Origin of the sequence: Duganella caerulea (genome assembly GCF_040362985.1) — a bacterium.
GTDB classification, from domain to species: Bacteria; Pseudomonadota; Gammaproteobacteria; order Burkholderiales; family Burkholderiaceae_D; genus Rugamonas; species Rugamonas vulcania.
Genome location: NZ_BPWJ01000004.1, coordinates 341,074 through 398,123, shown reverse-complemented (window position 1 = coordinate 398,123; position 57,050 = coordinate 341,074). Strand labels below are relative to the sequence as shown.

Sequence of the window (57,050 nt, the reverse complement as noted above, 5' to 3'; positions counted from 1 at the left end):
GCGATGTGCGTGCTGTACATGGTGTTCGGCACCATCGCCACCTCGGAGTTCAAGCATTTTTATTTCTTGTTCCTGCCGGTGATCTGGGCCGCGTTCCGCCAGGGCCTGTTCGGCACGGCGCTGATCGTGTTCGTGCTGCAGGCCGGCATCGGCGCGCTGGTCAAGTGGAACCACGCGGTCAACATCGCCGTGCACGAGTTGCAGATGCTGGACGCGGTGCTGGCGCTGGTGGGCTTTTCGATCGGCATCGCGGTGGACGAGCTGCGCAAGGTCGCGAGCGAGCTCAAGCAGACGATGCGGCTGGCGGCGGCCGGCGAGATGGCGGCCGCGCTGGCGCATGAGTTGAACCAGCCGTTGACGGCGCTGAGCGCCTACGGCAAGGCCTGCGAATTCCTGCTGGAGCGGGGCGAGAGCGGCGACGTGCTCAAGGGCGCGATCCAGCGCATGATCGCCGAATCGGGCCGGGCCGCCGAAGTGGTGCGGCGCTTGCGCGATTTCTTTCGCACCGGCGCGATGAAGCTGGAGGCGGTCGAGCCCGGCCAGCTGGTGGCGGGCATCAGCCAGCAGTTCTTCGCCCAGATGCGCGAGCACGGCGTCGAGCTGAAGGTGGGCGAGATCCCGCCGCTGCCCATCCTGGCGGACCGGCTGCAGTTGGAGCTGGTGCTGCGCAACCTGCTGGCCAACGCGCTGGAGGCGGTGCAGGAACAGCCGCCGGGCGCGCGCCGCATCACGCTGACCGGCGAGCGGCTGGAAGGCAAGCGCCGCGGCGGCAAGCTGCGCAAGGGCGGCTGCCTGCAGCTGACGGTGGAGGACAGCGGCAAGGGCGTGTCGGCCGCGCTGGCGGCGCGCTTGTTCGAACCGTTCGTCTCATCCAAGGCCAGCGGGCTGGGCCTGGGGCTGGTGCTGAGCCGCGCCATCATGGAGGCGCACGGCGGCTCGCTGTGGGCCGAGGTGGACGATCATGGCATTTTCAGGTTGGCGCTGCCGTTGGCGCGTCCTTTGGAGCAGGATGGAGAGCAGGTGAGCTATGCAGAGTGATTTAACCGTATTCATCGTCGACGACGACCCGTCGGTGCGCGACGCGCTGAGCCTGCTGCTGGGCGTGCGCGGCTACCGCACCGCGATGTTCGCCAGCGGCGAAGCCTTCCTGCAGGCGTGGCAGCCGGCGTGGCGCGGCTGCATGCTGATCGACATCCGCATGTCCGGCATGGACGGCTTGAGCCTGCAGATGGAATTGCGGCGGCGCGACTGCCGCATCCCGGTCATCATCATGAGCGGGCATGGCGACGTCAGCATGGCCCGCGCGGCGTTCAAGGCCGACGCGGTGGACTTCCTGGAGAAACCGGTCGACGACGGCAAGCTGATCGCCGCCATCGACGAAGCGCTGGCGCGCGCGCGCAGCGTGCACACCGAACAGCAGCGGCGCAGCCGCAGCGACACCCTGCTAAGCGAGCTGACGCCGCGCGAGCGGGAGGTGATGGAGCTGGTGGTGATGGGCCGCCACAATCGGGAGATCGGGCCGGCGCTGGGCATCAGCGTGCGCACGGTGGAAGTGCACAAGGCGCGGCTGATGGCTAAGCTGGGGGTCGACAACGTCGCCGACCTGGTGCGTATTACGATGCAGGACTAACTGCCGGCAGGACTAAGCCGGCACCAGCGCCTCGGCGCGCCACGATTCCACCACCTCCAGCACCTGTTGCGGCGTGATCGCCAGCATGCAGGTGCAGCGCGCCGCGTCCTCGCAGTGGCCGCAGGCGACCGGCGTGCACAGGCTGCGCGCGCGCGGACCCAAGGCGCCCCAGCGCACGATGTCGATCGGCTTGAGCGGCGGGAACAGCCCCAGCGCCGGCCGCCCCAGCGCGGACGCCAGGTGCAGCGGCCCGGTGCCGCTGGCGATCAAGCCGTCGCAGCCGCCGATCAGCGCGGTGAAGCCGTCCAGGTCCAACTTCCCGCACAGATTCTCCACGTTCGGCAAGTCCAGCAGGGCCGGCGCCTGCCGCGCCAGGAGCTCGCCCTCGGCCTTGCTGCCGGTCACCAGCACCCGCACGCCCTCGACCCCGCCCAGCAACTCGGCCAGCGTCGTGTAGTGCTGCAGCGGCCATTCGCGGCCGTTGCCGTTGGACTTCGGATGCAGGATCAGCTTGAAGCCGGGACCGGCCAGCAGCGCGTCGGCGGCCGGATGGCGCGGCGTGTTCAGGCCGTACATGGTCTTCAACAGTTCCAGCGGCGGCTCGTAGTCCACGCCCAGCGGCAGCAGCAGCTTGAAGTTCAGCTGCGCCTCGTGCAGCGGCGAATTGGCGCGGCTGAAGGTGGCCAGGCGGTTGCAGTGGTACCAGTGGTGGATGCGGTGGCTGCTGCCGATGCGGCGCTCGATGCCGGCGCGGCGCGCGGCCGCCGCCAGCGTGCGCATCGGGAAGGTGAAGATCATCGTATCGCAGCCGCTGCGTGCCAGGCCGTCGGCCCAGTCTTCGCCCAGTTCCTCCTGCGTCAGCACCTGGTCCACGTGGCGGCACTGCGCCACCACGGCGGCGGCGTAGCGGCGGCACAGGAACACGATCTCGGCCTGCGGATACAGCTGCTTCAGGTAGCCGGCCAGCGGCAAGGTCAGCACCACGTCGCCGATGTTGTCGGTGCGGGCGATCAGGATGCGGCGCGGCACCGGCGCCGGGTATTGCGCGGCCAGGCACATGCCGACCAGGCTGCACACCATCATGACGTAAAACACTTTCGTCATCATCAGCCAGAACATCACGTCGGTCAGGCCGAAACCCATGAAGGCCACCACCACCACCATGCCGGCCAGGGCCAGCGGGCGCTGGCCCCGGTCCGCGCTGCGCAGCTGGCGGGAGAAGAAGCGCAGCGGCGCCACATACATCAGGATCAGCAGGCTGAAATCCAGCAGGCCGCCGGTGGCCAGGCAGTTCAGCATGTCGTTGTGGCTGCTGCTGTAGATCAGCGCCGGCGACTGCTGCAGGCGGCCCTGGGCCGCCAGCGCGTGCAGCGCCACGTCGAACTGGTCGCGGCCCACGCCCAGCCACGGATGTTCGAGGAACATCATCACCGACGCCTTCCACAGCTCCAGGCGGATGCCGACCGAGGTGGTGGCGTCGCCCAGCGTCAGGTAGCGCTGGATTTCCGCCAGCGCCTGTTCGATCCGCCCGGCCACGCCGGTGGCCGGTATGGCCAGCGCCAGCACGACCAGCGCCAGCAGCACGGCGCCCACCACCAGCAGGCGGCGGCCGTATAGCTGCACGCCGTAGCGGACCACCGGGATCGCGACCAGCGGCAGCGCCAGCCAGCCACCGCGCGAGGCCGACAGCATCGAAGCCAGCAGGCCGCACACCAGGCCGACGCCGGGCAGCCAGGCCATGCGCGTGTTGCGCAGGTCGGTCAGGCCGCACAGCGACATCAGGCCGCAGGCCAGCGCCAGGTCGCCGAAGGTGATTTCATGGTGGGTGAAGCCGATCGCGCGGTCCATGCCGAGCACGGTCACCTGGAACAGCGCGACCACGGCCGACAGCACGGCGGCAAAGCACAGCCCCAGCCAGAAGTGGCGGGCGCGCGGGCGCAGGTAGTAGACCACGGCGATGCAGCTCAGACCGAACAGCAGGCGCGACGGCCCGTCCAGGGTGTTCAGGCGCTGGTGGTCCACCGCCAGCCGCACCAGCGACACCAGGAAGTAGCCGCCGAAGGCCAGCACCACGCCGCCGATGTCGTTCCAGTGGCGCTTGTACAGCGGCAGCAGCGTGCGGCCGCGGCGGATCAACAGCAGCAGGATCAGCAGCTGGACGATGCCGAGGCCAAGCTTGCTCGACAGCGCCAGCGCCGGCAGCAGGAAGATCATCGTCGAGGAGAGCGGACCGCCATATTCGGTGTGCGGCGTCGAGGGGCTGGCTGGAGTCATGGTCACGCGGTCGGGGCGGCGGGGGCCGGCAAAAAGGCTGATTATAGCAGCATGGCCGGGCCCTTCCAGAGGCGGCCCCGGCTTGTGGCGGGGGCCGCGATGGGCGATAATCGAGCCGGCATGGGCCACCGGCCTGACGATGAAAGATTCCGTGTTACCCGATAAAACCGTCACCGCCGGGACCGCCCCGCGCACCCTGGTCATCTCCCCCAACTGGATCGGCGACGCCGTCATGGCCCAGCCGCTGCTGCAGCTGCTGCGCGCCGCCCATCCCGGCCGGCCGATCGACGTGCTGGCGCCGCCGGCGGTGTCGCCCGTGTGGCGCCAGATGGCCGAGGTCGACGAGGTGCTGGAAACCCCGTTCCGCCACGGCGCGCTGCAGTTGAAGGAGCGCTGGAAGTACGCCCGCCTGCTGCGCCAGCGCGGCTACGCCGACGCCTATGTGCTGCCCAACACCATCAAGTACGCGCTGATTCCCTGGCTGGCCGGCATCAAGCGCCGGGTCGGCTACAAGGGCGAGAGCCGCCACGGCCTGATCAACGTGATGCACCACGACGACACGCCGCCCCGGCCGATGGTGGCGTTCTACGCTGCCTTGGCCGGCGCGCCGCAAGCACCGCTGCTGACGCGTGCCGCCCTGCCGCGCCCGCGCATGGCGGTGGACGCGGCGCAGGTCGCGGCGGTGCGCCAGCGCCACGGCATCGACCTGGCGCGGCCGGTGGTGGCGTTCGCGCCCGGCGCCGAGTTCGGCGGCGCCAAGCGCTGGCCGGCGGCCCACTTCGCCGGCCTGGCGCAAGCCATCCTGGCGCGCGACGGCGCGGCCCAGATCGTCCTGCTCGGCTCGCCCAAGGACCAGCCGGCCTGCGCCGAGGTGGCGGCCGGCATCGCCGGCGGCGCCGTGTTCAACCTGGCCGGCTCCACCAGCCTGGCCGAGGCCATCGCGCTGATCGCCGGCAGCGCCGCCGTGGTCGCCAACGATTCCGGCCTGCTGCACATCGCCTCGGCGCTGAACCGGCCGGTGGTGGCGTTGTACGGCCCCACCGACCCGGACCACGCGCCGCCGTTTTCCGACTTGGCGGCCTCGCTGTCGCTGCGGCTGGACTGCGCGCCGTGCAAGCAGCGCGAGTGTCCGCTGGGGCACCAGGACTGCATGGTCAAGTTGACGCCGGAGCTCGTATGGCACAGACTCGAACCGATGCTGCCCGCGCCTTGAACGGCGCGGCACGCCCGATTTCCTGTATGGCCGCGCCCACCGGCTGTTTCTCCCATGTTTAAGCGCTATACGATCACATTCTGGGCCACGCTGTTTGTCGGCGTGGTCTGCCTGTCGCTGGTGGCGGTCGACGTCTGGCGCAGCCTGATCGCGCGCGAGGCCCAGCTGCAGGAAATGCAGCGCCTGGCCTCCAACGTGGCGCGCGCGATGGCCCAGCACGCCGACGACACCATCAAGGCCGCCGACACCGCGCTGGCCGACATCGTCGAGCGCATCGAGGCCGACGGCTTGGGCGCGCCGCAGCTGGTGCGGGTGCGCCGCCAGATGCAGGCGCACGTGGCCAACCTGCCGCAGCTGGCCGGACTGTTCATGTACGACGAGCGCGGCCAGTGGCTGGTCAATTCGCCCGCCGTGCTGGGCGCCTCGCTCAACAACGCCGACCGCGAATACTTCGAGTACCACCGCACCCACGCCGAACGCGTCCCGCACGTGGGCCCGCCGGTGATCAGCCGCACCAGCGGCAAATGGATCATCCCGGTCTCGCGCCGCCTCAACAAGGCCGACGGCGGCTTCGGCGGCGTGGTGCTGGCCACGCTGGACATCGACTACTTCCGCCGCTACTACCAGAGCTTCGACATCGGTGCACGCGGCGCGGTGGCGCTGATCTCCGGCCAGGGCGCGCTGATGCTGCGCCAGCCGTTCGACGAGAACCGGGTCGGCGTCAGCCTCGCCGACAGCACGCTGTTCCGCGCCTACCGCGCGCACAGCGGCGGCAGCGGCCTGTTCGCCTCGTCGTACGACGGCGAGGTGCGCTACAACAGCTACCGCGGGCTGGAGCACTATCCGCTGTTCGTGACGGCCGCGCTGTCGCAGGAGGAGATGCTGGAGCAGTGGCGCCACGACAGCTTCATGCGCTCGATCGGCGTGATCGTGCTGGCCGCGCTGCTGGGCTTTTTCGGCAAGCGGCTGGTGGACCAGATCAATCTGCGGGTGCAGGCCGAGGCCGAGCTGCGCCGGGCGCGCGACGCGCTCGAGGGCGCCAACCGCACGCTGGAGCGGCTGGCCATGCAGGACGGCCTGACCGGGCTGGCCAACCGCCGCCAGCTCGACGTCACGCTGGGCAACGAGTTCAGCCGCGCGATCCGGCACGAGGACACGCTGTCCTGCGTGATGATCGACGTCGACTACTTCAAGCAGTACAACGACCTGTACGGCCACGGCGCCGGCGACGATTGCCTGTGCGCCGTGAGCAAGCTGATCCGCGCGCTGACGCCCAAGCGACCCGGCGACGTGGTGGCCCGCTACGGCGGCGAGGAGATCGCCATTTTGCTGCCGAACACCGGCATCGAGGGCGCGGTCGCGGTGGCCGAGCGCATCCGGCAGGCCATCGCCGGATTGCAGACGCCGCACAACGGCAGCCCGTTCGGCATGGTGACCGTCAGCGCCGGCGTGGCGGCGATGGCGCCGCGCCGGGGCGACGTGTCCGGCCAGTTGGTGGAGGCGGCCGACAAGGCGCTGTACGCGGCCAAGTCCGCCGGCCGCAACCAGGTCAGCGCGGCCGCCGTGCCGCCAACGGCGTCCTAGCGTTCGCTCATCTGGCGCAACGCCGCATGCGCCAGCGGCGGCGACACCAGGTGGGCGCCGTCGAATTCTCCATACTGCACCGCGTAGCCTTCGCCTGCCAGGCGCACGGCGATGGCCTTGCCGCGTTCCACCGGCAGCACCTGGTCCTGCTTGCCGTGGGCGATGAACACGCGCGGCATGCCACTGCGCCGCAGCGGCGACATGAAGCCGGGCGAGAAGGCGAAGATGTCGGCGAACAGCCCACCATTCATCAGGCCGACCGACAGCGCGTACGAGGCGCCGTCGGAAAAGCCGCCCAGCGCCACCGCGTCGGCATCCACGTCGTAGCGCTGCATGGTCCATGACAGCAGAAGGTCGATGAAGGCCAGGTCGGGGCCGTAGCCGCCGCGCAGGAAGTCCCAGCTGGTCGACAGCGCCTCGGGCATGAGCAGCAGGAAGCGCTGCTGGGCCGCGTGCGCCAGCGCCAGCAGGTCGCCGCCGCCGTGCTGGCCGCCGGCGCCGTGCAGCAGCACCAGCAGCGGCAGCGGCGCATCGTCCTCTTGCTCCGGCACATACAGGCGGGCGTGGCGGTTATTCGGGAAGGCCAGCCGGTGGACGCCGGCCGCCAGCGGCACCGGTGGCGACCGCGGCCGCGCCATCCCGGCGCGGGCGTGCAGCAGCCCGTCGCTGTAGGGCGTGGGCGGAGTGGCGTCGGTGGGCATGGCGGCTCATTTGCGTTTATTTGCGCACGAAGGTGGTCAGTTCCCAGCTGTCGCGGTTGAAGATGCGGCCGTTCCAGTCGGTGTCACGATAGTCGAGCTTGACGAAGTTGTTGACCTCCGGCGCGAACCACACCGTCTCGGTCAGCTGGCCGCTGCCGCCGGGGCTGTTCGGTTCCTCGCCGTGGTACAGCGCCTCCACCTCGACCTTCAGCGCGTCGAACTCGCCGGCCGCCACCTTGATCTTTTCCCAGTTTAGCACCTTGCCCTTGATGCGGTAGCGCCAGTGCTTGCCGGACTTGGGATTGTCGCCGGTGGCGTCGGTGGTCCACTCCTTGCCGGGCGTGAGCGGGAAGGCGTAGCGCGAGAACGCCGGCGCGAAGTGCATGGCGCCGCGGTCGATGGGATTCATCTCGGCGCTGAACAGCTGCTTGGTCAATAGGGCGCCGCTGGCGGCGCGCTTGATGTCGACATGCACGCCGGCGGCGTCGACGCCGGTCACTTCCATGCGGTTGAGGTTGCCCTTCGCGCCCTTCCAGACGTCGGTGTACTGGTAGGTCCAGGAATCGCCGACGGCCGGCGCCGGCGCCGCCACCGGTGCGTGTTCGTCCGCCAGCGCGAGCTGCGCCGCCAAAGTCAGTCCCAATGCCGCCAGTACGTGCCGAGCCGCCATGCCGCCTCCGAAATGGTGTGGTTAATATTATAATTATGCCATCACATTCAACGGCCGCATGAGCTAAATCGTGCGCGCTGTGGCGCTGGCAAGACAGCGGCGGCGACGCAAATTGGCCGCCAGGGTCAGCATTGAGTGGCACACCGCCGCGCGGGCGATGCTAGCATTACGTCATGGCCGCACTCAATCACAAGACCCGATGAAGCTCACCCGGATTTTCACCAGCATCGCGCTGCTCGCTGCGATGTCCAGTGCGCACGGCGACGAGGCCGCGGCCAGGCTGCGCGCCCTGAATGATGCCGAGCTGCGCGGCGTATCGACGCCGATCCCGGCGCCGGTGCCTCGGCTGCCGGCGCGTTCGCTGCATCGCGGCCTGTTTCCCTTGCACGGCCTGTTCGGCGGCGTGCTGGGCGCGGACGCCAAGGGCGCCGAGATGGGTTCGGTGCTGTTCCCGCTGCTGGGCGTGCTGAACGCGGACGTGACGGCGCGCGATGTCGTGTACGGGCCGAACGGCAGCGCGCCGCGTCTCAACGCGGACGGCTCCGTCAACCTGGCGCTGCCGGCGTCGATCGGCGAGCTCGACCTGCAGAACATCCGCACCGGCGTCAACGACAACAGCAATTTCGGCTCGGTGCAAATCCGCGGCATCGACCTGAGCCGCACCGTGATCACGGTCGCGCCGACCCGCTAGGCAGGCAGCCCCGCACCGTACGCCTTGTCATCTGCAAGTCATGCGGGACCTTTAGCATGGGCGCTTTCACATTGCTGAGGGCGTAACATGGAAAAGATGGCACAGGATGCACAACGGCGGTCGTTGCTCAAACTGGGACTGGCGTCGGGCCTGTCCGCCGGCGGGCTGCTGGCCGGCTGCGGCGGCGACAGCGCTGCCTCGTCGAACACCCCGGACACCCGGATTTCCAGCTTCGCGCTGGCGGTGCTGCCGGACACGCAATTCTATTCGCGCTATGCGACCTCGTCGGAAAGCAATCAGTACGAGCGCCACTACGGCAACGAACCCTACGCCGCGCAGACCAGCTGGGTGGCGCGCAACGCGCAGGCGCTCAACATCCCGTTCCTGATCCATCTGGGCGACGTGGTCGACCAGGTCGGCAAGCCGGAGCAGTGGAAGGTGGCCGACGGCGCCATGCAGGTGTTGGAGGTGGCCAAGGTGCCGTACTCCATCCTGGCCGGCAACCACGATGTGCTGAACGACATCGACTTCGACAGCGACCCGGCCAAGGGCACCGACACCCAGCGCGTGCTGGCCAACGAGCCCTACCTGCAATGGTTCGGCGCCAAACGCGCGGCGCGTCAGGCCACCTTCGGCGCGCGCGACAGCACCGGCTTCCACGAGTACCACATCTTCAAGGCGCAGGACCAGCAGTTCCTGGTGCTGTCGCTGTCGTGGCGCATCTCGGACGCCGGCATCGCCTGGGCGCGCAAGGTGCTGGCCGACCATCCGACCTTGCCGGCCATCCTGGTCAACCACCAGCTGCTCAACATCGCGCCGGACGCGGTCAGCCCGTTGGAAACCGGCTACGGCAAAATGCTGTGGGAAAAGCTGATACGCGATAACGACCAGATCTTCATGACGCTCAACGGCCACCACCACGGCGGCGCGCGGCTGACCAAGATGAACGACTTCGGCAACGCGGTCGAGGAAATGGTGGTCGACTACCAGATGGCCTACCAAGGCGGCAACGGCCTGATGCGCCTGTACGAATTCGACCTGACCAACAACCAGATCAAGGTGCTGTCGTTCTCGCCGTGGGTGCCCATGAAGCCGGCCGACACGCTGAACGCCTTCGACCGCGCGGTGCTCACCGAGAGCAATCACAGCTTCACGATCGACATGAACTTCGCCAAGCGCTTCGCCCGCTTCAATACCGGCTTCAGCGCCGGCAAGGCCACGGTCGCGTCGTCGCTGGTCGAGCAGGCCAGGGCCCTGGTGCTGAAGGGCTACACCGAGCCGGCCATCGTCGCGCCGGTGGCACCCAAGGACGCGGACGACTATCCGAAGGTGGCATCGACTGTGGCGCACTGGCGCTTCTACGGCGGCAGCGACGGCGCGCCGGTCGCGCCCGGCACACGCATCGCCGACGTCACCGGCGCCAATCCGCTGGTGCGCGACCAGCTCAACCAGGGCGGCATCGTCGGCGCGGCGGCCGGCGACATCGTCTGGAGCAGCGACCACCACCGCCTGTCCTCGGCGCCGGGCTCGGTCAGCTTCCTCAACACCGACAAGAACGCGCCGCGCCTGAGCTACTTCCTCACCGACGCCACGGCCGCGATCAACGCGCAAACCTTCGCCACGACCGGCTACACGATCGAAGCCTTCGTCAAGATCAACCCGGCGTGGGACAAGGCCAAGCACGCCTGGATGAACATCATGACGCGCGACGGCAAGCGCGGCGGCCTGGCCGGCTTCGACGGCGGCGACCCGGAATCGCCGCCGCTGCTGTTCGCCATCTCCAGCCTGCGCGAAGTGCAGTGGGAAGTGGTGCCGGACGTCAGCGGCCAGCGCGACGGCATGGCCAGCTGGTCGGGCGAGATCATCGCCGGCAACTGGGTGCACATCGCCATCGTCAACGATCCGGTCACGCATGACACCGTCATGTACGTGGAGGGCGCGCCGGTGCTGCGCAACAGCAGCCACGTGGTCGGGCTGGCGACCTTGTCGGCGTCGTCGCCATGGGTGGTGGGCGGCGGCTCGTGGGATGGTGCGCGGGCGGACGGGTTCTTCGGCAACATCGGCGAAGTACGCGTGGCCAGCGCCGCGCTGCCGCCGAGCCAGTGGCTGACGGCGCGCCGCGGCTAGGCGTCGTGTGATATTTTAAGAGCTCGAATCGTTACGCCGGTGGGAGCGTGGAGCTCGTATTGTTTGAGTATCGATGCAAGTCCTGCGGAGGAATTTTTAAGGCTCCGCAGGTGAGCCCGCACGCGTACGGTGAGTTTTTGCTTCGCAAGAAAAACTCATTGTCTTTACGATATCTGGATGCGATCAATAGCAGCGTCTATTTGGATATCGCGCGGGAGATCAAGATCAACCCGGAGACGAGTGGATTGAACGAGACGCGGCAATCCGATGTTTTGCAGGCGATTTTTGGTACTGTTGCTTGCGATCCCGATGCGGATGGCCAACCTTTTCATATGGGGCTGATGCCACGCTGCCCCCATTGCAATGAGCGCGATGCGCTGTCCTGGAATATCACCGATCCGATCGAGTTCGATGAAATCGAAGTGGCCCCGGTGGAGTTCTCCATTTGGCACGGGCTGACGCCGAAAGAGCGAAAAACAAGAATCCTGAACAGCGTGCGAAAATTCTTACCGAAGGCGCGAGTGGCCTGACTTTTCGCACGCGTCCAACGCTTACATCAGGATCACGTCGTACTGCTCCTGGTGATAAGCGGTCTCCACCTGCAGCGAGATCTTCTTGCCGATGAAGTCGCCCAGCATCGCCAGGTGCTGCGATTCCTCTTCCAGGAACATGTCCACCACCTCCTGCGAGGCGAGGATGCGGAATTCGCGCGGGTTGAACTGCTTGGCTTCGCGCAGCAGTTCGCGCAGGATCTCGTAGCAGATGGTGCGCGAGGTTTTCACTTGGCCCTTGCCGGCGCACGCCGGGCACGGTTCGCACAGGATGTGCGCCAGCGATTCGCGCGTGCGCTTGCGTGTCATCTCCACCAGCCCCAGCGCCGAGAAGCCCGACACCGACACCTTGGTGCGGTCGCGCGACAGGGTCTTCTTCAACTCCTGCAGCACGGCGTTGCGGTGCTCGGTGTTCTCCATGTCGATGAAGTCGAGGATGATGATGCCGCCCAGGTTGCGCAGCCGCAGCTGGCGCGCGATCGCGTGCGCGGCCTCCAGGTTGGTCTTGAAAATCGTGTCGGCGAAATTGCGCCCGCCGACGAAGCCGCCGGTGTTGACGTCGATGGTGGTCATCGCCTCGGTCTGGTCGACGATCAGGTAGCCGCCGGACTTGAGGTCCACGCGCCGCCCCAGCGCGCGCAGGATCTCTTCCTCCACGCCGTACAAATCGAACAGCGGCCGCTCGCCCGTGTAGTGCTGCAAACGCGGCAGCACGCCCGGCGTGTAGGCCAGGCCGAATTCCTGCAGCTTCAGGTAGTTCTCGCGCGAGTCGACCTGGATGGTGGCGGTGTCGTCGTGCACGAAGTCGCGCAGCACGCGCTGCGCCAGGCTCAAGTCCTGATGCAGCAGGGTGGTGGCCGGCTTGGTCTTGGCGCCGTGCAGGATCGCACCCCAGGTCTTGCGCAGGTATTCGACGTCGGCCGCGATGTCGGAGTCCGACGCGTCCTCGGCCTGCGTGCGCACGATGTAGCCGCCTTTTTCCTCCGGCGGCAGCAGGCTTTGCAGCCGCGCGCGCAGCGCCTCGCGCTCCGCTTCTTTTTCGATCTTCTGCGAAATGCCGATGTGGGCGTCCTGCGGCAGGTAGACCAGCATGCGGCCGGCGATCGAGATCTGCGTCGACAGCCGCGCGCCCTTGGTGCCGATCGGGTCCTTGATCACCTGCACCGTCAGCACCTGGCCGTCGAACAGGATTTTTTCAATCGGGGTGGGGGCGGCGTTCTGGCCGCCGTCGTGCGGGCGGGCTTCCCAGATGTCGGCCACGTGCAGGAAGGCCGCGCGTTCCAGGCCGATGTCGATGAAGGCCGACTGCATGCCGGGCAGCACCCGCACCACCTTGCCAGAGTAGACATTGCCTGCCAGGCCGCGCGTGAGCGTGCGTTCGATGTGCAGCTCTTGCACGGCGCCCTGCAGGATGAGGGCGACCCGGGTTTCCTGCGGGGTGATGTTGATCAGGATGTCTTCGTTCATGCTCGGCTTCTGTAGGGGCTGTGAACGACGATCATACACGCCGCTCAGGGCAGCGGCAAACCCGCCTGGCGCAGCAGTTGGACGGTTTCATACACGGGCAGGCCCATGATGCCGGAATGGCTGCCGGTGATGTGTTCGATGAACGCCGCGGCCGGGCCCTGGATGCCGTAGGCGCCGGCCTTGTCGTAGGGTTCCTGGGTGGCGCAGTAGGCGGCGATGGCGGCCGGCGTCAGCACGCCGAAGCGCACCTCCGACACCTGCGTGACCTGGCCGGCGAAATCGGCCGAATGCGCGGCGATCGAGGTCAGCACCTGGTGCGTGCGGCCGGACAGCTGCTGCAGCATGGCGATGGCTTCGTTGGGCGTGGCCGGCTTGCCGAGGATGGCGCCGTCGATGGTGACGGTGGTGTCGGCCGCCAGCACCACGCGCGGGGCCATGCGGCGCTTGACCACCAGGTCCGCCGCGAAGGCGGCTTTTTCACGCGCCACGCGGGCCACGTAATCGAGCGGCGCCTCGCCGGACAGCACCTCCTCGGTGACGTCGGCGCCGCGCGGGCCGTCGCTGCGCAGCAGCAGAAGTTCGAAATCGATGCCCACCTGGCGCAGCAGTTCGCGCCGGCGCGGGCTCTTGGAAGCGAGGTAAATCTTTTTGTCGACCGGTTTCATATGGTTTTATTTTAAACGCGGTGATACGGGTGGTTCTGTGTAATCGACCAGGCACGGTACAGCTGCTCCGCCAGCATCACCCGCACCATACCATGCGGCAGCGTCATGCTGGAAATGCGGATCAAGCCCTCGGCGCGTGCCTTCAGCTCGGGATCGAGGCCATCGGCGCCGCCGATCAGGAAGGCCGTGTCGCGGCCGTCCTGCTGCCAGGCTTCCAGCTGCTGCGACAGGCCGACCGAGGTCAGGTCCTTGCCGCGTTCGTCGAGGGCGATGATGCGCACGGACTTGGGCAGCGCCGCCTCGATGCGCTCGCGTTCGAGCGCCATCGCGGTGGCGGCGGTCTTGCTGCCCGAACGGTCGACCGGCTTGATTTCCTTCAGCACGATCTTCAGTTCCGGCGGCATGCGCTTCGCGTATTCGGCGAAGCCCGTTTCTATCCAGGCCGGCATTTTATGGCCGACCGCAGCGATGATCAGCTGCATGCCCGATTACTCTTCGACTTTTTTGATACGCTTGATGACGGTCTTGACCGGCGCTTCGTCGGCTTTTGGCTTGGCCACTTTACGCTTAGGCGGCAGGGCCTTCAGCGCTTCGGCGGCGGCGACGGCCGACTTGGTCTTGCCGACCTTGATGGTTTTACCGGCTGGCACAGCGGCTGCCTTCTTGGCGGCCGGCTTCTTCTCGGCGGCCGGCTTGGCGGCGGCGGCCTTGCGTGCCGGGGTTTTCTTCTCGATGACCGGGGAGGCGTCGACGGCCTTTTTGCCGGCGGCCAGGTGGCTGCTGACTTTCTTCGGTGCGTCGGCTTCCTCGCCTTCCTTGGTCGACTTGCGCTTGGCGGCGCCCAGCTTGACCGGCTTGTCGCCCCAGATTTCTTCCAGGCGGTAGTAGGCGCGGATCGGCGCCTGCATGATGTGGACGATCATGTCGCCCAGGTCGACCAGCACCCATTCACCGGTGTCCTCGCCTTCCATGCCGTAGACGTCGCCGCCGGCGGCTTTGACCTTGTCGCGCACCGAGGCGGCCAGCGCCTTGGTTTGACGATTGGAGGTACCGGACGCGATGGCGATGCGGTCGAACAGGCTGGTCAGATGGGTGGTATCGAACAGGGCGATGTCTTGGGCCTTGACGTCTTCGAGGGCGTCAACGACGAGGGATTGCAGTTTTTTGATGTCCATTTAGCTTTTGTATAGATTGTGTTGTTCAATATAGTCTAGCACTAGCGGCGGGATAAGCGAGTTTGCACTTTCCCCCCGTTGTAATGCCGCACGTATTTCGGTGGCGGAGATATCCACCGCGAAGTCCTGTGCCAGATAAGTCAGACCGTGCGGCGTGTTGCGGATTTGTTCAGGCGTTCCCAGACGGCGGGAAAACGCCTCGGCCACTGCCGGCGGAAGGCCGGCGGTGGCCAGGTTAAAGCCAGGGCGGGCCGCTACGCAGATATGGGCGTAGTCGAACAGCGCCTGCCATTCATGCCAGGTGTCGAGCCGCTGCAGCTGGTCGGCGCCCATCAAGAAGCTGATGGAGGCCGACGCACCCAGTTCGGCGCGCACCTGGCGCAGCGTGTCGATGGTGTAGGTGGCCAGACCCTGTTCGCCGCGCTCGATTTCCTGCATGTCGACCGCGACGCCGTACGGGGCGCCGGCAAAGGCCAGCGCCACCATCTCGGCGCGCTGGCGGGGCGTCGCCTTCAGGGTGGATTTCTGCCATGGCAGGCCGGCGGGGATCACGCGCAACTGGTCTACTTGCAGCAGTTGCGCAAAGTGCGCGCCTAGTGCGACGTGACCGTGATGCACCGGATCGTAGCTGCCTCCCAGCAGTGCGACGCGGTAAGCCATCGTCACGCGGCGAGCCAGTCGCGATGCGGCAGGAAGTCGCTGTACAGCGCCGCCTCCGGGCTGCCCGCTTCGGGCTCCCAGCGGTAGCGCCATTTGACGATGGGCGGCATCGACATCAAAATCGCCTCGGTGCGGCCGCCCGACTGCAGGCCAAACAGCGTGCCGCGGTCGAACACCAGGTTGAACTCGACGTAACGTCCGCGGCGATAGGCCTGGAAGTCGCGTTCGCGTTCGCCGTACGGCGTGTCCTTGCGGCGTTCCAGGATGGGCTGGTAGGCCTTGAGGAAGGCGTCGCCGACGCTCTGCATCATGGCGAAGCTTTGCTCGAAGCCCGCTTCGTTGAAGTCATCGAAGAAGATGCCGCCAACGCCGCGCGCTTCCTGGCGGTGTTTCAGGTAAAAATACTCGTCGCACCATTTCTTGAAGCGCGGGTGCAGGTCGCCGCCGAACGGCGCCAGCGCATCGGCGCAGGCCTGGTGGAAGTGCTTCACGTCCTGCCGGTCGCCGTAGTAGGGCGTCAGGTCCATGCCGCCGCCGAACCACCATGCCGGTTCGCCGCTGGCGGTGGTCGTGGTGAAGAAGCGCACGTTCATGTGCACCGTCGGCGCGTACGGATTGCGCGGATGGATCACCAGCGACACGCCCATCGCTTCCCACGGCTGGCCGCCCAGGTCCGGGCGGTGCGCGGACGCCGATGGCGGCAGCTTGGCGCCCATCACGTGCGAGAAGTTGACGCCACCGCGTTCGATGACATTGCCTTCCTCGATCAGGCGCGAAATGCCGCCGCCGCCCTCGGGCCGGTCCCACGCGTCGCGCAGGAAGGGTTTGCCATCGACGGCCTCCAGCGCCTGCACAATGCGATCTTGCAGGTCGAGCAGGTAAGCCTTGACGGCGCCGGGGTTCGGAAGGGACGACATCTGGTCCTAGTGCTTCAGGCCGCGCCAGCCGATGTCGCGGCGGCACTGCATGCCGTCGAACGAAATCTGGTCGACCACTTCGTAAGCCTGCTTCTGCGCCAGCTTGACGCTGTCGCCCAGGCCGACCACGCACAGCACGCGGCCGCCGGTCACCTGCAGATGGCCGCCCACTTCGGCGGTGCCGGCGTGGAAGGTCACCGATTCCGGCGTCTCGGCCGGGATGCCGTCGATGACGGCGCCCTTCAGCGGCGCGTCCGGGTAGCCGGCGGCTGCCAGCACCACGCCGACGGCGGTGCGGCGGTCCCATTCCAGCTCGATCTGGTCCAGCGTGCCGTTGACGGCGTGTTCCATCACCGCCACCAGGTCGGTCTTCAGGCGCGCCATGATCGGCTGCGTCTCAGGATCGCCCATGCGGCAGTTGAATTCCAGCGTGCGCGGATTGCCCTGGGCGTCGATCATCAGGCCGGCGTACAGGAAACCGGTGAAGACGATGCCGTCCTTCGCCATGCCGGCGATGGTCGGGTTGATGATCTCGCGCATCACGCGGGCGTGCATGGCCGGCGTGACGATAGGCGCGGGGGAGTAGGCACCCATGCCGCCGGTGTTCGGGCCTTCGTCGTTGTCCTTGAGGCGCTTGTGATCCTGGCTGGTGGCCAGCGGCAGGATGTTTTTGCCGTCGCACATGACGATGAAGCTCGCTTCTTCGCCGGCCAGGAATTCCTCGATGACGATGCGCGCGCCGGCGTCGCCGAAGCGGTTATCGGCCAGCATGTCGTCCACCGCGCGGTGGGCTTCTTCCAGCGACATCGCCACCACCACGCCCTTGCCGGCGGCCAGGCCGTCGGCCTTGATGACGATCGGCGCGCCGTTGGCGTCGATGTAGGCGTGCGCTTGCGCCACGTCCGAGAAGGTCTGGTACTTGGCGGTCGGGATGCCGTGGCGCTGCATGAAGGCCTTGGCGAAGTCCTTCGACGACTCCAGCTGGGCCGCTTCCTTGGTCGGGCCGAACACCTTCAGGCCGCGCGCGCGGAACAGGTTGACGATGCCGCCGGCCAGCGGAGTCTCCGGGCCGACCACGGTCAGGCCGATGTGCTCCTGCTCGACGAAGGTCGCCAGTTCGTGCAGGTCCGTGATGTTGACGTTGACCAGGCGCGGATCGCGCGCGGTGCCGCCGTTGCCGGGGGCGACGTAGACCATCTGGATGCGTTCCGATTGCGCCAATTTCCAGGCCAGCGCATGTTCACGGCCGCCGGAGCCGACTACCAATATTTTCATAAATCCTCAGTCTTCGATCAGCGTGTTGGAATAGACTTCCTGGACATCGTCCAGCGCTTCCAGCGCGTCCAGCAGTTTTTGCATCTTGACGGCGTTATCGCCGGTGAAGACGGTCTCGGTGTCCGGCTTCATGATGATCTCGGCCACTTCGGCCTTGAAGCCGGCGGCTTCCAGCGCATCCTTGACGGTCGCGAAGTCGTGCGGGTTGCACAGCACTTCGAAGCCGCCTTCCTCGTCGGCCACCACGTCTTCGGCGCCCGCTTCCAGCGCCACTTCCATCAGCGCGTCCTCGTTGGTACCGGGCGCGAACAGGAACTGGCCGCAGTGCTTGAACATGAAGGCCACCGAGCCTTCGTTGCCCATGTTGCCGCCGTTTTTGTTGAAGGCGTTGCGCACTTCAGCCACGGTGCGCACGCGATTGTCGGTCATGCAGTCGACGATGACGGCCGCGCCGCCCACGCCGTAACCTTCGTAGCGAACCTCTTCGTAGGCCGCGCCGTCCTCGCCGCCGGTGCCGCGGGTGATCGCGCGTTGCACGTTATCCTTCGGCATATTGGCGTCGGCCGCCTTGTCCACGGCCAGGCGCAGGCGCGGGTTCGAATTCAGGTCGCCGCCGCCCATGCGCGCAGCCACGGTGATTTCCTTGATGAGACGGGTCCAGATCTTGCCACGCTTAGCATCGGTTGCTGCTTTTTTGTGCTTGATATTGGCCCATTTGCTGTGTCCAGCCATGTTCGGTCTTCCTTCGGCGGTAAGTCATTGGTGTGCGGTGAGGGCGGTATTCTAGCATAGGGGCCAGCTCAAAACCTTTTCCATCACCTCTGGCAGCTCGATTTTCGTTACCCAGGCATCCATTTCCTTGACCAGGATGACGGCGCTGTTTTCCTGGTCGATCGGCACCCATTCCGGGTTGTTTTGGCGCATCAGGGCGATCACCGGCACATGCACCGCGTTCGCCAGGTGCATGACGGCGGTTTCCACCGTGATGATCAGGCTGCACAGGCTGAGCACGGCCGGCAGCTGGAAGAAATTGTCCACCGCCGAGAACAGGTGGGTGTCGGGCGGCGCCAGGCGTTCGTACAGCGCCTGGGCGTTCCGCATGTCTTCCGGCACAACGTTGACAATAAAGCCAGCTTCGCGCCACTTGGGCTGGGCGCGCATTTCCTTGATCAGCTCGAAGGCGCGCTCCAGCGGCCAGCAGCGCTCCTCGCCCTTGGAATAGGCGTTGATGAAGACCACCTGCGGCGGCAGGCCCCAGGCGGCGAATTGATCGCGCGCATAACCCATCCACTGGTCCGGGATCTGGATGGTGGGGTAGCGGTCCGGCTTGGGGATGTCGATGCCGAAGGCTGTCTGGAACCATTGCGCGTAGATGTCGCTCACGTGCGGCACGTCGCGCTCCTGCGATTCGTACAGCGGCATGGTGGCGTTGAACTTCAGGATGCTGAGCTTCTTGGACAGCTCGAAGAAGCGGTACTTCTGCTTCTTCAGGCCGACGATGAAGCCGCGCGGGCTGATCTCGCGCGTCAGGCGCGCGTAGCGGTGGCAGGCCATGTGCGTCAGCGAGACCACGATCGGATACTCCTCGCGCTGCGCCTTGGCGATCGACTGCGCGTGCAGGGCGGGGCTGTAGTTCTGGGTGTAGGTCTGGTCGATGTAGGGGCTGGCGGTGAGCCAGTCGTACAGCGAGTAGTTCTTCAGGTGCGGCCAGTCCTCGGGGTTGTCCGAGCGCCGGCGCTCGTCGACCCACAGGTGGATCTGCAGATGGGGGTGGGCCTGCTTCAGCGCGCGAAAGCACATTTGCATGTAGGTGAAGTCGCCGATCGCCATGTGGGTGACGACCAGGATTTTGTCTGCCTTGGCAAGCAGTGGTGCGGGAATCAGTTGTTTCATGTCGCGGGCTGGCAATAAAAATAAGTCAAGACGGTAACACGTTGTCGCCTCTAGAGGCAGGCCTCCACTTTTTGTAGGGAAGCTGTCATATCCTCCTGCTACGATTTTTCTTTTAATAACTACAATACGGAGCACACATGGATCGGCGGCAGTTTCTTAAATTCGGCAGTTTTGTGACGGTATCGGTGGCCTCGGGCGCAGGCCTGAGCGCTTGCGGCGGCAGCAGCGCGGCGCCTGGCAGCGATTTGCCACCGGCCAGCGGCGCGTGGAAATTCCCGCAAAGCGTGGCCTCCGGCGATCCGCGCGCCGACAGCATCATGCTGTGGACCCGCGCCGTGCCGGCATCGGCCGACAATGTCGCCGCCGCCACCGGCAGCGATTCCGCCATCCGCCTGGTCGTGACCGCCGTGGATAATAGCAGCTCGCTGGGCGGCGCCGTGGCCCTGAGCGGCGCCACCGTGGCCGACGTGACCCTGCCGCTGCAGGTCAAGTACGACAACACCGTGCGCCACAAGCTGACCGGCCTGACCGCCGGCACCACCTACTACTACCAGTTCATCGCCGGCGACAGCCGTTCCAACGTGGGCCGCTTCAAGACCGCGCCGGCCGCCGATGTCGATGTCTCGCAGCTGCAGTTCGCCTACATGACGTGCCAGGACTGGAGCGTCAACCACTGGGGCGCGATGAGCAGCATCGCGGGCGAGAACCTGGACTTCATCGTCCACCTGGGCGATTACATCTACGAGACCGTGGGCGACTCGTTCCAACTGGGCGCGGTCGAATCGCGCCACGACGCGCTGGTGCTGCCGGACGGCGCGTTCAAGAGCGGCACGTCCGGCGCAAAGTACGCCACCACGCTGGCCGACTACCGCTACCTGTACAAGAAGTACCGCACCGACAGCCGCCTGCAGGCGTTGCACGAGCGCTTCGCCTTCATCGCCATCTGGGACGACCACGAGTTCTCGGACGACGCCTGGCAGGATGCGCAGACCTACGACGGCAGCTTCAACGCCGACGGCTCGGACCTGCACCAGACGGGCCGCCGCCGCAACGCCAACCAGGCGTGGTTCGAGTACATGCCGGCCGACGTCGATTTCGACACGGCCAGCACCGGCTTCCAGAATATCAAGATCTATCGCGACTTCCAGTTCGGTAAGCTGATGCAGCTGGTGATGACCGACGAGCGCCTGTACCGCGCCGACCACGTGATTCCGGAATCGTCGATCAACCCGGCCACCGGCCAGGCGCTGGGCCGCATCGGCTCGCGCTACCTGGTGCCGCAGGATTTGTTCAACACGGTCGAGGCGCAGAAGATGGCCGGCGCCACCACCATCGGCCTGGAGCCGCTGGCCACCGTGACCATGCTGGGCACCACGCAGCGCCAGTGGTGGATGGACAAGATGAAGGCCGCCACCGCGACCTGGAAATTGTGGGGCAATGAAGTGTCGCTGCTGCGCATGGGCCTGAACGGCGTGGACGCCATCGCGACCCTGCTGGCGCTGAACGCGGTGCCGACCATCGCGGCGTCGATCGGCAGCACGGCGGCTGCGGTGGGCGGCAACTTCCCGCTGGCTTCCGCGATCGTCGCTGCGGCCACCGCGGGCGCTGCGGCGGCCGTGGCGCAGGCTGGCGCCGGCGCGATCCTGCAGGCCTACGCCACTCCCGGCAGCACGCCGGAGACGCAGGTGGGCGCAGGTGTCAAGGCCGGCCTGACGGTGGCGCAGGCCACCATCGCGGTGGCCGCGTATTCGCGCGTCTACATCGCCGCCAGCGGCATCGTCGCCGGGACGCCGGCGCAGCTGGCCGGCGCCGGTGCGCAGACCATCGCCTTCGGCTACATCAAGCCGGACATCCAGGCCAAGAAGATCGAATCGCCGTTCGTGGCGGCGTCGGGCAAGAAGGCGCAGCTGGCGCCGTTCTTCACGCGCTTCCTGCTCAACTGCGACCAGTGGGACGGCTACAACAGCGAGCGCAAGGCGCTGATGGCGCACCTGAAGACCAACAGCATTAGCAACGTGGTGGCGATCACCGGCGACATCCACGCCTTCTTCGCCGGCACCGTCAGCGACGATTTCGACGCCACCGGCGGCGGCACGCCGGTGATGGTGGATCTGGTGTCGGCCGGTATCAGCTCGGACTCGTTCTTCAGCTACCTGCGCGACGCGGCATCGGCGCTGGGCGACATCGCCACGCTGGTGGCCTACCCGCTGGCGATCCCGGTCACGGGCCTGGGCACGCTGAACATCTCGATCGATCTGCTGGACTACACCATGGGCAAGGCCGCGCCGACGCTGGCCAGCCTGGCGGAGCAGGTCCGCGTGCAGGTGCGCGGCGCGTTGGCCGCCAAGGGCCTGCCGGAGGCGCAGTTGGACGCGACCACCGGCGCGGTGCTGGCGGGCCTGCAGGCCAACAGCGATTTCAACGTCTCGCTGCTGTCGCTGGCGCAGCAGCTGTCCGGCCTGGGCAACAACCCGTGGATCAAGTATTTGAACACGGACGCGCAAGGCTACACGCTGGTCACGCTCACGCCGGGCAAGATGGTGGCGCAGTTCAAGCAGGTCAACAAACTGGTGGGCGCCAGCGCCCCGGCCAGCGTAGTGGCCCGCGTGACCACCGCCACCGTAACCGCCGGCTCGGCTGCCGTGGCGATCAGCTAAGCGTAAAACAAGGCGCCGCCAGCGGCGCTGTCCGTTTGCCCGTACAATTCCGGTATGGAAAAAAGCATCACGGACAGCGCGCCGGCGCGCGCCGCCTATCTGGGCGGCTTGGGTATCGCCATCGGCGGGGCGGTTCTGTTTTCGACCAAGGCGGTGGTGGCCAAGCTGCTCTACCGCTATCACATCGACGCCGTCACCCTGATCGCCTTCCGCATGATCTTCTCGCTGCCGGTGTTCGCCGCCATCGCGCTGTGGAAAATGCGCACCGAGGCGCCCCTCACCAGCAACGACCGCTGGCGCCTGATCGGCCTCGGGCTGGTCGGCTACTACCTCTCCAGCTTCCTCGACTTCCTCGGCCTGCAATACATCTCGGTTGGCCTCGAACGGCTGATCCTGTTCCTGACGCCCACCTTCGTGCTGCTGATTTCCTCCACGCTGCTCAAACAGCACATCAGCCGCAAGCAGTGGCTGGCGCTGCTGATCTCCTACTGCGGCATCGTGTTCGTCTTCCTGCATGACCTCAACAGCGGCAGCAAGAACGTGGTGCTGGGCGCCTTGCTGGTCACCGGCTCGGCCGCCGCGTATTCGATCTACCTGCTGCTGTCGGGCGAGATGGTGCGCCGGCTCGGCGCGCTGCGGCTGGTGTCGTATGCGATGTGCGTCTCCAGCGTCGCCTGCATCGGCCAGTTCTTCCTGCTGCGGCCCGCGTCCGGACTGCTGCAGCCGCTGCCCGTGTACGGCCTATCGCTGGTCAACGGCATCCTGTGCACGGTGATGCCGGTGTTTATGACCATGGCCGCCGTCGAACGCATCGGCGCCGGCACCGCCTCGCAGGCTGGTATGATCGGCCCCGTTTCAACGTTGTTCCTGGGCGCGCTGCTGCTGGGCGAACCCGTCACCTCCTGGCAGTTGGGAGGCACCGCGCTGGTGCTGGCCGGGATTTATCTGCTGTCAAAAAAATAGGATCAAGACATGAAAACCCGCATTGCCCTGATTGCCCACGACAAGAAAAAAGACGACATGATCGCCCTGGCCGCCGAGTACAAGGACTTCCTGGCCACCTGCACGCTGACCGCGACCGGCACCACCGGCGGCCGCCTGATCAACGAGCTGGGACTGACCGTGGACCGCAAGCACTCAGGCCCGTTCGGCGGCGACTTGCAGATCGGCTCCATGCTGGTCGAGGGCGAGATCGACTGCGTGATCTTCCTGCGCGACCCGATGACGCCGCAGCCGCACGAACCGGACATCAACGCGCTGGTGCGCGCCTGCGACGTGCACAACACGCCGTGCGCCACCAACGTCTCGTCGGCGCACCTGGTGCTGTCGCAGCTGCAGCTGCGCGCCGCCACGGCCTGACCGGCGCTACACTTTTCGCATCAAGCACAACGGAGGTACACATGACCAAGGCAATCCGCATCAACCGCTTCGGCGGCCCCGAGGTAATGGAACTGGTGGACGTGGAGCTGGGCCCGCCCGGCCCCGGCGAGGCGCAGGTACGCCATGAGGCGATCGGCCTGAACTTCATCGATGTGTACCACCGCACCGGCCTGTATCCGCAGCCGCTGCCCGCCGGCCTGGGCATGGAGGGCGCCGGCGTGGTGGAGGCGGTGGGCGAGGGCGTGACCGAGGTGCAGGTGGGCGACCGCGTGGCCTACGCCGGCCGGCCGATCGGCTCCTATGCGCAGGCGCGCAACATGCCGGCCGCGCAGCTGCTGGTGCTGCCGGAGAAAATCGGCTTCGACACGGCGGCCGCGATGATGCTGCAAGGGTTGACGGTGCAGTACCTGCTGCACCGCACGGTGGCGCTCAAGGCCGGCGACACCATCCTGTTCCACGCGGCGGCCGGCGGCGTCGGGCTGATCGCCTGCCAGTGGGCCAAGGTGATGGGCGTGACCTTGATCGGCACGGTGGGCTCGGAGGAGAAGGCGGCGCTGGCCACCGAGCGCGGCGCGCACCACGTCATCAACTACAACAAGGAAAACTTCACCGAGCGGGTGAAGGAGATCACCGGCGGCAAGGGCGTGACGGCGGTGTACGACTCGATCGGCAAGGATACCTTCATCGGATCGCTGGATTGTCTGCGGCCGCTGGGCACGATGGTCAGTTTCGGCAATGCGTCGGGACCGGTGCCGCCGTTCAGCTTGACCGAGCTGGCCAATCGCGGCTCGCTGTTCATCACGCGGCCGTCGATGATGGCCTACCTGTCCACCCGGGAGGAACTGGAAGCGGCGGCCAAGTCGCTGTTCGGCGTGGTCGGCAGCGGCGAGGTGAAGGTCGAGGTCCGCCAGCGCTACGCCCTGGCGGATGTGGCGCAGGCCCACACCGAACTGGAAGGCCGCAAAACCACCGGCTCCTCGATCCTGCTGCCGTAAAACGTCGGCCTGTTAGCCGGCCTTCTTGGCCGGCGTAGCGTCAACCGTTTCGGTCTTCGGATCGATGGTCAGGTCAACCTTGCGCGGCACGCCGTTCACGCCGGGGAAGCCGGTGAAGGCGCTCTGCACCAGCGCCGGCATCACATGCGGCGTGGCCTGCACGCGGCTGGTGTTCTGCACCGTCACGTCGTACAGCTTGCGGCCGTCGATGGTGTTGATGGTCACGCGCAGCTGGCGTTGGTACTCATGCTTGATGCGCTCCTCCACCATCATCGGACCGCCGTAGAAGCGGAACGGATCGTAGAAATACGGACGATAAGCCCAGCGCGAATACCCCCAGCCGTAACGGCCGTAGCCCGGCCCCCAATACGGCCCCATGAACGGATCATCCGCCTCCAGCACCCGCACCGGATGGTCGATGGTGCTGAATTTCATGCCGACGAGCAACTTCGGCTGTTGGTTGCCGGCCGCCTGGTGGAAGCCCAGCTTGCCCAGTTCATTGCTCACAAGCACTTGATAATTGCGGTACTCCAGCGTGTCGTCCGCGCCCTGCGGGGCTTCGAACGCATAGGATTTGTCCTGCAGGTCGGCCGGCCAGGCGTTGAAGGCCGTGACGTCGCTGTGGATGGTGGTGGCGCAGCCGCTCAGCAGCATGATCGCTGCGGTGGCCAGCAAGGCGAGATATTTCATGATATTGCCCTCTCTGTTACAGACGGTATTTTACAAATCCAAGTTTACGACGGCGGCTTCGCCCTTGCATGATTATTACAGAATGTTACGGCAAGGTGGAAACCAGCAACTTATCAGGCACCGATCCAGGCCGGCTCAGGCAATTCGCCCGTCCTCCGGCGGCTGGTATTGGTAAAATAGGCTTTTGCTTACGTCACCAGAGTCCTCCAATGCGCACAGACAGCAGTCCACAGACGATATTCCGCAAAGATTACACCCCTCCCGCCTACCTGGTTGATACCGTTGAACTCGGCTTCGACCTGGATCCCGACCGCACCATCGTGGCCAACCGCATCACCATGCGGCAGAACCCGGCGAGCAAGAGCCGCGACATCGTGCTGCACGGCGAGGAGATCGAACTGGTGGCGCTGCGCCTGAACGGCAAGACGCTGGCGCCGACGGAATACCGGCTGGACGGCAGCACGCTGACCATCCGCAAGGCTCCGGCCAAGGCGGTGCTGGAGATCGAAACCCTGTGCGCGCCGGTGCAGAACACCAGCCTGTCCGGCCTGTACGTCTCGAACGGCAATTTCTTCACCCAGTGCGAGGCCGAAGGCTTCCGCCGCATCACCTATTTCCCGGACCGTCCGGACGTGATGGCCAAGTACACGGTGATGCTGCGCGCCGACAAGGCCGCCTACCCGGTGCTGCTGTCGAACGGCAACCTGATCGAGGAGGGCGAGCTCGGCGACGGACGCCACTACGCCAAGTGGGAAGACCCGTTCAAGAAACCGTCCTACCTGTTCGCTCTGGTGGCCGCGCGCCTGGTCTGCCAGGAGGAAAAATACACGCTGCAATCGGGCCGCGAGGTGCTGCTGCAAGTGTGGGTGGAGGAGGGCAACCTCGACAAGACCGACTACGCCATGCAGTCGCTGAAGAACTCGATCCGCTGGGACGAGGAACGCTTCGGCCTGGAGCTGGACCTGGACCGCTTCATGATCGTCGCCGTGGGCGACTTCAACATGGGCGCGATGGAGAACAAGGGCCTGAACATCTTCAACACCAAGTTCGTGCTGGCCAACCCGCGCGTGGCCACCGACATCGACTACGCCGGCATCGAAGCTGTGGTCGGCCACGAATACTTCCACAACTGGACCGGCAACCGCGTGACCTGCCGCGACTGGTTCCAGCTGTCGCTGAAGGAAGGCCTGACCGTGTTCCGCGACCAGGAGTTCAGCGCCGACATGATCGGCACCGACAGCGGCCGCGCCGTCACCCGCATCGACCAGGTGCGGACCTTGCGCCAGGCCCAGTTCCCGGAGGACGCCGGCCCGATGTCGCACCCGGTGCGGCCCGACTCCTTCGTCGAGATCAACAACTTCTACACCGTCACCGTGTATGAAAAGGGCGCCGAAGTGGTGCGCATGTACCAGACCCTGGTGGGCCGCGACGGCTTCCGCAAAGGCATGGACCTGTACTTCAAGCGCCACGACGGCCAGGCCGTCGAATGCGACGACTTCCGCGCCGCCATGGCCGACGCCAACGGCCGCGACCTGCGCCAGTTCGAGCGCTGGTACTCGCAGGCCGGCACGCCCATCGTCACCGCGCGCACGCGCTACGACGCCGTCAAGCGCAACTTCGACATCATCCTCAGCCAGCGCTGCCCGGCCTCCGCCGGCCAGGCCGACAAGCTGCCCTTCCACATCCCGGTGGCGGTCGGCCTGCTGAGCGCCAGCGGCAAGGACCTGCCGCTGACGCTGGAAGGCGGCAAGCACGCCAAGGGCGCCACCACGGTGGTGCTGGAGCTGACCGAGCAGGAGCAGATCTTCCGCTTCCGCCACGTCGACGAGCGGCCCACGCCATCCATCCTGCGCGACTTCTCGGCGCCGGTGATCCTCGAATACGACTACACCGACGACGAGCTGCTGCACCTGTTCAGCCACGACAGCGACCCGGTCAACCGCTGGGAAGCGGGCCAGCGGCTGGCGATGGAGCGCCTGCTGAAGCTGACCGCGCAAGTGGCTGCCGCCGGCGGCAGCGACGCCGGCCTGAAACTGGACGCTACCTTCATCGACGCCCAGCGCGCCGTGCTGACCGACGACACGCTGGACCCGGCCTTCCGCGAACTGGCGCTGATCCTGCCGTCGGAAATCATCATCGCCGAGCAGATGGACGTGGTCGACCCGCAAGCCATCCACGTGGCGCGCCAGTTCATGCGCCGCACCATCGGCGCGGCGCTGAAGAGCGAGCTGCTGGCGCAATACCACGCCAACCAGACGCCCGGCGCCTACAGCCCGGACGCCCTGTCGGCCGGCAAGCGCGCACTGAAGAACCTGTGCCTGTCCTACCTGATGGTGGCGCCGGACATGGCGGAACTGAAGCTCGCGCAGCAGCAGTTCGAAAAAGCCGGCAACATGACCGACCGCTCCGCCGCGCTGGTGGCTATGATCCACAGCGGCGCCGAAGCGGGCCCGTACCTGAAGGCGTTCTACCAGGACTTCGAACACGAGGCGCTGGTGATCGACAAATGGTTCGCCATGCAGGCCGCCGCGCCGACCACCAACGTGGCCGCCGTGCGCAAGCTGATGCAGCATCCGGCCTTCACGCTGAAGAACCCGAACCGCGCGCGCAGCTTGATCTTCAACTTCACCAGCGCCAACCCGTCGCAGTTCCACGCGGCGGACGGCAGCGCCTATGAATTCTGGGCCGAATTCGTCATCAAGCTCGACGCGATCAACCCGCAGGTGGCGGCGCGCCTGGCGCGCGGCATGGACCGCTGGCGCCGATACGCCCCGGCGCTGCAGGCCAAGATGAAAAAAGCACTGGAAAAAGTCGCCGGCCGGGCCAAGCTGTCGAACGACGTGCTGGAAGTGGTCACCAAGGCGCTGGCCAATTAAGCATAACGATTTATACGATTTATATTCAACGCAAGGGAAACCATGAAACGCATCAGCCTTACACAATACCTGGTGGAAGAACAGCGCCAGAACAACTCGATCCCGGCCGAACTGCGCCTGCTGATCGAAGTGGTCGCACGCGCCTGCAAAACCATCAGCCACTCGGTAGGCAAAGGCGCGCTGGGTGAAGTGCTCGGCACCGCCGACACCGAAAACATCCAGGGCGAAGTGCAGAAAAAGCTGGACATCATCTCCAACGAAATCCTGCTGGAAGCGAACGAATGGGGCGGCCACCTGGCGGCGATGGCGTCGGAAGAGATGGAATCGATCCACCCGATCCCGAACCGCTATCCAAAAGGCGAATACATGCTGCTGTTTGACCCACTGGACGGCTCGTCCAACATCGACGTCAACGTCTCCATCGGCACCATCTTCTCGGTGCTGAAGGCGCCGGAAGGCATGGGCCAGCCGACCGAGGCCGACTTCATGCAAGCCGGCACCAAGCAAGTGGCCGCAGGCTACGCCGTGTACGGCCCGCAGACCATGCTGGTGCTCACCACCGGCAACGGCGTCAACTGCTTCACGCTGGACCGCGAGATGGGTTCGTGGGTGCTCACGCAGCGCAACATGCAGATCCCGGCCAAGACCAAGGAATTCGCGATCAACATGTCGAACCAGCGCCACTGGCACGCGCCGGTGCAGCGCTACGTCAGCGAACTGCTGGCCGGCGAGACCGGCCCGCGCGGCACCAACTTCAACATGCGCTGGATCGCCTCGATGGTAGCCGACGTGCACCGCATCCTGAACCGCGGCGGCATCTTCATGTACCCGGCCGACACGCGCGACACGTCGATGCCAGGCAAGCTGCGTTTGATGTATGAGGCGAACCCGATGGCCTTCATCGTAGAGCAGGCGGGCGGCGCGGCCACCGACGGCCAGAACCGCATCATGGAGATCCAGCCGCACAAGCTGCACCAGCGCGTGCCGGTGTTCTTGGGTTCGCGGGACGAAGTGGCGGTGGTGACGGGCTACCACGCGGGCTGACAAGCTTCAAAACCGCACAAAGCAATGATATTTTTGCAGCATGGCTAAAATTTATCGTGCAGGGACTAGCGTGTAGCAAGAAATATTTGTTAGAATGTGCGACTTCGCCGCTTTAGCTCAGTTGGTAGAGCAGTTCATTCGTAATGAAAAGGTCGCCAGTTCGATTCCGGCAAGCGGCACCAGAACACAGTTGTAAAAAGTATTAAGAAGTCGAAAAACCCGCTTCCTCCATAGGAGAAGCGGGTTTTTTGTTGTCCTTGAAAATCCGGTGAGTTAACATAAAATCAAGGACGTATACCGACAATTTTGTCGGTATCTCGTTGCTGAGCTCGGGTTACGTATACCGACAAAGGAGAGCTCCCATGGCACTCACCGACACCTTTGTTCGTTTCGCCAAGGCAAGCAAGCCGAGTGGGGATAAGCACTACGACGGCGGCGGACTCTACATTCACGTCAAACCGCAAGGTAAATACTGGCGGCTGGACTACCGATATCTCAACAAGCGCAAAACGATGGCGCTCGGCACCTATCCCGAGGTGGCCCTCGCCAAGGCGCGCAAGCGGCGTGACGACGCTCGTGTGCTGCTGGCCGATGACATCGATCCGGCCGAGGCCAGGCGCGCGGAGCGTGATGCGAAACTGCTCGCCGCCAGCCAGACCTTCGAATTGGTCGCACTCAAGTGGTTGGAGATGCAGGGGAAGATGCGTTCGGTCAGCACGCAAGACAAGGTGCGGGCCTGGTTGGAGCACGATGTTTTTCCTCTCTTAGGCAAGCGGCCGATCTCCATGATCAAGCCACGGGATGTTTTGGCCGTGGCTCAGAAAGTGGAGGCCCGCGAAGCCTACGATTCTGCCCACCGCATCAAGCAGATGTGCGGGCAGATATTTAGGTATGCCGTCGCCCTCGATCTGGTGCAGCGAGACGTGACGGCGGATCTTCGCGGCGCGCTGGCGGTGATTCCTCGGTCGCATCATGCGGCGCTGACGGAGCCGAAGGACGTGGCGGCATTGATGCGGGCGATCCACGGCTACGACGGCTATCCGGTGGCCAAGGCGGCGTTGAAACTGGCGCCGCTGCTGTTTGTACGTCCGGGGGAGTTGCGGGCCGCAGAATGGGCGGAAATCGATCTGGATGGCGCGGAGTGGCGCATCCCGTCCATAAGGATGAAAATGCACATCGAGCACATCGTCCCTTTGGCGCGGCAGGCCGTGGCGATCCTGCGCAAGCTGTATCCGGTAACGGGAGACGGCCGCTACGTCTTCCCCAGTCTGCGCACAGCCAACGAGTGCATGAGTGAGAACACCGTCAACGCAGCACTGCGCGGCCTTGGCTACAGCAAGGAGCAGATGACGGGCCACGGCTTCCGCGCGATGGCGCGCACGATGCTGGATGAAGTGCTAGGGGAGCGTGTCGACCTGATCGAGCATCAACTGGCACATGCCGTGAAAGATCCGAACGGGCGCGCCTACAACCGCACCAAGCACCTGCAGGCCCGGCGCGAGATGATGCAGCGCTGGGCCGATTACCTGGACAGGCTGCGTGATAGCGACGATCACCGCAGCTGGGGCGATTGACGTTGCTTCACTGTGCGCAGCTTGACCTTGAGTTCGACCCATTCCTGCACCTCGCTTTGAAGCCAGGCCACGGAGCGCGCTGAAATCCTGATCGGTTCGGGGAACTGGCGCTCCTTGATGTTGTTGTACAGCGTGCTGCGGGACATGCCGCATATCCGCAATACTTCCTTCAGTCGAATCAAGCGAATGGTATCGGGGAGACTGTCGTAGGTTCTCATGTTGTCCTCCAGTGGTGGTTGTCGCAGTACGATACGATGTACCGTTGTCCGCGCAAGCGCCAACCGAAATCAGGGCGTTTATCGCGGGCCATTCCCCATCAGCGTTAGACAAATAAATCGGCGAGAATTTTATGTCGGTGATGCCGGCGCTATGCCAGGTGGAGGACAATATATTTTTCGACGCGAAGGATCGCCCTTCGCAACCTGGCATTGCGCCAGGCGTAGCGCTCGTCACGCGCCCTTAGTCAGTACATCTAGATTGGATTCGCCTGTGAGCGAACCCGCGATCAGCCAGGACTGGCTGCATCCTTATTGCGCATCCTTCCACTGAGGGCGATGCGCGTCACATTGTGCGCCTTCGCGCACTGTCACCACTTCACGCGGCGATCTGCCGCTGCGTGCATGTCGATACGCCGCCATAGTCCGCGGCGCAAACCGCGCGTCGTTACTGGCGGCCTGCTGCCAGTGACGACGCGCTAGCAACCAAGCGCTATATGGGCTCCGCCGCTGTTTTCTCAGTGACGCAGGCTAGTGACGGCGGATCTACCGCTATCAGCGCAGCAGAACGCTGCTTGCCAACTATGCCCCTTGTGGGCCGACAACGTGTGCGAGGCACACCCCATGGACCCTGGGTAACTGGTCCCACCGCGATCAGGCTTCTACAAGGAGCGGATCGCGGCGCCACACGCGCATGCGGCGCGGGCAAGCAGTGAACACACCGCATACACGGGAGTGGTGTCCCGAGGCCTTTACAAACCGTCCTTGCTGCGGCAAGCACGGAGGCCAGAAACACTTACCTGACCCGATGACACCAAGTTTGATTTTAGGAGCATGCGATGCGCGACTTGAACTATCAACTCAAGCAGCTGTGCGACCGCAATCGCGACGGCAGCTATGCCACGCAGGCCGACCGTGCGCGGATACTCTCGCACGTCGCCAACCAGCTGCACGATTTGGGATATCGCCATATGAATGCTGACAGTCTGCGTCCCAAGCATGTGGACGCGCTGGTGCAGCAGTGGAAGACCGATGGCGTCAGCGCCGGTACGATGAAGAATCGCATGAGCGCCATGCGATGGTGGGCGCAGAAGATCGGCAAGGACAACATTATCGCACGCGACAACGGTAGCTACGACATCGACAAACGCACCTTTGTCACCAACATCTCCAAGGCCCAAGTGCTTGATGATACGCGCTTGGCGAAGATCACTGATGCCAACACGGCGATGTCGCTGCGCCTGCAGTCGGCATTCGGACTCCGGCGTGAGGAAAGTATCAAAATCGTCCCCTTATGGGCCGACGGCGGCGACAGGCTAAAGCTCAAAGATAGTTGGACCAAGGGTGGCAAGTACCGCGAGATCGCCATCCGAACGCCAGCACAGCGCGAGATTCTCAATGAGGCCAAGCGTCTGGCTGCTCGCGGTAGCCTAATCCCTACGAACTTACGCTATCGCGACCAGCTTCAACGCTTTCGCGCTCAGTGTGACAAGGCTGGAATTCAGGGAGTTCATGGACTACGCCACCTCTACGCCCAAGAGCGCTACCGGCAGCTGGCCGGTTGGCATTGCCCTGCGCGTGGCGGGCCGCGATCTTCGCAGCTTAACCAAGAACAGAAGCAGCGCGATTTGTCGGCCCGACTACTGCTTTCTGAGGAGATGGGGCACGGCCGCGCGCAGATCACAGCGGTTTATCTTGGGCGTTAATGTACGAGGATCTGTCCGTTGTGTTGCAGGTAACTAAGTCGGATGTGACAAAGCGCGTATTTTTCACTGGGGCAAGATGCTATCCTCAGTTTAATCATTTACTTTATGCTTAATTATGACCCAACTTAATCCCGATCAGGCGTCAGACTTTGACTTTGCGCGCCACGAGCAAGCTGCTGTTTCGGAATACTTGCGCGTTGTAGGGTTCTATTCTGATCTGGCTACGGCCTCAAAGCGAATTGCCGAAGAAATTCTCAAACGGCGAGACATTCGCATCCACTCGATCGAAGCTCGGGCCAAGGATCCTTCCAGTTTTGGAAGGAAAGCTGCAAAACCTTCTAAACTTGACCCTAACCGTCCGATGTACAGCAATCCGGTCGAAGAGATAACGGACAAGGCCGCTATACGAATAATTACGTTCTTCCCGAGAACAATTGAGGAAATCAATGATGTATTGCACGCTGAATTTTCAGTTATTGAGCACCTCGATAAGGGAGAGAGCTTAATTGAGGAGCAAAAATTTGGCTACCAGAGCGTTCACTATCTCGTGACGTTTGATCCCGTTAGAACCGCACTTCCTGAATATGAAAGATTCGACGGTGCCAAAGTGGAGGTGCAAGTCCGTACTATTCTTCAACATGCCTGGGCAGAGATTGAACACGATATCCAGTACAAGTCTTCAGCCACTATTCCAAAAGACGTAAAACGCCGCTTTATGTCGCTGGCAGGCCTCCTTGAAATTGCCGACCGCGAATTCCAAGCTATTCAGGACGCGGATCGGGATCTGACAGAGAGAGCGGAAGCCTTAATTTCGGAAGGCCAGTTTAAGACCGTTGAAATTACTTCCGGGGCTCTGAAGTCCTATCTAGACAAGAAATTGGGACCTGATGGCAGGATGACCGAATTTTCCTATGATTGGACCGCACGTCTCTTACTGAAGTTGGGCTTCTCAACGTTGGCACAGATCGACGAGTGCATCAGCCCGTATAGTGATATGGAGTTGTCTCGACTGATCGAAGGGCGGCGCCAAGGGCAATTGACCCGTTTCGAGTATATGCTTTTAGCAGGAATGGGTATGCAATACATCGCTCGGCATCCGTGGTATGCGGAGTCCTGGTTCCCTGGACGTCGCAAGTTAATATTGGAGGAGTTCGCTAAGAACGATATTCGAACAGGATGGTACGACCCCGTGGTTCCGGAAACATCAGAGCTAGAAAATGAAATAGTTCCTGTCCAAGATGTCGTTTAAAGCTGATCGCGCCTCAGCTCGTAAAAACGTACTTGAAGAGCAACAAGAACGACGCCAACGACGCGGGGACCATCTGCGAGGCGAGGAGCCTGCCGAGTATGCGCTATGTCACGGTCAAGTCAAGGCGTGCAGTATCGCGTTCAGCTGCAACGCTTCCGCGCTCAGTGCGACAAGGCGGGCATTCACGGGGTGCATGGTCTACGCCATTATTATGCGTAGTTACGCTACCTACAGTTCGCTGGCTGACAGTGCCTGGTGCACGGCGGCCCCCGATCATCTCAGCTTAGTCCCGAGCAGCGGGAGCGGGATCGCTCGGTGAGGCTGTTATTGTCTGACGAAATGGGGCATGGTCAGGAGCAAATCACTGCCGTCTATCTCGGCCGCTAGGGTAGGAGTACGCGGCCTTTGTATTTGTGCAACTGTCTGTGACAAAGCGTGAAGTTTTCAACGATGCAACATGCTATGCTACTTAGGCAAATGAACTTTAGGGAACCGCTGATTTAATCGATTTTCGGCCCAGTGCGCATTGTAAGTCCTTGATTTTTCATGGAGTGGATTTTCAGAAAACGAATAAATCAGCGCTTCCTTAGCACGTAGTAATATCCGGCTAGGTGGGCCTCAACATGAAGATTCATTAGACGGTGATCTCAACAGTAATTCACGGAAGATTGAAATGACAAATCTGGACAAATGTGACGAGGAACCAAGTCTCGCTTTCCAAGCAGCGGAACGACCAGCGCTAGTCGAAAAATTTGAAATTGAAGATCTTTACGGTTATCGCACACTTAGTCTCAATTCAGCTTACGCTGCAACGATATTAATCGCAAAGAATGGCTCAGGTAAGACCACGTTGCTTGGCGCGTTGAATGCATTCTTGAGGACAGAGTTTCACCGTCTGGCAGAGATACAATTCTCCAAGATTAGCTGTAAGCTCCGTGGGATAGACGAAACACTGATCCTTCATCACCAAGATATAGTATCACTGTCTGTCCTCGCGCCCAATACCGAACTCAGCGCGTTTGCTCAACGGTTTGGGATCGATCCGATCGATTTCTCTGACTATTTATTGAGCGATTACCGCCACGCTCGAGACGACAGAGCCTACGATCCGGGCGCGACTGATATCTATTCAATCGTGGTGAACAAAATGTCATACAACCGCCTTGAAGCACGCAAGCTATGCGATAGGTTGCTTGCTGAGCGACGCCGTGAGTTGCCCAGGCTTACCGCTCTTTCGGATAAGATCAAGAACGTAACCAAAGATATCGAAATCGTATACTTACCGACTTATCGTCGTATTGAACTACCGCTGGCAAACAATAAAGAATCGAGGGGGCGTGATTATTATAAAAAGGAGCCTAGCGTTCAGTCGAAACTTGGATTGCCTCGCCGGGCACTATTCAGTAGCGAAATCTATTTCGGGTTGGGCGATATTACTGATCGTCTTGCAGAGTTAAATATGCGAGTTCAGTCGGCTTCAAATTTTGGTTATCGTGAAATTAGTGCAAACATCATTAGCGAACTCGTCGATGGTACCTTTGAGCGTGAAGGGCTTGCGGAAACTCAGCGTCCAGACAAAGAATCGCTGAATTTGTTTTTTTCTCGCTTGCGCAGCACAGATCATCGTCGTCATTTTGGCCCTTATGATGAAGTAATAATTCCGGATATTGATAAAATTTATCTTGACGGAGGCAGTTCTGCTGAAGTTAATAAATTCCTGCAGTATTTTCTCGGAAAACTAAATAAGGTTATCCTCGCAACTCGGGATGTCGAGAAAATGGTCGAGGAATTCGTCAACAATTGCAACTCTTACCTCCGTGAAGACGAAGCACAAGTGCCCGAAATGGGCGGCCGAAAAATTTCAACGACGGATTCGAAATATCTTCGTTTAGATAAAAAATCACTTAGGGTTCGAGTTCGAAGTTTGGTAAAGAATCGCGATGTGCCAGTAGATGCGCTTTCGTCCGGCGAAAAACAGATGATTTCGCTATTCGCGCGCCTATATCTTTACGAGGGCGAGAAGGTTGTGCTTATTGATGAGCCTGAGTTGTCACTATCGCTGGAGTGGCAACGTAAAATTCTAAAAGATATATTGGTTGCACCTTCCTGTTCCCAAGTAATTGCCATTACTCATTCGCCTTTTGTTTTCGATAACGAATTGGAACCGTTTGCGAAGTCATTAGAGGTTAGCTTCAAATCAAATATTGATCAAAGTGATGATGAGGATATCGATGAGTGATTCCTTTCTTAATGAGATGTTGGCCTCAAGATCTAGTAGAGCCGTGCTAAAAATGGATCTCGCAAAACTTCGGTCATCATTAAAAAACACGCTGATAGTTGCGATGGAGGGAAAAGGTGATAAATTCGTCTATTCTCAATGGATAAGACGAATTCTTCCAGATCTAGAATTTGAACCATTTGCTTGCGGTGGAAAGACAAAAGTTTTATCACTGAAGGCTGCTGTTGAGGCCGACCTGAATAATTTGTCTAAGGGAGTTATTTTTGTAATTGATCGTGACTTTGACGATCTCAGAGGTTGCGAGCCATCTGGCTCACTTTTTATGACCGACGCGTATTCTGTCGAAAACTATCTAGTTGCTTCAGTCGTTGTGCAGGAGTTATTGACGAATGATTTCGATTGCCACGCACAGCCACTCTTACGTCATGATATTATCGCTGACTTTGAGCGCCTCTATAGTGAATTTTTAACTGCGATGCGGGACGCTAATAGACGGATTTTTCTTGCACGTCGACTTGGAATTCCAGTTGTGGGCGGGGTACCGAAAAAATTATCTGACTTTGTTGTAGTTGAACTTAGCTCCATAAAGCGAACTGATATGACCCCAGCAGAATTTATCAAACTTGAGCGTGAACCTTCGGAAGAGGAAGCAAGTTTATACTCTGGCGAATTTGATGCGATGGAAGCACGCTCACGGCATAGGGGGAAATTCGCTATCATGTTCTTGATGAAGTGGCTAGAGTTACTCGCTTTAGACCGGCGAGCAGAGAATTCCGTTTGGTTCGGTAACTTGGCGAAAAATGTCACGATTAACGTTCAGGGTATCACCTTGGGAGTTATGGCGACTAGATCCACAATTCCGACCGGATTACCGGAATTTATCCAACGTGCGGCTTAGCTTAGCTCAATGGAGACCTAGGGGGGAAACGCTGATTTATTCGTTTTCTGAAAATCCACTCCATGAAAAATCAAGGACTTACAATGTGCACTGGGCCGAAAAATTGATTAAATCAGCGGTTCCCTAGCGCTCAGTAGCCTCGTCTCTTACCGACGGTTAGAGTCTGTGCGACAAGTTGTCGAGCCACCCATTACCGCAGCGAGACTGACGCGTTAGCCTTGCGTAGTGAGGTACTGCAATCCGGTCAGCATCGGCAGACGCGGAAATAGGCAGTAGTGCCACTTGCGTCCAATGAGGATACGAACCTATGGACTCTCAGCAGCAGGGATGGATAAGGTAATTGTTTAGCGATAAGTTCTACAAATTGTGGAATCTCACTGTTTCCATTTTGCATTTTTTCGGTACTTTTGTCGGTACTTTTTTATGCCAATATGTAATACGTACTGTATCTAAAGGCCGTATGCGAAATTCGATTCCGGCAAGCGGCACCAGAACACAGCAGTAGTTAGCTTCAAGAAGTCGAAAAACCCGCTTCCTCCCTAGGAGAAGCGGGTTTTTTGTTGTCCTTGAAAATGGCCCGCGCGATGCTGGATGAAGTGAAGGGAGAGCGGGGCGAGCTGATCGCTTGTTCAAAGCTTAGGCCAACGGAAAAGGGGTACGGCTGTTCAAAGACGGAATCCTGGAAAATACCTCAGCCATGAAGTCCATAAACACGATCGCCCTCGTGGGGAGCAGTCTGTTTGCCACGTAGACGATCTGCACCGGGACTGGTGGAACAGCATGGTCGGTCAGGATGAACTGCAACTGACCGCTGTTCAGTCCATCCTCAAACAGCCACGCAGGGCCATGTCCTATGCCCAAACCCGCCGCGACCGTAGTGCTCACAGCATCGGGAGAGTTCACTCTCAGCCTGCCTGAGACCGGAATTTCAGTATCCCGGAACCGCCAGGTCGCCCCGGACGAGAGCAAGGTATAAATGACGCAGTCGTGGTCGCGCAGGTCTTCCGGCGTTTGAGGGATTCCGCGTTTGGCGAGGTAATCCTTGCTGGCCACGAAGACGCGGTCATACCATCCAAGTGGCCGCGCGCGCAAAGCACTGTCCTCCAGATGTCCGATGCGAATGGCGAGTTCGGTCCCTTCGTTGACCAGGTCTACGTAGCGATCGTTAAGCTGCAGGTCCAGCGTCAATTGCGGATAGCGCTGCAGGAAAGCCGGCACGTGTGGCAGTACGAACGCGCGCGCGAGCGCTGTCGGGCAGGCGACGCGCAAGAGCCCCGATGGCTCGATGTTATTCCTGAACGACGATTCGGATTCATCGACCGCATCCAGGATGCGCCGGATGTCCACATAGTAGCGTTCCCCCTCCGGCGTCAAAGACAACTTGCGAGTTGACCGGTGCAGCAGACGGGTCTGCAAATGATTTTCCAGCGCAGCCACATAGCGACTCACATTGGGTTGTCCCAGGCCCAGGTCGCGCCCTGCAGCGGAAAAGCTTCCGGTTTCTACCGCGCGGGCGAAGCATGTCATCAAAAGGAATCGGTCCATGCGATCACCATTATTTATGCAAATTAAGCATGGATTATATGTGAAATCATAGTCTTATCTATTTTTTAGTATGAGTGCATGATGCTCTTCATCGACCAAGTCGGTCGTCATCTACAGGAGAAATCAATGTCGCGCTTACAAGGAAAACGTACTCTCATCACTGGCGGCACCAGCGGTATCGGGCTGGAAACCGCGAAGCAATTTCTGGCCGAGGGTGCCCGCGTCATCGTCACGGGCGTCAATCCCGAGTCGATCGCAAAAGCTAAAGCCATACTGGGACCAGACGTTCCGGTGCTGCGCGCCGACTCGGCCAGCGTTGCTGCGCAAAAGGAATTGGCACAAGCCGTCAAGGATCACTACGGCCAACTGGACGTCGCCTTCCTCAATGCCGGCGTATCGGTCTGGCAGCCCATCGAAGCATGGACGGAAGAGATGTTCGACCGCTCTTTCGACATCAATGTAAAGGGTCCCTATTTCCTGCTGCAGGCTCTGCTCCCGGTGTTCGCGAATCCTGCTTCTGTGGTGCTGACCACCTCCGTCAGCGCGCATGCCGGCGCAGACCGTTCGTCCGTATATGCGGCCACGAAGGCGGCATTCCTGAATATGTCGAAGACCCTTTCGACTGAATTGCTGGCACGCGGCATCCGTGTCAACGCAGTCAGCCCGGGGCCAGTGGATACGCCCCTCTACGACAAGCTCGGAATCCCCGACGCGTATCGCGAGCAGGTTAACAAGGAAATCGCGGCGAGCATTCCACTGGGCCGTTTTGGCACCTCCGACGAGGTTGCCAAAGCTGTCATGTACCTGGCTTCGGATGAGTCGCGTTGGACGGTGGGCTCTGAAATCGTGCTTGACGGCGGCCGTCTGCTGAACGGCTAAGCGATACCTCTCAGCATAAGAGAGGAAACAGTGCGCTGACTTGTTGTGCTCTGTTTCCTTTTCATTAACCCACCGAACGTGATATCAACATGACTACTCTTACCCTGATTAGCCACCCGCTCTGTCCATTTGTTCAACGCGCAGCAATCGTACTTCTTGAAAAAGGCGTGGAGTTTGATCGGATAAACGTAGATTTGTCCGCGAAGCCAGACTGGTTCCTGGCGCTTTCACCGACGGGCAAGGTGCCACTGCTTAAGGTGAGCCAGGACAATTCGGAAGACGCGATTCTGTTTGAAAGTGCCGTCATCTGTGAATACCTTAACGAAACACACGAGAAAACGCCGATGTATCCTGTTGATGCAGTGTCGCGTGCGCGGCACCGCGCATGGATTGAGTTCGCCGTTCAGACCTATGCTGAAGGTTGGCAGTTCCTTCACGCACGGGATTCTGCAACCGCTGATAGCAAGCGTGCGTCATTTCGTGAACGGTTGAGTAAGTTGGAGTCCGAAATAGGTAAAGGTCCGTTTTTTTCGGGAAGCACTTTTGGAATGGTTGATGCAACGTACGCCCCGCTTTTTCGTTACTTCGGATTCGTGGATGCGTTAGTTGCGCAGCAGGTGTTCGAAGGTCTTCCACGTATTTCAGCATGGCGTACAGCGCTCGCTGAGCGACCTAGCGTTAAGGCTGCTGTCGTGGATGATTATGCCAGTCGCTTCCTGATACATCTTCGTGATCAAGGTGCGCTCTTGGCTCAAGCCTGACTCTCTTTATTGTTACTCTTGCGGGTGTGATGTTGGGCCAGGATTATTCTATTAGAGCACCAAATTAAGAAGGGAAAACTCATGAGCAAACACAATGCGGTATGCAGTTGCGGCCAACTGAATCTGAGCGCAGCTAACGATCCGGTGCGCGTGTCACTTTGTCATTGCCAAGCGTGCAAGAGGCGCACAGGTAGCGCATTCGGCTATCAAGCACGATTTGCTCGCGAAAGTATCACCATCACTGGAACGCAAACTAAGTATGTTCGTACAGGTGACTCAGGCGGCACCGTAACATTTAGTTTTTGTCCACAGTGCGGAGCGACAGTTTTTTACGAAATCGCTAGCCTGCCCGATATTATTGCTGTTCCTGTGGGCGCATTTGCCGATGAAGAATTCGCTACGCCGTCAGTGTCGATATTCACCAATAATAAGCATCCATGGGTAGAATTGCCGGATACGGTTCAATGTCTAGCTTGATATCAAAGAGTGACCACGGAATTCGAAAAGAATAATAAGCTACGTTGCTATTGGACTATGCCTCGCGCACTAGAACACAATATCAACAAGTCGAAAAAACCGCTTCCTCCCTAGAAGAAGCGGGTTTTTTGTTGTCCTGCAAAGTTCGGAAAGCCGTCACGTCAGCGCCGCCGACAGGTGCGCCACCAACGCCCGCACCTTGGCCGAATGCTTGCGTTCGGGCGGGCTCACAAGGTGAATCGGAGTGCGCGGCGACTCCCAATCGGGCATGAGTCGCACAACTTCTCCGCTCGCCAACTCGCTGTCGAGCAGCCAGGTGGGCAGGTAGCCGATTCCCATGCCCATCGCCACGGACGCGCGTAGCACCTCGCTGCTGTTGGTCTGAATATGTCCCTCGACCCGAATACTCTTGACGGTTCCCGTCGCCTCGGACGCGCCCGCGCCCGCCGTAAACACCCATAAATTGCTGTTGGCCATCTCCGTGTAGACGATGCATTCGTGCGCCAGCAGGTCTTCCGGACTGACGGGAGGGCCAACGCCCTTGGGAAGGGCACGCAGGTAGTCGCGGTGGGCGAGCAGCATGCGATCCGATGTGCCGACGCGCTTGGCGATCAGCCCGCTGTCCGGCAGCTCGCCGATCCGCACCGACACATCGATCCCCTGTTCGACCAGGTCGATGAATCCATCATGCAGGCGCAGGTCGATTTTGACGTCGGGGTGTGCCGCCATGAACGACTTCAGCAGGGGCATCAGCTTCCGATGGCCAAAAGCTACCGAGGCGGCCACTCGAATCCAGCCGCGCAGCTGCCCCGCGCCGTTGACGAGGCTGGATTCGGCCTCGGCAATTTCGGCGACCAGCCTGCGCGCCTGCTCGAAATAGCGGCCGCCTTCTTCGGTCAGGGCAAGCGAGCGCGTCGTCCGGACCAGCAGCTTCGCTCCCAGCTCCTTCTCCAAGGCGGCCACCTGCTTGCTGATGGCGCTTTGGGTGGCGTGGAATTCGTCGGCCACGGCGGAAAAGCTGCCGGACTCGACCACTCTCACAAACGTTCGCATTGCCGACAGCTTGTCCATACTCGCCCTATATATTCCATTTGTTACTAAATGATAGTGCGAAAACTGGGCTATATCAACCAAAGAGAATCAGTCAAAGTAGAGCCATCGATCAAGCAAGTCCATCGTTTCTCAACCACTACCAGGAGATTTTCATGACCACCATCAACGTTCCGACCCGCGAAGAAGTCAGCCCAGCCAACCAAGCGATCTTTGACAACCTCAAAAAAGGCTTCGGCATGGTCCCCAACCTGTTCGCCACCTTGGCCCACTCGGAGAACGCCCTCGCGACCTACATGGCGTTTCAAGGCGCCAAGAGCAGCGTCACCGGCAAGGCGCGCGAGGTCGTCAACCTTGTCGTCAGCCAGGTGAACGAATGCGAATACTGCCTGGCCGCGCACACCATGGTCGGCAAAATGAGCGGCTTCACCGATGCGCAAATCATCGAGATCCGCCGTGGCCACGTCAGCTTCGACGCCAAGCTCGACGCGCTGGCCCGCTTGACCAAAGGCATCGCGCAAAGCCGCGGCCATGTCGATCACGGTCTGGTCGAGGCGTTCTTCGCCGCCGGCTGGACCAAGGAAAACCTGGTGGACACCATCGTCGCCATCGGCGACAAGACCGTGACCAACTACCTGCATTCGACCACGCAGATCCCGGTCGACTTTCCCGCCGCCCCACGGTTGGATTGATTGAACACGCCAATTCCACATTTCACTTCACCTCGAGAGGCACCACCGATGAATTCCCTTTATGACCCACTAGCATTGGGCGATCTGCAACTGAAGAACCGCGTCTTCATGGCGCCATTGACACGTAATCGGGCGCAACCGGATGGCGTGCCGGGGATGTGGACGGCGACGTACTACAGCCAGCGCGCATCGGCCGGTTTGATCGTGTCGGAAGCGACGCAAATCTCCGCGATGGGGACGGGCTATGTCAATACGCCGGGCATTTATACGGCCGAGCACATTGCGGGATGGCGCCAGGTTACGCAGGCGGTCCATGATGCGGGTGGACGCATCTTTCTTCAGCTCTGGCATGTTGGCCGCATCTCCCATACCAGCCTGCTTCCGGACAACGCGTCGCCATTGGCCCCCTCGGCGATCACGGCCAAGAGCCAGACCGTGGTTGCGACGGGTTTTGTGGACGTGTCCGAGCCGAGGGCGATGACGCTGGCGGATATTCGCCAGACCGTCGAGGAGTACCGTCAGGCGGCGGTCAACGCCAAGGAGGCGGGCTTCGACGGGGTCGAGATCCACGCCGCCAACGGCTACTTGATCGATCAATTCCTTCAGTCGAAGTCGAACGTGCGCACGGACGACTACGGAGGTGCCGCCTCGAACCGGGTGCGGTTTCTCCGCGAAGTTGTCGAGGCCGTGCTTGATGTCTGGGAGCCGAGCCGCATCGGCGTGCGCATTTCCCCCGGCGGCACGTTCAACGATATGGCCGACGCCAACCCGACGGAGACGTTTTCCCATGTCGTTGATGTTCTCAATGCGCTGCGTGTCGGCTACTTGCATGTAGTGGAAGCCTCGCCGGGGCAGGTGCCCGCGAGCGAGGGCTTGCCCGAGCTGTTCGGCCATATGCGCGCGATGTGGAACGGTATCTACATCGTCAATGGCGGGTACGACGCCGCGCGGGGCGAGCTGGCCGTCTCCAGCGACCGCGCCGACGCTGTGGCCTACGGACGCCTGTTCCTCGCCAATCCAGATTTGCCGAAGCGCCTGCGCCACGGCGGACCGCTGAATGAAGCTGATCCATCGAGCTTCTACGGCGGCACCGAACGCGGCTATATCGACTATCCAACGTGGGGCGCAGAGGTTTAAGCGGAAGGCTGTTCCCCGAAGCGTGACGGGCGCAGAAGATCGGCACGGTGTGACAAACCGTGAGCTTCTCGTAGAGGCAAGAGTGTTATGCTGGCTCGGATAATGCTCGGATAGCTGAAGGAACTTTATGCCGCAAGACAGATGGGAACGGATTCGCGGTGGCCTGTATGGCTTGCTCATCGGAGATGCACTCGGCGTACCTTATGAGTTTTCATCTCCGGAAGACATCCCTGAGCGACACCTCATTGAAATGTCCCCACCCAGTGGATTTGCGCGAGCACATCGCGCTGTCCCTGTCGGAACCTGGAGCGACGACGGCGCGCAAGCGTTGGTGTTGTTGGAATCTTTGGTAGCGTGTTCGTCGCTCGATCTCAAACAGTTCTCCGACGGATTGCTGGCCTGGTATCGCACGGGATTCATGACACCTGACGGGCACGTTTTCGACATCGGCATCCAGACGATGCAAGCACTTGGCAACTATGCCCGAAGCGGCGATCCCCTCACATGCAGCCCTTCCGATGAACGGAACAATGGAAACGGCTCATTGATGCGTGCGCTTCCATGCGCGTTTTTTTTGACGCCGACCTCAACGGATATTATCGCTCGCGCCAGAAAGCAAAGCATGCCGACTCATGCGCATCTGCGGTCGCAACTGGCCTGTGCACTCTACGCGCTCATGGCTTGGCAGATGGTGGAGGGGAGAACGCCTATCGAGGCGCTGGATTACGCGCAGGGTACACTTGAGGAAGCAGTTCATCCGACCGAGCGGCTTGAGTTAGGCATCGTATTAGATGGTCGCTTGGAACCGTCCAAGGGGTCGGGATATGTGGTCGACAGTCTATGGTCTGCAATCCGATGCGTTCTCGCTACTTCGGACTATGAGGCCTGTCTCCGTAACGCCATTGCTCTTGGAAATGACACCGACACGACAGCCTGCATCGCCGGCGGCTTGGCCGGCATCCTCTATGGTGAGCGAGGAATTCCAGTCCGCTGGACGGAGGCTTTGAACGGTCGAGCAATCGTTGAAAATGTGCTCAGTCGCTTGGCAATTACCCAGGCAGCTGTGGCTTAAAGCTGCCCCTCGCCCTACCTCAAAGTCCTTCGTCATGTGCAGAGTCATCGCTACCCGGTAGAACTATAGTACGCCGTGACACGGCACGGTATCTGGATTTGATCTATACCGTTTAGCTAATTTTGATGCCGAATGGCACCCGGGACGCCTTAGCTTGGTGCTGACGCAACCGAGCATAGCACCTCTCGTAGCCCATCGAAGACGGGAATTGTCCATTCGATAATTCATGATGGCGTGATAATATTGGCAATTAACTTACAGGAAGACTTTATGAATAGGATAAATGCGCTATCGTACAAGGTTTTCTTTGCAATATTACTTGCCACATTGCATGGAGCAGCACAAGCCACCACGATATATTACGTCGATAATAGTACCGGAAATGACACCAATAACGGGACTAGCCCGAGTACCGCTTGGAAGACGCTGGGAAAAGTCAGTAGCGCTAAATTAAGCGCAGGTGACTCGGTGCTGTTCAATCGGGGCGGAGAATGGCGAGGCTCGTTGACCACCAAGCCCGGCTCGGCCGCTGGCGGCAAGATTGTGTATGGCGCTTACGGTGCGGGAAACAAACCTCGACTGCTGGGATCCGTTGCATTGAACAATCCCGCTTATTGGGTAGAAACGTCCAGTGGCAGCCATTTGTGGGAGACCCAGGCGGTCTTGGTAGGCAGCGAGCAGTTGCTGCAACCTTACATTACATATAGCGCCACCTTCAAGAACGACGCCTCCGAGACAAAAACATACGCGACATTCGCCAATGATTATTCCAACCACTCCGCCAATACGAGCTATAGCGTAAAGGTCGCGATGCAATATGCAAGTAGCGTAAACCCGAATGTTCAGATTTTCAGGCCCATAAACCAAATTGTCGCTGGGCGCTATTATAAGTTCTCTTTTAATGGACGCGCCGATCAGCCAGTGACGTTGTCGGTTCCAACGATCATTAGCAGCAGCTATGGTAGCTATGCTACCCAGGTTGCACCGGTCGCCGCTGGCCCATCCCTTGGGACTGCCTGGGCATCATATGAGTATTATTTCTACGCCAGCACGACTGCCACGGATGCGAGTGTCCGTCTGTTCTTTGGCAATGTGCCGGCCGGCGCGAATTTGAATATCGACTCGTTCAGCGTGCTCGAATACGATGGCATCTTCAACAACGACGTGGGCAATTTGATTTTCGATGATGGTGCGTCTCTTGTCGGCTTCAAGAAACTGAGCGCTGCGGCGCTCGCACAAAGTGGCGATTTTTGGTACGACGCCACGAGAAGCAAAATCCGCTTGTATTCGGTCCTGAACCCCGGCTCGGCATATTCTCAGCTCGAAGCGGCAGTCACCCAAAGTATAGTTAATGCCACTAGCGATGTGGAGTTACATGATCTGGACCTGCGTTACGGCGGCGCGCACGGCGTGCGGTTCCTGCGTGATACGTCGCGCGTGCTCGTGGATGGGCTGAGCCTCTCTTATATCGGTGGGGGCATGCTTGATGCAACGACCCGCTACGGTAATGGCATACAGTTTTGGGAAACAACAAACGAAGCCGTAGTCAGCAATAACACTTTGTCCCAAATTTATGATTCCGCTCTTACTGCTCAAGGCAGAGCTCCTGGGGTGGTGAACGGTATCACCGTCAGCAACAACTATATCTCCAAAGCCGAGCAGTGTTATGAGCTGTGGTCGAGTAGCGCCAATGGCGTAACCTCCACCATGACAAATGTGACCTTCACTCGGAACACCTGTGTGGGCTCGGGCTCGGGTTGGAGCCACGCCCAACGCCCGATTCTGGTGGGTTACGATGTGATGCTGTACGTGAATACTGGCACGACTTCGAATGTCAAAATTACCGACAACATTTTTTACAACGCTATCAATGGCGTTGTATACCTGGATCTGCCCTGGAGCGGCTACCAGGCGATCGACTTCGCGGGAAATTGCTACTACCCTAAGCAGAGTACTGATGCGAACTTGGGCAAACTGCTACAACTGGACGTCACCTCAGGGAACACCGGGCCCGCCACGCCGGTGTCAACCAAGAGCGTGTCCGTCTTTAATTCTGCGTTTGCCAGCAATACCTCGGCTTCTACATTCGGCGATCCGGCGATGATTTCATCGGGCAGCCTGCTCGTACCGAATCCAGTTGGTGGGTGTTCGGGCAAGGGATATGTGCCGCCGTTCGGCAGCTGATCAGTATGGTCATCCGAAATATTAAAGCGCACCGTGGCAAGCAGCCGGTATTCATCAACAGCTCGACTGGCTGTGTCACTCGTTATAGCTTCCCCATTTGTGCTGCTGAGTGGCGCTTTGTCGCCGCGCTGCTTCCCTGATTTTGCCACTTGACCCGGCTAAATCAACAGCGCACGTAGGTGATGACGTGGTGCGCCAACAGGTCGCCGTTTTCGTTCAGGCATTCCGCTGTGCCATACGCGGTGCGCTTGCCTAGCTTGAGCAGGCGCGCCGTGCACAGGATGTCTTGTTCTTTCGCGCTGCGGAGGAAGGTTGTCTTGATATCGGTCGTTACCCATTGCTCGCTGGTGCCGCGCTCGGTCATGATGGCTAACCACATGGCCACGTCGGCCGCTCCCATGATCGTCATTCCGCTGACAATTCCGCCGGGCCGTTCCAGGCTGCGGCTAAATGGCACGGTCACGGTGCATTGTCCTGACTCGCAATTGGATACAAACAGTTTATACGGTTCCAGGAATGCCGATGCCGCGAGTACCGCGTTCAGCTCGTCGAGAGAGGCCATCATTTGACTTGTTTTCATGTAGTGAGTTCTTGAACCAAATTTAGAAAATCCCCTGGCGCCTCATCGATGATGCCATGCCCGGTTGGCAGCGACTTCACTATCCAGCCCGGATCAAGCTTCAAGCGCTCGTAGGTTGAGGTGAAGGGCGTGTGATCCCATCCGCTCGCATAGATGAACATCTTTTTCGGAATCTCTTTCCACCGGCCTTCGAGATGTATCGCCTGACGAAACGCCGCAAGCGGATGGGGAACGCGTCTCGGATCGGTGCCGGGTGGCGGAGTCACGCTAAAGCCGTCCGCCGCCGATCGATCTATCGCAAGCTTGCGGAAATAGTCCCCGGCCAGCGTCCACCAGGCATCGCCATCCTCCGGGACAAATGCGTCCACATACACCAGTGCGGCGATCTTGTCTGGCAACCTGTCCGCGACTCCGGTGATGACCATCCCGGCATAACTGTGACCGCAAAGAATAACGTCGCCAAGATTCTCGAAGGTGAGAACGTTGGCTACATCCATGATGTGCGTGCCCAGGTTCGGGCGGGCGTGCGCGAGATGGACGCGTTCACCGAGGCCGGTCAACGTGGGCGTGTAAACGTCGTGTCCAAGACCGCGCAGTGTCCGCGCTACGGAAGCGTAGGTCCAGCCGCCGCGCCAGCCGCCATGGACCAGAACAAAAGTATTCATCGAAGATCTCCATGCACTCTGCGGAACATGGGCGGGTAGTCGAGCACCAGCCCGTGCTGGTCCACGTCCAGTTCGGCGAAAAACCCGCCGGGAATTCCGTCGTACCTGTAACGCGAACCGGCGACGAGGCAAGTATAGCGTTGTCGTGCGCGCCGGGGCAGGAACTGCGCTGCGATCTCGCTTGGCAAAGGAATGTATGCGACCTCGATCTCCGCGCTTGCCTGCGCTGCCAGTTTCAGCCGCCTGATCGGCAGGGTATTGGTTGCCGGCGTGACGCCAATGTCGACGTCCAGGCAACCGTCAAGAGAGGAGAGCGGCTCACCGCTGAGCCGGTCCCACCATCGCCCTTGACCGTCGGCTTCCACCTCCAGGCAAGGGCCGCCCACATACGTGACGCGAACCTGTCGCGTGTGAAAATGCGCATCGGTGCGGACCAGATAATGGGCACCATAATGTCCTTCGCGGGTGCCGATGAGCACTCCTTCGAGGGTGAACCCGTCAGCGGTCTCGGAAAAAAAATGGCACCGTTCCAATCCTTCGGCGTTCCAGTCGCACCAGTGAACTATGGCAGGCATCTGGCCCGCGCTCATTGGTTCGGCTCGCGTCTGGTTTTGCATCAGGACCTCCGATAAGTTGGGCAAGCAAGACAGGTCACCGGCCAGCTTCCGCAGCGCGCGCGTCGAGCCACGGTGCCAGGGACACGCTCCAGATGTTCTGGCTGCCATTGTCCCATTGCTCGCTCCTTGCCAGATCCTCCCGCGCCTGCACGAGCGTACGCGGGAAGCGGACAGCTTCGGTTCGGGTAGTGCTGAAATACAGGGTTCGGCCATCGGGGCCGAGCCGCGCTTCATTGGTATCGACGCCGCCGCTATTGACTCGCTCGCCCAGATCAATCGGCGTACCCCAGCCTTCGCCGCGCCGAAACGCGATCGACAAGCGTTCGGACGCGTTTGGCCCAGGCAGCATCGAGCCGAACACGATGAACGATTCGTCCGGCGCGACGGCCGGGTCGACATCCTGCGTGCGCGGGTCGCCGAACGATTGCGCTACCGGCGACAAGTATGCACCGTTTCGATATTGTGAGCGCCACAGACGAAACGGCGCGTCGGCACCGGCCCGTTCGATAAAGTACAGGCTGCCGTCGCCGGCCACGCTGGGCGCCCACGTGCTGTTGCCTCGGTTGACGGTGGCGGGCAGGTGCACCGGTTCGCCCCAGCCGGCGCCGACGCGGTCGACGCGCCACAGGTTGCCTGCGGGGCCCTTCAAATCGCCTTGCTTGACGGGCCGGTTGGAGACAAAAACCAGGAAGGAGCCGTCCGGCGCCATGCTCGGTTGCTGGTCCATCCATTGCCCCGAGAACGCGGCGATCTGCGGCGGGCTCCATCGGTCGCCGTCCCGCTGTGAGCGCATGATCGTGCTGTTGCGGGAGAAGTAGACCGTGTTCCCATCGGGAGTAAAGGTGGGATCGGCATCATTGGCGGGGCCGGAAATGACGCCCGCCCCGAAAATTTTCGGCACGCCGGCCGGGGGCGTGTCGGCTGCGATGCTGACTTGCTGCGCCAGAACCAGCAACGCGCCGAGCATGCCGGCGCAGGTGGTTACTTTATTGGGCTTGGTGGCATTCATGCGTTCTCGACAGAGATGATGGTTGCTGGGCTTGCTCCGGTTGACATATCCGATTACGGCGCGCTGCCGGCGGATCGACACGCACTGTAATCGGGAGACCAGGCGAAGACGATCAATACTCGACGAATGACGTTTTAGCGCGACGAACTGCACGCGCCCTCGGTCAGCCCGGTAGCGGCAATCCGAGCCGCGCTTTGACTTCCGTGAGATAGCTGCGGCCGACCCTGGCAGGCCGGCCGTCGCGGTCGATGATTTCCCAGGCCCCCGCGCCCAGGTGCCTGAAATGCGCGACGCAGTCGATGCGCACGACCGTGGAGCGGTGCACTTGCACAAACAGCGCCGGGTCGAGGCGGCCAACCAGCGCCGACAGCACGGCGCGCATCAGGTAGGAGCGCGTTTCGACGCTGAGCCGGACATAGTCCCGCTCGGCGTCGATGCGCAGCACCGAATCGGCGGGCACGCGCACGATGCTGCCCGCGTGGGGCACCCAGAAGTCCTGCATCGGCGGCGCGTGGCCTGCAGTGGCCCGACGTGCCGCGAGGAGCTGCTCCGCTCGTTTCACGGCCCGCATGAAGCGGTGCGATTCCAATGGCTTGAGAAGATAGTCGACGACGGCCAGATCGAATGCCTGCGTGGCGAAGTGATCGAACGCTGTCACCAGGATGACGAGCGGCGCGGGATCCCAGGCCTGGATCGCCGTGGCAAGCGCAAGGCCATCCATGCCGGGCATGCCGATGTCGAGAAAGACAAGGTCGGGCCTGTGCGATGCGAGCGCGACCAGGCCCGCCGCTCCGTCGCTGGCGTGGCCGATCACGTCCACCGTGCCGGCTTGCTGGCACATCTGGCGTACCGAGTCGACCGCGAGCGGCTCGTCGTCGATGATAAATGCGCGGATCGGCATCGGTGCTAGCGCCCGCGCAGTGGCAGCAACAACGTCACCCGAAATCCGTTCGGCGACACAGGCCCGGCCGTGCACGTCGCCTTGCCGTCATACTGCAGGGCCAGACGTTCGGCGACGTTTTTCAGGCCGATGCCCGTGCCTGTTGGCGCCGTGCCCACATGAACTGCATCGTCCTCGATCACAATCTCAAGCTGGCCGTCGGGCAGGACGCGGGCCAGGATCTGGATCAGCACAGGCTCGACTGAACAGCCCAGCCCATGCTTGACGGCGTTCTCGATGAGCGGCTGCAACAGCAAGCTTGGTATCAGCGCGGCTGCGGCCTGCGGGGTGACGTCCACCCGCACCTGCAGGCGCTGTGGAAACCGCCGGCGCTCAAGTTCGAGATAGCCGACCTGTATATCGATTTCGTCGGCCAGGACGGCGTCGGCCAAGGGATCGGCTGTCAGGCTGTAGCGCATGAAGCGCGCGATCTGCCCGATCATCACTTCCACTTCGCCCATGTCACCGCGCCGGACGAGCGTCATCAACGAGTTGAGGACGTTGAAGAGGAAGTGCGGATTGATCTGGTAGCGCAAGGCGCGGATTTCGGCGACGCGGGCCGCGGCTCGGTGGGCATTGGCACGCGAATCGGCGAGCCTGGTCGCGGCCGCCGACGCCAGGGACAGGCACAACATGCCCCACGCAAGGAAAACAAAGGTCCAGCTGATCAACAAGTCTGAAATGGCGACAACGATCTGGTGGTTGATGCATGGCGTATCCACGTTGCAATCCGCACCAGGCATCGGCGCGATGACGTAAAACACCAGCACGTTGACGGTGGCAAAAGCCGTCCCGAAGGGCAGGCTCATGCTCACTGTCAGCAGGATCTTCCGGCGCAACGAGGCCATTGCGGTCCGTTCGAGTACCCGATACATGAGCCAGGACAGCGATATGCCCACAGTCGCCACCGCCGCGCGGCGTATCAAGGACTCGGCTTGATGGTCGATCCCGAGCAGTGCGGCCCGCAAGGTGTACATGGTGACGAAAGCCAGCCAGAACAGCGCAAGGGCCGCGGCAACCGCGCGCCGTGGAACGGGCGGCGCGGGTGCGTGTGCTGCGGCGGAATCGACAATTTGCTCGGACACTGCCAGGGCTACCAGGTAGGTTTGGACAAGGATGCGGGATCGGTCAACGGGGCACGGTTGACCGGTCAGATCGTAGCGTATTGCGCCGCTACGAGAAAGACAAATTTTTCCTCAGCCCGATATTACAAAGCCGCTTCCAAATTGGCGAGTTTCTTTTCAAGGTCCGCGCGCTCTCCGGGGTCTTTAACTTGCGCCATGACCTGGCGCAGGGCTAGCGAGTTCGCTTTTGCAAGGGCCTTGTCGGCCGCGACGGCAATGTCCGGTTTGACTCCGGTACCTTCCCAGTTGCCGTTTGTGATCAGGTTGATCGAACGCCCGACCGGGATGATGGCGACCATGTTCGGATCGATAGTGAACGGACGGATCGGATGCGCGCCGCCGCCGCTGGTTTCGCCAACCACGGTGATGCGCTTGAGGGCCTGGAGGTTGTACGTGAAATCTTCGGCTGCGGAGAAGGTTTTGCCGCTGGTTAGCACATACACAGGCTTATCCGCGCCGAAGCGCGGTCCCGGAACGGATGGATCGCTCCAGAAGGAATTGGTTTCATTATCAGCCCGGAAGTAGATGTCCGACAGATGGACCTTCTGATCGCCGAGCAGGTAGCTTGCCACGAACGCCACCATGCGCGGGTCGCCACCGCCGTTCTGGCGCAGGTCGATGATCATCGCGTTGCCATTGGCTGCCAGGTTCATGGCCGCCGTTGCGGCTGTCTTGGCGAAGTCCGCGTTAAAGAACCCGTTCAACTTGAGGTACATGATATTGCCCGGCAGGCGCTCCACCTTTTCAATGCCGAAATTGAGGTAGGTCCCGGACTCGAGGCGCTTCTTAACCTCGGAAGGCATGACTTGCGTAGGCGCGGGACGAGGCATGTCGGGCTTTGCCTCCGGGACGTAGCGGATGTTCAGGTGCTTGTCCGGGGTGACGGCATGGACATGGGCCGTCAGCAATTCCGCGAATTCCGCGTGCGTCGCAACCTTCTCGTAGTCACCCTTGCGCAAATGGTCGCGGATGGCGGCGGCCATTTTGTCGCCCAGGTCGGCGTAGACGTATTGGGAGGAGAGGTTTTGAGCCAACAGGTCGACGGCCGCGGCCTTGCTTGCGGCGCTCAACGGCTGCGACTGTTGCGCTGTTGGGGCCGGCCGCTGTTCTTGTGCGCCTGCGTTGGTGAGGGCGATGGCGCAGATGGCCATGACTGCTGCGGGAAGAAATTTACGCATTATTGGGCTTGTCTCCGTAAAAAACGAACAATTCATAAGGGCTTATGCATTTCGATACTAAGTCAATATTTACAAATCTGCAAACCATTTCAATTAAACTGGCACCTGCCATGTAAAGGAGTGAGCCGTGAGTGATGAGAACAACGAGGTGCCGACAGAACAATCGTCCCAAACAGGCCTGGTCCGTTTGTTCAACGAGACGCGAAAGCGCCTTGTCGAGACTGGCACGCGCAACCGGCTTATTCATGTTAACCGGGCCAACGTGCGGGGCAATGTCATCAACCTCGTCAACGAGCGTTCCGATGATGTGTACGCCATCCTCTCCACGCACAAGGCCATGCGCTTCCTTGCCATTGGACGCGATCGGGACGATGACGGGACATCTGTTCGCCTTGCGGACGCAGGCGAGCTGGCCTTCGATCCGGGCCGCTACACCGACGCCTACCTCGAGACGCGGATGGGGCCGGACGCGCTGCAGAAACGGCTCTTGAAGATCGCACGCGAGGCGCAAACAGCGGAAGAGGAATCCGGGGTTAACATCCTTTATCTGGCGCTCGGCTTCCTGACCTGGTTCGAGGACAAGTCGACTGTCGCTCGCGAAGCGCCGCTGATTCTTCTGCCGGTTGAGCTTACCCGTAACCTGCGCACATCGACTTATGATGTGCGGATCCGGGATGACGAGTTGGTGACCAATCTGCCGCTTCAGCAACGGTTGAAGGAAGATTTCGGCATCCAGTTACCCGAGCTTCACGCTGACGAAGAATGGATACCCTCCATCTATTTCGAGCAAGTCCAGGAGGTCATCCATGGACAGAGGGACTGGCGGATTGAACCCGATGCAATGCAGCTCGGCTTCTTTTCGTTCTCGAAGCTGCTGATGTATCGCGATCTCGCGCTTGAGGCATGGCCGGAAGGAGCGATAGCGAATCACGGCCTGACACGTGGCCTGTTGTTCGAAGGCTTCGAGCCTGCTCCGTCGATCTTCGGCGCCAATGACAAGCTCGACGACATGCTGCCTCCCGAAAAACTTCTGCACGTGGTCGATGCCGATGCTTCGCAAGCCCGTGTGATCGAGGAAGTCAGGTCGGGGCGCAACCTTGTTGTTCAGGGGCCTCCCGGAACGGGAAAATCCCAAACGATCACCAACATCATCGCGGCGGCCGTCAAGGATGGGAAGCGCGTGCTTTTCCTGGCGGAGAAGATGGCGGCGCTCTCCGTTGTTCATGATCGCCTGGTTCGGGTGGGACTGCGGGACGTTTGCCTTGAGCTTCATTCCAGAAACGTCAACAAGAACGCCGTGTTGGCGGAACTGGCGCGCACGCTCGGCGCTGCGGCCGCCGTGCCTTCGACGCCTGGTGCACCGGCGGACCTGACCGCGGTGCGCGATAAGCTCAATCAATTCACCGAGGCGCTTCATCGGCCCATCGGAAACACCGGCGCCACGCCATTTTCGGTGCTGGGCGTACAGACTCGCTACATAGGACTGGGCGTGCCGGCGCCAGGCATCGAGAGCGCCGGCCTGTCCACGATGACGGAGGACGGGGAGCTGCGTCTGCTGGACACCATCAGGCAGTACGGAGACTCGCTAAGGAAGGAGAACGCCAGCGAGAAGCATCCGTTCGAGGGAACGCGCAATCTTGAGCTTCAGCCGGTCGACCTGAAGCGGTTGGAGATTTTGCTATCGGAAGCGCGCGATGCCTTGTCGGCATTGGCCCTCGCGGTTAGTGAAGCCATCGCTCAGTTGCGGATCGATGTTCCGGTTGCGTTCTCGTCGGTCGCTCCGCTTGATGATGTGCTTGCCCGCTTGGAGGGGATGCCTGCGGGCGCGGTCGAGATCGCGAAGGCGCTCCTGTCCGCCGCAGACATCGCGCGAATAAAACAGACCATGACCGACGGGGCTACCTGGCGGTCAGAACGGGATGCGGCTGAGGCCACCTTTGTCGAGTCGGCGTTTTCCGTATCGACCATAACGCTGCGCGGCGCGCTGGCGGCCGGTGTGCATTCGTTCTTTGCGCGATGGGGCGGCGCTTACCGTCGTGCGTCGCGCGAGCTTGCCGGCCTTTTGCGCGGGGCATTGCCCAAGTCGGCCAAAGACCGGCTCGAACTCCTGGATCGCCTGGGAAGTATCGAGGCGTGTAAATTGCGATGGGAGCGCGACGCCGAATATTGCGCTCATGTCTTGCAAGGAGAATGGCGCGGCGAGCTCACCGATTTTCACCGGCTATCGGCAATAGCCGTCTGGTGCGAGCGTCTTGATGGTGCGGCGCTGCGTTGCGCTCCAGATGCGTGGCTGTCCATGGCCGCCGATGCCGGCTCCGTCGCGGCAATGCGGAAGGGCTTGCATGAGCGTGAAGCCGCTGCGCGCCGCAAACTGGGCGAGGTCGTTGGCCTGCTGGACCTGGAGCCACGCTCGCTTGGCGAAGGCGGGCCTGATCGTGCCGATCTGAACGCGGTCGCCAAGCGATGCGATGAGATGGCCAGGTCGACGGACCGCTATGCTGGGTGGAGCAATTTGACCCGCCTTCACAACCGTATCGAGGAAGCTGGCGTGCCTGATCTGGCAAGACGGATGCAGTCCGGCGAGCTCGATAGCGGCAGGGCGGCCATCGAGCTTCGCTATGCGCGGGCCGAACGGCTTTGGCATGTCGCGCGTGATTCGGTTCCCATCTTGCGCGACATGGCGCTTGAGGATAAGCACGACCTGGTCGCGATGTTCGGGGCGCTTGAGCGGCAACGGCTCTCCGAGAACGTCACTAGCATTCTGGCCGGGCATCTGGCCCAAGTCCCGCAAGGCGCGTTGGGCGAGATGAAGGTGGTGCGCGGGGAGATCGGCAAGAAGCGCGGGCATATCGCGCTTCGAAAACTATTCCAGAACGCGGGTACGGCAGTGCAGAGAATCAAGCCGGTTCTGCTCATGAGTCCTATTTCGGTTGCGCAGTTCATCCCACCTGGAGCATTGGAGTTTGATTTGCTTGTGATCGACGAGGCATCGCAGGTCCGGCCGGAGGATGCGCTCGGCGCCATCGCGCGCGCGACCCAGATCGTGGTTGTCGGCGATCAGAAACAACTGCCGCCTTCGTCCTTCTTTGACCGGCTGCTGGCGGATGAGTCCGACGAAGAGCCGGAAGAGGAGGACGATGGCTTGCTGGGCAATGCCGCGAAGCTCGGCATGATGGAGAGCATACTCAGCCTGTGCGAAGCACGGGGGCTCAGCTCACGCATGTTGCGGTGGCATTATCGCTCGCGCGATCCGTCGTTGATCTCGGTGTCGAATCACGAGTTCTATGAGGATGGCCTCATTTTGCCGCCATCGCCGTTGCAGGAGGATCCTGCATATGGTCTGTGCTTCACGCGTGTCGACGGCGTCTATGACAAGGGCGGCAAGCGGGATAACCGTAAGGAGGGGGCCGCCATTGTGGAGCGGGTGGCCGAGCATGCGCGTCTGCATCCGGGCCTGTCGCTGGGCATCGTCACGTTTTCCTCCGCACAGAAGACCTTGATTACGGAACTATTGGAATTCGCGCGCCGTAGCGATGCGGCGCTGGATGCGTTTTTGCGGGAAGGGCAGGCGGAAGACGTGTTCGTCAAGAACATTGAGAACGTGCAGGGAGACGAGCGGGACGTCATTCTGGTCAGCGTTTGCTACGGCCCTACCGTGGCCGGCGGCCGGCTGACCAGTATGACGTTCGGGCCGGTCAACATGGAAGGCGGCGAGCGGCGGCTTAACGTCCTGTTCACCAGGGCGCGCGTGCGCTGCGAGGTTTTCGCCTCGTTCGATCCAGCCGATATCGACCCGAGCCGAACGACCCGCCAAGGCACTCGCATCTTGAAGCGCTTCCTGGATTTTGCGAACAGCGGTCTCGTGAACGACATGGAACCAGCCGGGCTGCAGGCCGACACGCCATTTGAGGAGGACGTTGCCGACGTGATCCGGAGTCTGGGCTACCTGGTCGATTCGAAGGTTGGCTCGGCTGGCTTCCGTATCGATATCGGCGTTCGCCATCCGGACCGTCCGGGAACGTATATCGCGGCGGTCGAATGCGACGGTCAGACCTATCACAGCGCCCAGTGGGCTCGCGAGCGGGATCGTCTCCGGCAGGATGTGCTGGAGCATCTGGGTTGGC

At 61.6% G+C, this 57,050-nt stretch carries 49 protein-coding genes, 1 tRNA gene and 1 pseudogene (2 of these 51 only partly in view); 28 read left to right on the top strand and 23 right to left on the bottom strand.

Features of this window, described 5'->3' with window-relative positions:
• Both ACUJB0_RS14565 and ACUJB0_RS14560 read left to right on the top strand, forming a co-directional pair.
• Nucleotides 1–1,038, top strand: partial view of a sensor histidine kinase gene (locus ACUJB0_RS14565; protein WP_444845849.1) — the 3' portion only. It extends 591 nt beyond the left edge of the window; only the last 1,038 of its 1,629 coding nucleotides appear in the window; its start codon lies beyond the left edge, outside the window; the stop codon is at nt 1,036–1,038.
• Nucleotides 1,028–1,630 (top strand): response regulator transcription factor, encoded by a 603-nt coding sequence (locus tag ACUJB0_RS14560; RefSeq protein WP_444845848.1) that lies wholly within the window; start codon nt 1,028–1,030, stop codon nt 1,628–1,630. Before ACUJB0_RS14565 ends, ACUJB0_RS14560 begins: the two co-directional genes overlap by 11 nt.
• Nucleotides 1,631–1,642: 12 nt before the next feature.
• Here the strand turns inward: ACUJB0_RS14560 and ACUJB0_RS14555 are convergent, their stop codons facing one another.
• Nucleotides 1,643–3,904 carry a glycosyltransferase family 9 protein gene (locus tag ACUJB0_RS14555; RefSeq protein WP_444845847.1) on the bottom strand — a complete coding sequence of 754 codons (2,262 nt, stop codon included), beginning with the start codon at nt 3,902–3,904 and terminating at the stop codon, nt 1,643–1,645.
• A 139-nt stretch (nt 3,905–4,043) separates the two neighbouring features.
• Here ACUJB0_RS14555 and waaF point away from each other — a divergent pair, with 139 nt between their 5' ends.
• Complete coding sequence (gene waaF, locus ACUJB0_RS14550; RefSeq protein WP_444845846.1) at nt 4,044–5,117, top strand: lipopolysaccharide heptosyltransferase II; 1,074 nt, start codon at nt 4,044–4,046, stop codon at nt 5,115–5,117.
• 54 nt (nt 5,118–5,171) lie between these two features.
• Complete coding sequence (locus ACUJB0_RS14545; RefSeq protein ID WP_444845845.1) at nt 5,172–6,701, top strand: sensor domain-containing diguanylate cyclase; 1,530 nt, start codon at nt 5,172–5,174, stop codon at nt 6,699–6,701.
• Here the strand turns inward: ACUJB0_RS14545 and ACUJB0_RS14540 are convergent.
• Together ACUJB0_RS14540 and ACUJB0_RS14535 are read right to left on the bottom strand one after the other, a co-directional pair.
• Nucleotides 6,698–7,402, bottom strand: a complete 705-nt coding sequence (locus ACUJB0_RS14540) for an alpha/beta hydrolase (protein WP_444845844.1) — start codon at nt 7,400–7,402, stop codon at nt 6,698–6,700. The genes ACUJB0_RS14545 and ACUJB0_RS14540 overlap by 4 nt on opposite strands.
• 16 nt (nt 7,403–7,418) lie before the next feature.
• Entirely contained in the window at nt 7,419–8,072 is a 654-nt protein-coding gene (locus tag ACUJB0_RS14535) for a hypothetical protein (RefSeq protein WP_444845843.1), read from the bottom strand.
• 199 nt (nt 8,073–8,271) lie between these two features.
• On the opposite strand from ACUJB0_RS14535, the gene ACUJB0_RS14530 reads away from it, so the two are divergent.
• The 3 genes from ACUJB0_RS14530 to ACUJB0_RS14520 all read left to right on the top strand — a co-directional run bounded on the left by ACUJB0_RS14530 (nt 8,272) and on the right by ACUJB0_RS14520 (nt 11,420).
• Nucleotides 8,272–8,763, top strand: coding sequence for a hypothetical protein (locus ACUJB0_RS14530; RefSeq protein WP_444845842.1), 492 nt, complete (start codon nt 8,272–8,274; stop codon nt 8,761–8,763).
• Nucleotides 8,764–8,850: 87 nt separating this feature from the next.
• On the top strand, nt 8,851–10,890 hold the full coding sequence (locus ACUJB0_RS14525) for a LamG-like jellyroll fold domain-containing protein (protein ID WP_444845841.1): 2,040 nt from the start codon (nt 8,851–8,853) through the stop codon (nt 10,888–10,890).
• 47 nt (nt 10,891–10,937) lie between these two features.
• On the top strand, nt 10,938–11,420 hold the full coding sequence (locus tag ACUJB0_RS14520; protein WP_444845840.1) for a hypothetical protein: 483 nt from the start codon (nt 10,938–10,940) through the stop codon (nt 11,418–11,420).
• A gap of 21 nt (nt 11,421–11,441) precedes the next feature.
• On the opposite strand, the gene rng is transcribed toward ACUJB0_RS14520, so the two are convergent.
• Genes rng through ACUJB0_RS14475 form a run of 9 tightly spaced genes read right to left on the bottom strand, consistent with a single transcriptional unit; the run spans nt 11,442 to nt 19,493 of the window.
• Complete coding sequence (gene rng, locus ACUJB0_RS14515) at nt 11,442–12,908, bottom strand: ribonuclease G (protein ID WP_117011899.1); 1,467 nt, start codon at nt 12,906–12,908, stop codon at nt 11,442–11,444.
• Between the two features lie 44 nt (nt 12,909–12,952).
• Nucleotides 12,953–13,573, bottom strand: coding sequence for a Maf family protein (locus tag ACUJB0_RS14510; RefSeq protein ID WP_444845839.1), 621 nt, complete (start codon nt 13,571–13,573; stop codon nt 12,953–12,955).
• Between the two features lie 11 nt (nt 13,574–13,584).
• Complete coding sequence (rlmH, locus tag ACUJB0_RS14505) at nt 13,585–14,055, bottom strand: 23S rRNA (pseudouridine(1915)-N(3))-methyltransferase RlmH (protein ID WP_008451768.1); 471 nt, start codon at nt 14,053–14,055, stop codon at nt 13,585–13,587.
• Between the two features lie 6 nt (nt 14,056–14,061).
• On the bottom strand, nt 14,062–14,748 hold the full coding sequence (rsfS, locus tag ACUJB0_RS14500) for a ribosome silencing factor (RefSeq protein WP_444845838.1): 687 nt from the start codon (nt 14,746–14,748) through the stop codon (nt 14,062–14,064).
• A complete protein-coding gene (locus ACUJB0_RS14495) occupies nt 14,749–15,408 on the bottom strand; it encodes a nicotinate-nucleotide adenylyltransferase (RefSeq protein ID WP_161098983.1) in 660 nt (219 codons plus the stop codon).
• Nucleotides 15,409–15,410: 2 nt separating this feature from the next.
• On the bottom strand, nt 15,411–16,325 hold the full coding sequence (gene hemF / locus ACUJB0_RS14490) for an oxygen-dependent coproporphyrinogen oxidase (RefSeq protein ID WP_444845837.1): 915 nt from the start codon (nt 16,323–16,325) through the stop codon (nt 15,411–15,413).
• Between the two features lie 6 nt (nt 16,326–16,331).
• Nucleotides 16,332–17,600: a phosphoribosylamine--glycine ligase gene (gene purD, locus ACUJB0_RS14485; protein ID WP_444845836.1), complete on the bottom strand. Its 1,269-nt coding sequence runs from the start codon at nt 17,598–17,600 to the stop codon at nt 16,332–16,334.
• A 6-nt stretch (nt 17,601–17,606) separates the two neighbouring features.
• Complete coding sequence (locus ACUJB0_RS14480; protein ID WP_444845835.1) at nt 17,607–18,332, bottom strand: YebC/PmpR family DNA-binding transcriptional regulator; 726 nt, start codon at nt 18,330–18,332, stop codon at nt 17,607–17,609.
• Between the two features lie 51 nt (nt 18,333–18,383).
• Complete coding sequence (locus ACUJB0_RS14475) at nt 18,384–19,493, bottom strand: glycosyltransferase family 9 protein (RefSeq protein ID WP_444845834.1); 1,110 nt, start codon at nt 19,491–19,493, stop codon at nt 18,384–18,386.
• Between the two features lie 137 nt (nt 19,494–19,630).
• On the opposite strand from ACUJB0_RS14475, the gene ACUJB0_RS14470 reads away from it, so the two are divergent.
• The 4 genes from ACUJB0_RS14470 to ACUJB0_RS14455 are packed head-to-tail and all read left to right on the top strand — an operon-like array spanning nt 19,631 to nt 24,525.
• On the top strand, nt 19,631–22,150 hold the full coding sequence (locus tag ACUJB0_RS14470) for an alkaline phosphatase D family protein (protein ID WP_444845833.1): 2,520 nt from the start codon (nt 19,631–19,633) through the stop codon (nt 22,148–22,150).
• A gap of 54 nt (nt 22,151–22,204) precedes the next feature.
• A complete protein-coding gene (locus ACUJB0_RS14465) occupies nt 22,205–23,113 on the top strand; it encodes a DMT family transporter (RefSeq protein ID WP_444845832.1) in 909 nt (302 codons plus the stop codon).
• A 9-nt stretch (nt 23,114–23,122) separates the two neighbouring features.
• The gene (locus tag ACUJB0_RS14460) at nt 23,123–23,509 is read left to right on the top strand and encodes a methylglyoxal synthase (RefSeq protein ID WP_161084055.1); all 387 of its coding nucleotides are present in this window, start codon (nt 23,123–23,125) and stop codon (nt 23,507–23,509) included.
• Between the two features lie 41 nt (nt 23,510–23,550).
• Nucleotides 23,551–24,525, top strand: a complete 975-nt coding sequence (locus ACUJB0_RS14455) for a quinone oxidoreductase family protein (RefSeq protein WP_444845831.1) — start codon at nt 23,551–23,553, stop codon at nt 24,523–24,525.
• Nucleotides 24,526–24,537: 12 nt separating this feature from the next.
• Here the strand turns inward: ACUJB0_RS14455 and ACUJB0_RS14450 are convergent, their stop codons facing one another.
• Complete coding sequence (locus ACUJB0_RS14450) at nt 24,538–25,215, bottom strand: DUF4136 domain-containing protein (RefSeq protein WP_444845830.1); 678 nt, start codon at nt 25,213–25,215, stop codon at nt 24,538–24,540.
• 209 nt (nt 25,216–25,424) lie between these two features.
• Between ACUJB0_RS14450 and pepN the strand changes: the two genes are divergently transcribed.
• From pepN to ACUJB0_RS14430, 4 genes are all read left to right on the top strand, one after another.
• Nucleotides 25,425–28,091 (top strand): aminopeptidase N, encoded by a 2,667-nt coding sequence (gene pepN, locus ACUJB0_RS14445; protein WP_444845829.1) that lies wholly within the window; start codon nt 25,425–25,427, stop codon nt 28,089–28,091.
• A gap of 42 nt (nt 28,092–28,133) precedes the next feature.
• A complete protein-coding gene (locus ACUJB0_RS14440; RefSeq protein ID WP_161084059.1) occupies nt 28,134–29,135 on the top strand; it encodes a class 1 fructose-bisphosphatase in 1,002 nt (333 codons plus the stop codon).
• 106 nt (nt 29,136–29,241) lie between these two features.
• Nucleotides 29,242–29,317 (top strand) — tRNA-Thr (locus ACUJB0_RS14435).
• 180 nt (nt 29,318–29,497) lie between these two features.
• Nucleotides 29,498–30,709, top strand: coding sequence for a tyrosine-type recombinase/integrase (locus tag ACUJB0_RS14430; protein WP_444845828.1), 1,212 nt, complete (start codon nt 29,498–29,500; stop codon nt 30,707–30,709).
• On the opposite strand, the gene ACUJB0_RS14425 is transcribed toward ACUJB0_RS14430, so the two are convergent.
• Nucleotides 30,688–30,927, bottom strand: a complete 240-nt coding sequence (locus tag ACUJB0_RS14425) for a helix-turn-helix transcriptional regulator (RefSeq protein ID WP_161084061.1) — start codon at nt 30,925–30,927, stop codon at nt 30,688–30,690. The genes ACUJB0_RS14430 and ACUJB0_RS14425 overlap by 22 nt on opposite strands.
• Nucleotides 30,928–31,763: 836 nt before the next feature.
• Here ACUJB0_RS14425 and ACUJB0_RS14420 point away from each other — a divergent pair.
• The 5 genes and pseudogenes from ACUJB0_RS14420 (at nt 31,764) to ACUJB0_RS14400 (ending at nt 37,016) form a co-directional block, all read left to right on the top strand.
• The gene (locus ACUJB0_RS14420; RefSeq protein WP_444845827.1) at nt 31,764–32,630 is read left to right on the top strand and encodes a phage integrase N-terminal domain-containing protein; all 867 of its coding nucleotides are present in this window, start codon (nt 31,764–31,766) and stop codon (nt 32,628–32,630) included.
• A gap of 115 nt (nt 32,631–32,745) precedes the next feature.
• Entirely contained in the window at nt 32,746–33,879 is a 1,134-nt protein-coding gene (locus ACUJB0_RS14415) for a GTP pyrophosphokinase (RefSeq protein ID WP_444845826.1), read from the top strand.
• Nucleotides 33,876–34,001, top strand: a pseudogene (locus ACUJB0_RS14410) (IS110 family transposase); the annotation flags it as partial. The gene ACUJB0_RS14415 and the pseudogene ACUJB0_RS14410, both read left to right, overlap by 4 nt.
• Nucleotides 34,002–34,552: 551 nt before the next feature.
• On the top strand, nt 34,553–36,118 hold the full coding sequence (locus ACUJB0_RS14405; protein ID WP_444845825.1) for an AAA family ATPase: 1,566 nt from the start codon (nt 34,553–34,555) through the stop codon (nt 36,116–36,118).
• Nucleotides 36,111–37,016 carry a DUF4435 domain-containing protein gene (locus tag ACUJB0_RS14400; RefSeq protein ID WP_444845824.1) on the top strand — a complete coding sequence of 302 codons (906 nt, stop codon included), beginning with the start codon at nt 36,111–36,113 and terminating at the stop codon, nt 37,014–37,016. Before ACUJB0_RS14405 ends, ACUJB0_RS14400 begins: the two co-directional genes overlap by 8 nt.
• Before the next feature lie 636 nt (nt 37,017–37,652).
• On the opposite strand, the gene ACUJB0_RS14395 is transcribed toward ACUJB0_RS14400, so the two are convergent.
• On the bottom strand, nt 37,653–38,561 hold the full coding sequence (locus ACUJB0_RS14395) for a LysR family transcriptional regulator (protein ID WP_444845823.1): 909 nt from the start codon (nt 38,559–38,561) through the stop codon (nt 37,653–37,655).
• A 126-nt stretch (nt 38,562–38,687) separates the two neighbouring features.
• Here ACUJB0_RS14395 and ACUJB0_RS14390 point away from each other — a divergent pair, with 126 nt between their 5' ends.
• From ACUJB0_RS14390 to ACUJB0_RS14380, 3 genes are all read left to right on the top strand, one after another.
• The gene (locus ACUJB0_RS14390) at nt 38,688–39,440 is read left to right on the top strand and encodes an SDR family oxidoreductase (RefSeq protein ID WP_444846055.1); all 753 of its coding nucleotides are present in this window, start codon (nt 38,688–38,690) and stop codon (nt 39,438–39,440) included.
• A gap of 89 nt (nt 39,441–39,529) precedes the next feature.
• Nucleotides 39,530–40,201 (top strand): glutathione S-transferase family protein, encoded by a 672-nt coding sequence (locus ACUJB0_RS14385; protein WP_444845822.1) that lies wholly within the window; start codon nt 39,530–39,532, stop codon nt 40,199–40,201.
• An 81-nt stretch (nt 40,202–40,282) separates the two neighbouring features.
• On the top strand, nt 40,283–40,678 hold the full coding sequence (locus ACUJB0_RS14380) for a GFA family protein (protein WP_444845821.1): 396 nt from the start codon (nt 40,283–40,285) through the stop codon (nt 40,676–40,678).
• Between the two features lie 156 nt (nt 40,679–40,834).
• Here ACUJB0_RS14380 and ACUJB0_RS14375 read toward each other — a convergent pair whose 3' ends face one another.
• Nucleotides 40,835–41,749 carry a LysR family transcriptional regulator gene (locus ACUJB0_RS14375; protein WP_444845820.1) on the bottom strand — a complete coding sequence of 305 codons (915 nt, stop codon included), beginning with the start codon at nt 41,747–41,749 and terminating at the stop codon, nt 40,835–40,837.
• 134 nt (nt 41,750–41,883) lie between these two features.
• Here ACUJB0_RS14375 and ACUJB0_RS14370 point away from each other — a divergent pair, with 134 nt between their 5' ends.
• The 4 genes from ACUJB0_RS14370 to ACUJB0_RS14355 all read left to right on the top strand — a co-directional run bounded on the left by ACUJB0_RS14370 (nt 41,884) and on the right by ACUJB0_RS14355 (nt 46,813).
• Entirely contained in the window at nt 41,884–42,420 is a 537-nt protein-coding gene (locus tag ACUJB0_RS14370) for a carboxymuconolactone decarboxylase family protein (RefSeq protein WP_444845819.1), read from the top strand.
• A gap of 48 nt (nt 42,421–42,468) precedes the next feature.
• Nucleotides 42,469–43,557, top strand: coding sequence for an alkene reductase (locus tag ACUJB0_RS14365; RefSeq protein ID WP_444845818.1), 1,089 nt, complete (start codon nt 42,469–42,471; stop codon nt 43,555–43,557).
• 127 nt (nt 43,558–43,684) lie between these two features.
• Entirely contained in the window at nt 43,685–44,629 is a 945-nt protein-coding gene (locus ACUJB0_RS14360) for an ADP-ribosylglycohydrolase family protein (protein WP_444845817.1), read from the top strand.
• Nucleotides 44,630–44,899: 270 nt separating this feature from the next.
• Nucleotides 44,900–46,813, top strand: a complete 1,914-nt coding sequence (locus ACUJB0_RS14355; RefSeq protein ID WP_444845816.1) for a hypothetical protein — start codon at nt 44,900–44,902, stop codon at nt 46,811–46,813.
• A gap of 163 nt (nt 46,814–46,976) precedes the next feature.
• Here the strand turns inward: ACUJB0_RS14355 and ACUJB0_RS14350 are convergent, their stop codons facing one another.
• The 7 genes from ACUJB0_RS14350 to ACUJB0_RS14320 all read right to left on the bottom strand — a co-directional run bounded on the left by ACUJB0_RS14350 (nt 46,977) and on the right by ACUJB0_RS14320 (nt 52,926).
• Nucleotides 46,977–47,378 (bottom strand): PaaI family thioesterase, encoded by a 402-nt coding sequence (locus ACUJB0_RS14350; protein WP_444845815.1) that lies wholly within the window; start codon nt 47,376–47,378, stop codon nt 46,977–46,979.
• A gap of 11 nt (nt 47,379–47,389) precedes the next feature.
• Complete coding sequence (locus tag ACUJB0_RS14345) at nt 47,390–48,058, bottom strand: alpha/beta fold hydrolase (protein WP_444845814.1); 669 nt, start codon at nt 48,056–48,058, stop codon at nt 47,390–47,392.
• Nucleotides 48,055–48,675: a putative glycolipid-binding domain-containing protein gene (locus ACUJB0_RS14340; RefSeq protein WP_444845813.1), complete on the bottom strand. Its 621-nt coding sequence runs from the start codon at nt 48,673–48,675 to the stop codon at nt 48,055–48,057. Before ACUJB0_RS14340 ends, ACUJB0_RS14345 begins: the two co-directional genes overlap by 4 nt.
• A 34-nt stretch (nt 48,676–48,709) precedes the next feature.
• Nucleotides 48,710–49,837 (bottom strand): TolB family protein, encoded by a 1,128-nt coding sequence (locus ACUJB0_RS14335; protein WP_444845812.1) that lies wholly within the window; start codon nt 49,835–49,837, stop codon nt 48,710–48,712.
• Nucleotides 49,838–49,847: 10 nt separating this feature from the next.
• Entirely contained in the window at nt 49,848–50,585 is a 738-nt protein-coding gene (locus ACUJB0_RS14330; protein ID WP_444845811.1) for a LytR/AlgR family response regulator transcription factor, read from the bottom strand.
• A 5-nt stretch (nt 50,586–50,590) separates the two neighbouring features.
• Nucleotides 50,591–51,709, bottom strand: coding sequence for a sensor histidine kinase (locus ACUJB0_RS14325; protein WP_444845810.1), 1,119 nt, complete (start codon nt 51,707–51,709; stop codon nt 50,591–50,593).
• Nucleotides 51,710–51,831: 122 nt separating this feature from the next.
• Complete coding sequence (locus ACUJB0_RS14320) at nt 51,832–52,926, bottom strand: S41 family peptidase (RefSeq protein WP_444845809.1); 1,095 nt, start codon at nt 52,924–52,926, stop codon at nt 51,832–51,834.
• Between the two features lie 127 nt (nt 52,927–53,053).
• On the opposite strand from ACUJB0_RS14320, the gene ACUJB0_RS14315 reads away from it, so the two are divergent.
• A protein-coding gene (locus ACUJB0_RS14315; protein WP_444845808.1) for a DUF3320 domain-containing protein crosses the window boundary here: on the top strand, nt 53,054–57,050 show its 5' portion. It continues 707 nt past the right edge of the window; only the first 3,997 of its 4,704 coding nucleotides appear in the window; the start codon lies at nt 53,054–53,056; its stop codon lies off the right edge, out of view.

Excerpts from the sequence above, each read along its gene's own strand:
- ACUJB0_RS14405 (WP_444845825.1), top strand. The coding sequence starts at position 34,553 with ATGACAAATCTGGACAAATGTGACGAGGAACCAAGTCTCGCTTTCCAA.
- ACUJB0_RS14555 (WP_444845847.1), bottom strand. The coding sequence starts at position 3,904 with ATGACTCCAGCCAGCCCCTCGACGCCGCACACCGAATATGGCGGTCCG.
- ACUJB0_RS14510 (WP_444845839.1), bottom strand. The coding sequence starts at position 13,573 with ATGAAACCGGTCGACAAAAAGATTTACCTCGCTTCCAAGAGCCCGCGC.
- ACUJB0_RS14390 (WP_444846055.1), top strand. The coding sequence starts at position 38,688 with ATGTCGCGCTTACAAGGAAAACGTACTCTCATCACTGGCGGCACCAGC.
- ACUJB0_RS14320 (WP_444845809.1), bottom strand. The coding sequence starts at position 52,926 with ATGCGTAAATTTCTTCCCGCAGCAGTCATGGCCATCTGCGCCATCGCC.
- hemF (WP_444845837.1), bottom strand. The coding sequence starts at position 16,325 with ATGTCGTCCCTTCCGAACCCCGGCGCCGTCAAGGCTTACCTGCTCGAC.
- ACUJB0_RS14480 (WP_444845835.1), bottom strand. The coding sequence starts at position 18,332 with ATGGCTGGACACAGCAAATGGGCCAATATCAAGCACAAAAAAGCAGCA.
- ACUJB0_RS14370 (WP_444845819.1), top strand. The coding sequence starts at position 41,884 with ATGACCACCATCAACGTTCCGACCCGCGAAGAAGTCAGCCCAGCCAAC.
- ACUJB0_RS14475 (WP_444845834.1), bottom strand. The coding sequence starts at position 19,493 with ATGAAACAACTGATTCCCGCACCACTGCTTGCCAAGGCAGACAAAATC.
- ACUJB0_RS14465 (WP_444845832.1), top strand. The coding sequence starts at position 22,205 with ATGGAAAAAAGCATCACGGACAGCGCGCCGGCGCGCGCCGCCTATCTG.
- ACUJB0_RS14375 (WP_444845820.1), bottom strand. The coding sequence starts at position 41,749 with ATGGACAAGCTGTCGGCAATGCGAACGTTTGTGAGAGTGGTCGAGTCC.
- purD (WP_444845836.1), bottom strand. The coding sequence starts at position 17,600 with ATGAAAATATTGGTAGTCGGCTCCGGCGGCCGTGAACATGCGCTGGCC.
- ACUJB0_RS14460 (WP_161084055.1), top strand. The coding sequence starts at position 23,123 with ATGAAAACCCGCATTGCCCTGATTGCCCACGACAAGAAAAAAGACGAC.
- ACUJB0_RS14360 (WP_444845817.1), top strand. The coding sequence starts at position 43,685 with ATGCCGCAAGACAGATGGGAACGGATTCGCGGTGGCCTGTATGGCTTG.
- ACUJB0_RS14535 (WP_444845843.1), bottom strand. The coding sequence starts at position 8,072 with ATGGCGGCTCGGCACGTACTGGCGGCATTGGGACTGACTTTGGCGGCG.
- ACUJB0_RS14545 (WP_444845845.1), top strand. The coding sequence starts at position 5,172 with ATGTTTAAGCGCTATACGATCACATTCTGGGCCACGCTGTTTGTCGGC.
- ACUJB0_RS14470 (WP_444845833.1), top strand. The coding sequence starts at position 19,631 with ATGGATCGGCGGCAGTTTCTTAAATTCGGCAGTTTTGTGACGGTATCG.
- ACUJB0_RS14380 (WP_444845821.1), top strand. The coding sequence starts at position 40,283 with ATGAGCAAACACAATGCGGTATGCAGTTGCGGCCAACTGAATCTGAGC.
- ACUJB0_RS14540 (WP_444845844.1), bottom strand. The coding sequence starts at position 7,402 with ATGCCCACCGACGCCACTCCGCCCACGCCCTACAGCGACGGGCTGCTG.
- waaF (WP_444845846.1), top strand. The coding sequence starts at position 4,044 with ATGAAAGATTCCGTGTTACCCGATAAAACCGTCACCGCCGGGACCGCC.
- rlmH (WP_008451768.1), bottom strand. The coding sequence starts at position 14,055 with ATGCAGCTGATCATCGCTGCGGTCGGCCATAAAATGCCGGCCTGGATA.
- ACUJB0_RS14440 (WP_161084059.1), top strand. The coding sequence starts at position 28,134 with ATGAAACGCATCAGCCTTACACAATACCTGGTGGAAGAACAGCGCCAG.
- ACUJB0_RS14355 (WP_444845816.1), top strand. The coding sequence starts at position 44,900 with ATGAATAGGATAAATGCGCTATCGTACAAGGTTTTCTTTGCAATATTA.
- ACUJB0_RS14385 (WP_444845822.1), top strand. The coding sequence starts at position 39,530 with ATGACTACTCTTACCCTGATTAGCCACCCGCTCTGTCCATTTGTTCAA.
- ACUJB0_RS14340 (WP_444845813.1), bottom strand. The coding sequence starts at position 48,675 with ATGCAAAACCAGACGCGAGCCGAACCAATGAGCGCGGGCCAGATGCCT.
- ACUJB0_RS14425 (WP_161084061.1), bottom strand. The coding sequence starts at position 30,927 with ATGAGAACCTACGACAGTCTCCCCGATACCATTCGCTTGATTCGACTG.
- pepN (WP_444845829.1), top strand. The coding sequence starts at position 25,425 with ATGCGCACAGACAGCAGTCCACAGACGATATTCCGCAAAGATTACACC.
- ACUJB0_RS14525 (WP_444845841.1), top strand. The coding sequence starts at position 8,851 with ATGGAAAAGATGGCACAGGATGCACAACGGCGGTCGTTGCTCAAACTG.
- ACUJB0_RS14350 (WP_444845815.1), bottom strand. The coding sequence starts at position 47,378 with ATGATGGCCTCTCTCGACGAGCTGAACGCGGTACTCGCGGCATCGGCA.
- ACUJB0_RS14420 (WP_444845827.1), top strand. The coding sequence starts at position 31,764 with ATGCGCGACTTGAACTATCAACTCAAGCAGCTGTGCGACCGCAATCGC.
- ACUJB0_RS14365 (WP_444845818.1), top strand. The coding sequence starts at position 42,469 with ATGAATTCCCTTTATGACCCACTAGCATTGGGCGATCTGCAACTGAAG.
- ACUJB0_RS14530 (WP_444845842.1), top strand. The coding sequence starts at position 8,272 with ATGAAGCTCACCCGGATTTTCACCAGCATCGCGCTGCTCGCTGCGATG.
- rng (WP_117011899.1), bottom strand. The coding sequence starts at position 12,908 with ATGAACGAAGACATCCTGATCAACATCACCCCGCAGGAAACCCGGGTC.
- ACUJB0_RS14430 (WP_444845828.1), top strand. The coding sequence starts at position 29,498 with ATGGCACTCACCGACACCTTTGTTCGTTTCGCCAAGGCAAGCAAGCCG.
- ACUJB0_RS14455 (WP_444845831.1), top strand. The coding sequence starts at position 23,551 with ATGACCAAGGCAATCCGCATCAACCGCTTCGGCGGCCCCGAGGTAATG.
- ACUJB0_RS14400 (WP_444845824.1), top strand. The coding sequence starts at position 36,111 with ATGAGTGATTCCTTTCTTAATGAGATGTTGGCCTCAAGATCTAGTAGA.
- ACUJB0_RS14330 (WP_444845811.1), bottom strand. The coding sequence starts at position 50,585 with ATGCCGATCCGCGCATTTATCATCGACGACGAGCCGCTCGCGGTCGAC.
- ACUJB0_RS14450 (WP_444845830.1), bottom strand. The coding sequence starts at position 25,215 with ATGAAATATCTCGCCTTGCTGGCCACCGCAGCGATCATGCTGCTGAGC.
- ACUJB0_RS14395 (WP_444845823.1), bottom strand. The coding sequence starts at position 38,561 with ATGGACCGATTCCTTTTGATGACATGCTTCGCCCGCGCGGTAGAAACC.
- rsfS (WP_444845838.1), bottom strand. The coding sequence starts at position 14,748 with ATGGACATCAAAAAACTGCAATCCCTCGTCGTTGACGCCCTCGAAGAC.
- ACUJB0_RS14560 (WP_444845848.1), top strand. The coding sequence starts at position 1,028 with ATGCAGAGTGATTTAACCGTATTCATCGTCGACGACGACCCGTCGGTG.
- ACUJB0_RS14345 (WP_444845814.1), bottom strand. The coding sequence starts at position 48,058 with ATGAATACTTTTGTTCTGGTCCATGGCGGCTGGCGCGGCGGCTGGACC.
- ACUJB0_RS14415 (WP_444845826.1), top strand. The coding sequence starts at position 32,746 with ATGACCCAACTTAATCCCGATCAGGCGTCAGACTTTGACTTTGCGCGC.
- ACUJB0_RS14495 (WP_161098983.1), bottom strand. The coding sequence starts at position 15,408 with ATGGCTTACCGCGTCGCACTGCTGGGAGGCAGCTACGATCCGGTGCAT.